Origin of the sequence: Megasphaera stantonii, assembly GCF_025567065.1 — a bacterium.
In the GTDB taxonomy this organism is placed as follows: domain Bacteria; phylum Bacillota; class Negativicutes; order Veillonellales; family Megasphaeraceae; genus Megasphaera; species Megasphaera stantonii.
This window is the reverse complement of sequence record NZ_JAOQKD010000012.1, coordinates 1-57671: the sequence shown is the minus strand read 5'-3', so window position 1 is coordinate 57671 and position 57671 is coordinate 1. Positions and strand designations below refer to the sequence as shown.

55 protein-coding genes and 1 riboswitch (1 of these 56 running past the window's edge) are annotated in these 57671 nt (G+C 53.1%); of the genes, 47 read left to right on the top strand and 8 right to left on the bottom strand.

The window, feature by feature from the left end:
* Nucleotides 1-3064 carry the 3' end of an ESPR-type extended signal peptide-containing protein gene (locus OCV58_RS07775; RefSeq protein WP_154877478.1) on the top strand. It extends 5693 nt beyond the left edge of the window, so the window shows 3064 of its 8757 coding nt (coding positions 5694-8757); its start codon lies off the left edge, out of view; its stop codon occupies nucleotides 3062-3064.
* A 77-nt stretch (nucleotides 3065-3141) separates the two neighbouring features.
* Here the strand turns inward: OCV58_RS07775 and OCV58_RS07770 are convergent, their stop codons facing one another.
* Nucleotides 3142-4587, bottom strand: coding sequence for a sodium:proton antiporter (locus OCV58_RS07770; RefSeq protein WP_087476771.1), 1446 nt, complete (start codon nucleotides 4585-4587; stop codon nucleotides 3142-3144).
* A gap of 280 nt (nucleotides 4588-4867) precedes the next feature.
* On the opposite strand from OCV58_RS07770, the gene OCV58_RS07765 reads away from it, so the two are divergent.
* The 20 genes from OCV58_RS07765 to OCV58_RS07670 all read left to right on the top strand — a co-directional run bounded on the left by OCV58_RS07765 (nucleotide 4868) and on the right by OCV58_RS07670 (nucleotide 24872).
* Nucleotides 4868-5314, top strand: coding sequence for a universal stress protein (locus tag OCV58_RS07765; protein WP_087476772.1), 447 nt, complete (start codon nucleotides 4868-4870; stop codon nucleotides 5312-5314).
* A 143-nt stretch (nucleotides 5315-5457) separates the two neighbouring features.
* A complete protein-coding gene (locus OCV58_RS07760; RefSeq protein WP_154877477.1) occupies nucleotides 5458-5904 on the top strand; it encodes a universal stress protein in 447 nt (148 codons plus the stop codon).
* A gap of 147 nt (nucleotides 5905-6051) precedes the next feature.
* Entirely contained in the window at nucleotides 6052-7803 is a 1752-nt protein-coding gene (locus OCV58_RS07755) for a DUF2157 domain-containing protein (protein WP_267312843.1), read from the top strand.
* Complete coding sequence (locus OCV58_RS07750) at nucleotides 7800-8471, top strand: hypothetical protein (RefSeq protein WP_095629167.1); 672 nt, start codon at nucleotides 7800-7802, stop codon at nucleotides 8469-8471. Before OCV58_RS07755 ends, OCV58_RS07750 begins: the two co-directional genes overlap by 4 nt.
* 26 nt (nucleotides 8472-8497) lie before the next feature.
* The gene (locus OCV58_RS07745; protein WP_095629168.1) at nucleotides 8498-9808 is read left to right on the top strand and encodes a hypothetical protein; all 1311 of its coding nucleotides are present in this window, start codon (nucleotides 8498-8500) and stop codon (nucleotides 9806-9808) included.
* 123 nt (nucleotides 9809-9931) lie between these two features.
* Entirely contained in the window at nucleotides 9932-11167 is a 1236-nt protein-coding gene (locus OCV58_RS07740; RefSeq protein WP_087476775.1) for an FprA family A-type flavoprotein, read from the top strand.
* A gap of 113 nt (nucleotides 11168-11280) precedes the next feature.
* The gene (locus tag OCV58_RS07735; RefSeq protein WP_162860305.1) at nucleotides 11281-11436 is read left to right on the top strand and encodes a hypothetical protein; all 156 of its coding nucleotides are present in this window, start codon (nucleotides 11281-11283) and stop codon (nucleotides 11434-11436) included.
* Between the two features lie 118 nt (nucleotides 11437-11554).
* Nucleotides 11555-12811 carry a putative DNA modification/repair radical SAM protein gene (locus tag OCV58_RS07730; RefSeq protein ID WP_267312842.1) on the top strand — a complete coding sequence of 419 codons (1257 nt, stop codon included), beginning with the start codon at nucleotides 11555-11557 and terminating at the stop codon, nucleotides 12809-12811.
* Nucleotides 12808-13560 (top strand): TIGR03915 family putative DNA repair protein, encoded by a 753-nt coding sequence (locus OCV58_RS07725; protein WP_154877476.1) that lies wholly within the window; start codon nucleotides 12808-12810, stop codon nucleotides 13558-13560. The genes OCV58_RS07730 and OCV58_RS07725 overlap by 4 nt, the downstream gene beginning before the upstream one ends.
* Before the next feature lie 90 nt (nucleotides 13561-13650).
* The gene (locus tag OCV58_RS07720; RefSeq protein WP_154877475.1) at nucleotides 13651-14115 is read left to right on the top strand and encodes a YwiB family protein; all 465 of its coding nucleotides are present in this window, start codon (nucleotides 13651-13653) and stop codon (nucleotides 14113-14115) included.
* Nucleotides 14078-15742: an arginine--tRNA ligase gene (argS, locus tag OCV58_RS07715; protein ID WP_154877474.1), complete on the top strand. Its 1665-nt coding sequence runs from the start codon at nucleotides 14078-14080 to the stop codon at nucleotides 15740-15742. Before OCV58_RS07720 ends, argS begins: the two co-directional genes overlap by 38 nt.
* 82 nt (nucleotides 15743-15824) lie before the next feature.
* The gene (locus OCV58_RS07710; protein WP_154877473.1) at nucleotides 15825-17435 is read left to right on the top strand and encodes a CTP synthase; all 1611 of its coding nucleotides are present in this window, start codon (nucleotides 15825-15827) and stop codon (nucleotides 17433-17435) included.
* A 739-nt stretch (nucleotides 17436-18174) separates the two neighbouring features.
* Entirely contained in the window at nucleotides 18175-19518 is a 1344-nt protein-coding gene (gene rsxC, locus OCV58_RS07705) for an electron transport complex subunit RsxC (RefSeq protein WP_154877472.1), read from the top strand.
* A 23-nt stretch (nucleotides 19519-19541) separates the two neighbouring features.
* Nucleotides 19542-20576, top strand: coding sequence for an RnfABCDGE type electron transport complex subunit D (locus tag OCV58_RS07700; RefSeq protein WP_087476781.1), 1035 nt, complete (start codon nucleotides 19542-19544; stop codon nucleotides 20574-20576).
* 1 nt (nucleotide 20577) lies between these two features.
* On the top strand, nucleotides 20578-21177 hold the full coding sequence (locus OCV58_RS07695) for an RnfABCDGE type electron transport complex subunit G (protein ID WP_154877471.1): 600 nt from the start codon (nucleotides 20578-20580) through the stop codon (nucleotides 21175-21177).
* Complete coding sequence (rsxE, locus tag OCV58_RS07690; protein ID WP_087476783.1) at nucleotides 21177-21800, top strand: electron transport complex subunit RsxE; 624 nt, start codon at nucleotides 21177-21179, stop codon at nucleotides 21798-21800. Before OCV58_RS07695 ends, rsxE begins: the two co-directional genes overlap by 1 nt.
* On the top strand, nucleotides 21800-22375 hold the full coding sequence (locus OCV58_RS07685) for an electron transport complex protein RnfA (protein WP_087476784.1): 576 nt from the start codon (nucleotides 21800-21802) through the stop codon (nucleotides 22373-22375). The genes rsxE and OCV58_RS07685 overlap by 1 nt, the downstream gene beginning before the upstream one ends.
* Before the next feature lie 27 nt (nucleotides 22376-22402).
* Nucleotides 22403-23248, top strand: a complete 846-nt coding sequence (gene rnfB, locus OCV58_RS07680) for an RnfABCDGE type electron transport complex subunit B (RefSeq protein WP_087476785.1) — start codon at nucleotides 22403-22405, stop codon at nucleotides 23246-23248.
* 118 nt (nucleotides 23249-23366) lie between these two features.
* Nucleotides 23367-24311, top strand: a complete 945-nt coding sequence (locus tag OCV58_RS07675; RefSeq protein ID WP_095629174.1) for an FAD:protein FMN transferase — start codon at nucleotides 23367-23369, stop codon at nucleotides 24309-24311.
* Nucleotides 24312-24431: 120 nt separating this feature from the next.
* Nucleotides 24432-24872 (top strand): Lrp/AsnC family transcriptional regulator, encoded by a 441-nt coding sequence (locus tag OCV58_RS07670; protein ID WP_087476787.1) that lies wholly within the window; start codon nucleotides 24432-24434, stop codon nucleotides 24870-24872.
* 101 nt (nucleotides 24873-24973) lie between these two features.
* Here the strand turns inward: OCV58_RS07670 and OCV58_RS07665 are convergent, their stop codons facing one another.
* A complete protein-coding gene (locus OCV58_RS07665; RefSeq protein ID WP_154877470.1) occupies nucleotides 24974-25708 on the bottom strand; it encodes an ATP-binding protein in 735 nt (244 codons plus the stop codon).
* 207 nt (nucleotides 25709-25915) lie between these two features.
* On the opposite strand from OCV58_RS07665, the gene OCV58_RS07660 reads away from it, so the two are divergent.
* Nucleotides 25916-26503: a Crp/Fnr family transcriptional regulator gene (locus tag OCV58_RS07660; protein WP_267312841.1), complete on the top strand. Its 588-nt coding sequence runs from the start codon at nucleotides 25916-25918 to the stop codon at nucleotides 26501-26503.
* Nucleotides 26504-26582: 79 nt separating this feature from the next.
* On the opposite strand, the gene OCV58_RS07655 is transcribed toward OCV58_RS07660, so the two are convergent.
* Nucleotides 26583-27800 carry a bifunctional 3,4-dihydroxy-2-butanone-4-phosphate synthase/GTP cyclohydrolase II gene (locus tag OCV58_RS07655; RefSeq protein ID WP_087476789.1) on the bottom strand — a complete coding sequence of 406 codons (1218 nt, stop codon included), beginning with the start codon at nucleotides 27798-27800 and terminating at the stop codon, nucleotides 26583-26585.
* 97 nt (nucleotides 27801-27897) lie between these two features.
* Nucleotides 27898-28029, bottom strand: a riboswitch (FMN riboswitch).
* Between the two features lie 74 nt (nucleotides 28030-28103).
* Nucleotides 28104-29507 (bottom strand): FAD-binding oxidoreductase, encoded by a 1404-nt coding sequence (locus OCV58_RS07650; RefSeq protein ID WP_154877468.1) that lies wholly within the window; start codon nucleotides 29505-29507, stop codon nucleotides 28104-28106.
* A 164-nt stretch (nucleotides 29508-29671) separates the two neighbouring features.
* Between OCV58_RS07650 and OCV58_RS07645 the strand changes: the two genes are divergently transcribed.
* The 14 genes from OCV58_RS07645 to OCV58_RS07580 all read left to right on the top strand — a co-directional run bounded on the left by OCV58_RS07645 (nucleotide 29672) and on the right by OCV58_RS07580 (nucleotide 43333).
* Nucleotides 29672-29998, top strand: a complete 327-nt coding sequence (locus OCV58_RS07645; protein WP_087476791.1) for an FtsB family cell division protein — start codon at nucleotides 29672-29674, stop codon at nucleotides 29996-29998.
* A 123-nt stretch (nucleotides 29999-30121) separates the two neighbouring features.
* On the top strand, nucleotides 30122-30556 hold the full coding sequence (locus OCV58_RS07640) for a S1 domain-containing RNA-binding protein (protein WP_087476792.1): 435 nt from the start codon (nucleotides 30122-30124) through the stop codon (nucleotides 30554-30556).
* A gap of 113 nt (nucleotides 30557-30669) precedes the next feature.
* Entirely contained in the window at nucleotides 30670-31596 is a 927-nt protein-coding gene (locus tag OCV58_RS07635) for a Ppx/GppA phosphatase family protein (RefSeq protein ID WP_154877467.1), read from the top strand.
* Nucleotides 31593-32597, top strand: a complete 1005-nt coding sequence (gene tilS / locus OCV58_RS07630) for a tRNA lysidine(34) synthetase TilS (RefSeq protein WP_154877466.1) — start codon at nucleotides 31593-31595, stop codon at nucleotides 32595-32597. Before OCV58_RS07635 ends, tilS begins: the two co-directional genes overlap by 4 nt.
* Nucleotides 32598-32667: 70 nt before the next feature.
* Nucleotides 32668-33207 carry a hypoxanthine phosphoribosyltransferase gene (gene hpt / locus OCV58_RS07625; RefSeq protein ID WP_154877465.1) on the top strand — a complete coding sequence of 180 codons (540 nt, stop codon included), beginning with the start codon at nucleotides 32668-32670 and terminating at the stop codon, nucleotides 33205-33207.
* 128 nt (nucleotides 33208-33335) lie between these two features.
* Nucleotides 33336-35252: an ATP-dependent zinc metalloprotease FtsH gene (gene ftsH / locus OCV58_RS07620; RefSeq protein ID WP_198643539.1), complete on the top strand. Its 1917-nt coding sequence runs from the start codon at nucleotides 33336-33338 to the stop codon at nucleotides 35250-35252.
* 206 nt (nucleotides 35253-35458) lie between these two features.
* A complete protein-coding gene (locus OCV58_RS07615) occupies nucleotides 35459-36427 on the top strand; it encodes a biotin--[acetyl-CoA-carboxylase] ligase (RefSeq protein ID WP_154877464.1) in 969 nt (322 codons plus the stop codon).
* 169 nt (nucleotides 36428-36596) lie between these two features.
* Entirely contained in the window at nucleotides 36597-37361 is a 765-nt protein-coding gene (locus tag OCV58_RS07610) for a type III pantothenate kinase (RefSeq protein ID WP_154877463.1), read from the top strand.
* Nucleotides 37345-38340 (top strand): tRNA dihydrouridine synthase DusB, encoded by a 996-nt coding sequence (gene dusB / locus OCV58_RS07605; RefSeq protein ID WP_154877462.1) that lies wholly within the window; start codon nucleotides 37345-37347, stop codon nucleotides 38338-38340. Before OCV58_RS07610 ends, dusB begins: the two co-directional genes overlap by 17 nt.
* A gap of 149 nt (nucleotides 38341-38489) precedes the next feature.
* Nucleotides 38490-38978, top strand: coding sequence for a transcription elongation factor GreA (greA, locus tag OCV58_RS07600; protein WP_087476802.1), 489 nt, complete (start codon nucleotides 38490-38492; stop codon nucleotides 38976-38978).
* A gap of 23 nt (nucleotides 38979-39001) precedes the next feature.
* On the top strand, nucleotides 39002-40510 hold the full coding sequence (gene lysS, locus OCV58_RS07595; protein WP_095629183.1) for a lysine--tRNA ligase: 1509 nt from the start codon (nucleotides 39002-39004) through the stop codon (nucleotides 40508-40510).
* Between the two features lie 69 nt (nucleotides 40511-40579).
* Entirely contained in the window at nucleotides 40580-41785 is a 1206-nt protein-coding gene (locus OCV58_RS07590; protein ID WP_154877461.1) for a hypothetical protein, read from the top strand.
* A 118-nt stretch (nucleotides 41786-41903) separates the two neighbouring features.
* On the top strand, nucleotides 41904-42368 hold the full coding sequence (gene brxF, locus OCV58_RS07585) for a BREX-3 system P-loop-containing protein BrxF (RefSeq protein ID WP_087476805.1): 465 nt from the start codon (nucleotides 41904-41906) through the stop codon (nucleotides 42366-42368).
* A 134-nt stretch (nucleotides 42369-42502) separates the two neighbouring features.
* Nucleotides 42503-43333: an undecaprenyl-diphosphate phosphatase gene (locus OCV58_RS07580; RefSeq protein ID WP_087476806.1), complete on the top strand. Its 831-nt coding sequence runs from the start codon at nucleotides 42503-42505 to the stop codon at nucleotides 43331-43333.
* Nucleotides 43334-43363: 30 nt separating this feature from the next.
* On the opposite strand, the gene OCV58_RS07575 is transcribed toward OCV58_RS07580, so the two are convergent.
* The gene (locus OCV58_RS07575; protein WP_087476807.1) at nucleotides 43364-43831 is read right to left on the bottom strand and encodes a hypothetical protein; all 468 of its coding nucleotides are present in this window, start codon (nucleotides 43829-43831) and stop codon (nucleotides 43364-43366) included.
* Between the two features lie 24 nt (nucleotides 43832-43855).
* Nucleotides 43856-44365: a hypothetical protein gene (locus OCV58_RS07570; RefSeq protein WP_154877460.1), complete on the bottom strand. Its 510-nt coding sequence runs from the start codon at nucleotides 44363-44365 to the stop codon at nucleotides 43856-43858.
* Between the two features lie 139 nt (nucleotides 44366-44504).
* Here OCV58_RS07570 and OCV58_RS07565 point away from each other — a divergent pair, with 139 nt between their 5' ends.
* The 11 genes from OCV58_RS07565 (at nucleotide 44505) to OCV58_RS07515 (ending at nucleotide 55784) form a co-directional block, all read left to right on the top strand.
* Nucleotides 44505-45059, top strand: a complete 555-nt coding sequence (locus OCV58_RS07565; protein WP_154877459.1) for a DUF805 domain-containing protein — start codon at nucleotides 44505-44507, stop codon at nucleotides 45057-45059.
* Between the two features lie 12 nt (nucleotides 45060-45071).
* Nucleotides 45072-45290 (top strand): FeoA family protein, encoded by a 219-nt coding sequence (locus tag OCV58_RS07560; RefSeq protein WP_107196544.1) that lies wholly within the window; start codon nucleotides 45072-45074, stop codon nucleotides 45288-45290.
* A 5-nt stretch (nucleotides 45291-45295) separates the two neighbouring features.
* Nucleotides 45296-47398, top strand: a complete 2103-nt coding sequence (gene feoB / locus OCV58_RS07555) for a ferrous iron transport protein B (protein ID WP_154877458.1) — start codon at nucleotides 45296-45298, stop codon at nucleotides 47396-47398.
* A gap of 89 nt (nucleotides 47399-47487) precedes the next feature.
* Nucleotides 47488-48327, top strand: coding sequence for an energy-coupling factor transporter ATPase (locus OCV58_RS07550; protein ID WP_095629187.1), 840 nt, complete (start codon nucleotides 47488-47490; stop codon nucleotides 48325-48327).
* Complete coding sequence (locus OCV58_RS07545) at nucleotides 48312-49181, top strand: energy-coupling factor transporter ATPase (protein WP_107196547.1); 870 nt, start codon at nucleotides 48312-48314, stop codon at nucleotides 49179-49181. Before OCV58_RS07550 ends, OCV58_RS07545 begins: the two co-directional genes overlap by 16 nt.
* Nucleotides 49171-49971, top strand: coding sequence for an energy-coupling factor transporter transmembrane component T family protein (locus OCV58_RS07540; RefSeq protein WP_154877457.1), 801 nt, complete (start codon nucleotides 49171-49173; stop codon nucleotides 49969-49971). Before OCV58_RS07545 ends, OCV58_RS07540 begins: the two co-directional genes overlap by 11 nt.
* Nucleotides 49968-50756: a tRNA pseudouridine(38-40) synthase TruA gene (gene truA, locus OCV58_RS07535; protein ID WP_154877456.1), complete on the top strand. Its 789-nt coding sequence runs from the start codon at nucleotides 49968-49970 to the stop codon at nucleotides 50754-50756. The genes OCV58_RS07540 and truA overlap by 4 nt, the downstream gene beginning before the upstream one ends.
* A gap of 69 nt (nucleotides 50757-50825) precedes the next feature.
* Nucleotides 50826-51833 (top strand): SLAC1 family transporter, encoded by a 1008-nt coding sequence (locus OCV58_RS07530; RefSeq protein WP_095629189.1) that lies wholly within the window; start codon nucleotides 50826-50828, stop codon nucleotides 51831-51833.
* Between the two features lie 243 nt (nucleotides 51834-52076).
* Nucleotides 52077-53162 (top strand): anthranilate phosphoribosyltransferase, encoded by a 1086-nt coding sequence (gene trpD, locus OCV58_RS07525; protein WP_107196191.1) that lies wholly within the window; start codon nucleotides 52077-52079, stop codon nucleotides 53160-53162.
* Between the two features lie 25 nt (nucleotides 53163-53187).
* Nucleotides 53188-53868, top strand: a complete 681-nt coding sequence (locus OCV58_RS07520; RefSeq protein WP_095629191.1) for a TVP38/TMEM64 family protein — start codon at nucleotides 53188-53190, stop codon at nucleotides 53866-53868.
* Nucleotides 53869-54071: 203 nt separating this feature from the next.
* The gene (locus tag OCV58_RS07515) at nucleotides 54072-55784 is read left to right on the top strand and encodes a cation:proton antiporter (protein ID WP_158221366.1); all 1713 of its coding nucleotides are present in this window, start codon (nucleotides 54072-54074) and stop codon (nucleotides 55782-55784) included.
* An 82-nt stretch (nucleotides 55785-55866) separates the two neighbouring features.
* Here the strand turns inward: OCV58_RS07515 and OCV58_RS07510 are convergent, their stop codons facing one another.
* Both OCV58_RS07510 and OCV58_RS07505 read right to left on the bottom strand, forming a co-directional pair.
* Nucleotides 55867-56715, bottom strand: a complete 849-nt coding sequence (locus tag OCV58_RS07510; RefSeq protein WP_095629193.1) for a hypothetical protein — start codon at nucleotides 56713-56715, stop codon at nucleotides 55867-55869.
* A 107-nt stretch (nucleotides 56716-56822) separates the two neighbouring features.
* The gene (locus OCV58_RS07505) at nucleotides 56823-57371 is read right to left on the bottom strand and encodes an NADH peroxidase (protein WP_087476824.1); all 549 of its coding nucleotides are present in this window, start codon (nucleotides 57369-57371) and stop codon (nucleotides 56823-56825) included.
* Between the last annotated feature and the right edge of the window lie 300 nt (nucleotides 57372-57671).

The following is a 57671-nucleotide window of genomic DNA, read 5'->3' as shown; positions in this document are numbered from 1 at the left end:
TGACTGGAGTAAGGCGGTAATGCAGGATTTGGGAAATACGATAGCTGTTCAGGGCGGTATGACGGACAGTGAAGCGCGTACAGATGTGAATACCTATGTCAGCGTTCAGGAACGTCAGGGAAAAAACATTTTGGTCGTGGAAATGGCTAAAAATCTGCAGGATTTAACATCTCTGTCGGCTAGCCAGGACGTATCTGGCAGTGACGGACAGTCTGTGCGTCAGACGACGATTCTTGACGGAAATGGCGTTGTAATCCGGACAGAAACGCAGGGAGACAATCCGACGACGACAGTCCATACGAAGTTGACTGAACAAGGATTGGAAACAACAGAATCCATAGCTATTGCCGGAGGCGGTAAAGACGGTCCGGCCGCTGTATTGAATAAAGACGAGGACGGCGCCGGGCATATTATTCTCCAAGGCAGCGGCAATGGTGGAGAAGTTCCCAAGGCCGATATTTTGGTTAGCCGCGGAGATGGTGCGCTGAATAACAATACTGGAATATATGAAGACAAGCCGTATATGGATCGCCTGCAATATACAGACAGTGGGCTGAAGGTTCACCGTGTAGCCACCCTTGATGATGGCTTTATATTGGATACGAACGGCAATAATAAGAAAAAGGTTTTCTTAAATCAAACCGTTAATGTCGTAGACGGCGTCAATACAGCTGTATCAGAGATTAACGATAATGAGGGAATATACTCGTTTCATGTCGACGTGACTGGCTTGCCTATGGAATATGTCGATGCAGACGGACAGGTACTCGTACGTATTGGCGATACCTTCTATACGAAAAACAGCATAAAGGATGGCTCTGCTTCCGGAGCAACAGAAGGTACCCCTGTCAATATTCGCCTGACAGAAGCAGCTGGCCGCGGAGAAGGTGATGTACCGACGCTGACTCAGGTAGGCAGCGGTCGCCGGAGCGGTGCGAGAACAGATAGTACCCCGTGGGAGGCTTTCTTTGACTCGGCTTCCGAAAAGACGGTTGCACCGATGCTGACTAATGGCGCCAACATCGGCGATGTAAAAGCAGCTATTGAATATATTGCAAAAGCTGGAACCGGAACTGGTGAAACAGGCGGGTTTGGTCTGAAGGGCAACAACGGTACTGTACGGCAGGATCTGGGGAGTGTCATTGCGGTGAGAGGCGGTATGGATGATACTGCCAAGCGCACGGATGAAAATACATATGTCAGCGTTCAGGGCGAGACCAAAGAACTCGTTGTAGAACTGGCTAAAGACCTGAAAGGGCTGACATCGGTAACGACGACTGGTGAAAATGGAACGAAGACCGTTCTCAGCGGTACAGGAGTAGAGGCGTCGCGGACGACTAAAGACGAGCAGGGCAGCGAAATTGTTGAGAAAACTGCTCTTACTGCAGGCGGAGTATCCCTTGAAGACGGAAAAGGAGGTTCGTACACGGCTTCTGCAGACGGAAGCATTATTCGGGATGCTGAAGGCAACCAGACCGAAACAAACAGCGGCGGCATTGTAATTACTGCTGCCGGTCATGAGTCCGTATCGCTGACAGAAACTGGTTTGAATAATGGTGGAAACCAGATTCAGCATGTTGCCAGTGGTCTGACAGATGAGAACGGAAAAGCAGTTGATGATTTATCGAAGGCCGTCGATACTAACGCTGTAAATGTCGGTGACTTAAAGAGCGTGTATAATGCATTGACGACCAATTTGTCCAACACCGTAAATACGCAGCCTTTAACCTTTAAAGGTGACAGCGGTGCGCCTATTACCCGCAAACTTGGAGATACGCTGGCCATTAAAGGCGGGGCCGGCGGTACGCTGACTTCGGGAAATATCGGCGTTGTGTCTGATGGCAGCGATACGCTGAATATCGAACTGGCTAACACGCTTACAGGGCTGAAAGGCATTACTTCTGATACAATTACTGCCAATAGTTCGCTGACTGTCGGCAAGGAAAAAGATCAGACTACAATACTCGGTTCGGAAATGATTTCCGATAAGAATGGCAGCAAAACGACTATAAGCGGCAACCAGATTCATACATCTGATGCATCGGGAAATCATACGATGCATATTGATGGTGACCGCATCATTGTACAAAATAACGAAAATGGGCCTGGTGGCGGCAGCAAGAGTATCTTTGGTTCGGATCAGATTTATCACGTTGACGGCAGCGGAAACGAGGTAGCTATTCAAGGCGATACGATTACGGCCCGCGGCAAAGACAATCAGGGCAATATGCATGAGACGGAAATAAATCAGAGCGGCGTTGCTTCTTCCGCAACGGATCAGGACGGCACTGTCGTTCGTGCCGCCGTCATTGATGACGGCGGCCTGACGGTTCGGGCTAATCCGCTGAAACGTCAGGACGGCACTGTGTTACAGGACAGTGACGGCAATCCTGTTTATGGGACGGAGACGCATGTAGCTGAAACGGGTGTTGTCATTGTCGGTGCTTCGGAGTCTGGGCGAGTATCTGCTGTTTCCCTGACAGCAGACGGACTCAATAACGGTGGGAATCGCATTACAAACGTTGCCCCTGGCGTAGATGCGACCGATGCTGTCAACGTGTCGCAGCTTCATGGCATGGAATCCAATCTTCGCAATGAAATCGGCGATGTAGGTGCCGCATCGGCAGCATTAGCCGGCTTGAAGCCTATTCAGTATGATCCGCTGGAACCGACACAGCTCATGGCTGCTGCCGGTACCTATCGAGGCAAGCAGTCGGTGGCTCTGGGGATTGCTCATTACAAAAATGAAGATCTGATGTTCCATTTCGGCGCGACCATCGGTTCTGCTCATACGATGGCCAATATCGGCGTTACCTATAAATTCGGAAGTCATGATGAAAAGAAGGTGATTCCGGAACGGTACAAAGCAGGCCCTATTAGTTCGGCATATGTCATGCAGGATGAAATTACGGCTCTTAAGGCAGAGAATGCACGCATGCAGGCTGATGGAGAAAAGCTCAGTGCGGCATACAGCGAATTGAATGAAATGTATAAGAAGGTACAGAAGGACAATGAGGAAATAAAACGCCAGCTTGCCTATTTGATGGAGCGCGTAAAGGGATAAGAGAGAAACATATTCTATATAAAAAAGAGAATCTGTCCGCACGGACAGATTCTCTTTTTGTATGAGTACATCTGCATTTACCAGAAGAAAATGATCATATCGAGGATAAAGGTCGGAATAAGAATGGCACAGGACCAACCCATATATCCAAAGAAACTGGGCATCTTGATTTTGTTTTCTTCAGCAATGGATTTAACCATAAAGTTCGGCGCATTGCCGATATACGTATTGGCGCCCATAAATACGGCACCTGCGGAAATCGCTTCCAGCATGAGCTGGGATACCGTGCCGACGGAAGTCGCGATGCCCTGCGTCGCGCCGAGGGCTCCCGCCGTCTGGAGGAAGACGAGATATGTCGGCGTGTTGTCCAGGAAGGACGACAGGGCCCCCGTTGCCCAGAACATCTGCCACGGTTCGGACAAGCCCAGTTCCGCGCCGTGGGTCTTCAGGAAGATCAGGGCCGGAATCATGGTGATGAAGATGCCGATGAACAGCTTCGCCACTTCAGCGATGGGCGCGTAGGTAAATTCGTTGAGCTGACGCGTTTCCGTCTTCGTCGTCTTGAGGGATAAGTACGCCGCCAGCAGGATGAGGATGATTTCGACTACCGTCGCATAGGGGAAGACGATTTCATCGTATACGGGAATGCCCGCCCCGTTGGCGAAGAAGGCGAATTCCTTAGGAAGGACGCCGTTGGCGACGACGCCGACGATGATCAGGGCGATGAAGACGATGTTGTGCGCGCCTTCAACGCGGATCGGTTCTTTTTCAGCAGGCTGGTTATCCTGGGGCGAACGGCCGGCGGCCAGCTCCTTTTTGTACAAATGGGAATCGAGGAAGAAAAAGACGAGGAACAGGATGACCATATTAAACAATAAAATAGGCAGGAGATGGAAGGTCCAGGTAAAGGGGACGCCGCGCTGGAAGCCCATGAACAGGGGCGGGTCGCCGAGGGGCGTCAGGCAGCCGCCGATGTTGGCGACGAGGAAGATGAAGAATACGATGACGTGGACCTTTTTCTGCCGCCAGGCGTTGGCCTTGATGACCGGCCGGATCATGAGCATGGCTGCGCCGGTCGTGCCGACCCAGCTGGCCAGGACGGTGCCGATGAGCAGGAGGAGGGCGTTGATCTTGGGCGTACCTGCTAAGGTCCCCTTGACGGCGATGCCGCCGGCGACGACGAACAGGCCGAAGAGGAGGACGATAAAGGGAACGTAATCGATCAATACCGATTCCAGGAGCCGGAACAACGCTTCGCCCATGCCGTAGGCTGCGGCGAAGGGGACGAGGAAGACCAGGGACCAGCCGATAGCCACGGCAAGCATATTTTTTTCCCACCAGTGGGGCTTGACGAGGGGGCAGATAGCGATGGACAAGAGCATGCCGACGAAGGGGATAATGCTCCAGGCCGGCAGGGTGGCGCTGACGATAGCGTGAGCGCCGCCTTCGCTGGCGAACGCTGCCGGAACAGACGTCAGGCAGAGCAGCAGCGCAAGGCATAAGGGACGGAATAAGGTTTTCATTTCGGTAACAACCGCCTTTCTTTTGGAAATACAAGCCGTTTCCATGTATTACTTACAATTATAACATAAGTTGGAGAATGAATGTACTAAATTTTAGAAAAGATGAGTATAACGTATAACATGCCGCAATGAGCAGGGATACTTGCCGATGTTATATGCCGAAATGACATGGCGCGACAGATTTTTTCGCAGAAATCTGTTTTTTCGTAAAGAAAAAGAAGGATTTTGACGACGTATAGAGAATTTATCTAATAGAAAGGGTAAGACAGGAGGGATTCATATGAAACAATATAACAACATCATCGTTCCGACGGACGGCTCGGTTAACTCCAAGCGGGCGCTGGAACATGCCGTCGTCATCGCTTCGGCTTTGGGAGCTACGATTACGTTGGTATATGTGGCGAATATCGTATCGGTAATCTCTAACTTCGACCAAATTCCGAATGCCAGCGGATACGTAACGGAACAAGTCGCTCTGGACATGGAAGAAGAAGGCAAGAGCATTCTCGACGACTATGCGAAGGTCATTCCGCAGAATATCGAAGTCAAGAGCGTCTTTGAAGTCGGCTCTCCGGGACCGGCCGTATTGTCCGTCGCTAAAAAGTACAACGCTGACCTCATCGTCATGGGAAGCCGCGGCTTAGGGCCCTTGAAAGGTCTGTTCATGGGATCTGTCAGCAGCTACGTCGTCACGCATTCCGTTTGCCCCGTATTGATTGTCAAATAAAGGGGAAGCTGGGCGGATACAGGAGCTGCTTGCATTCCGTAATTTCATAAGACAAAGACGATAAAAAAGAAGGAAAATCTCGACGTATATAGAAGTTATTTAATATAAAGACCTGCTAGGCTTAATCGACAGGAGGGATTCATATGACAAAGTACAATTCGATCCTCGTTCCGATTGATGGTTCTGACAACGCCAAACGGGCATTGGAACAAGCCGTTGACCTCGCGACGACCTACGGCGCTTCTATTACGTTGGCCTATGTGGCTCATGACATCGCCCCGCTGGCAAACTTCGACCAAATTTCCACGGCGACGGAATACGTAAAAGAACACCTGCCTCAGGATATGGAAAAAGAAGGCCAGGTATTTCTCGACGGTATTGCAAAGACCGTGCCGGAGTCGGTTCCCGTCAAAAGCGTATTTGCCGTCGGCTCTCCAGGACCGGCTATCGTAGAAGCGGCGAAGGACGGCAACTTTGATTTAATCGTCATGGGAAGCCGGGGTTTAGGGCCGCTGAAAGGGCTGTTCCTCGGGTCTGTCAGCAGCTATGTCGTTACTCGTGCGGGATGCTCCGTGCTGATTGTAAAATAATGGTATAAGAGAAGGCTTTGTCCCTTGCAAGGCGGGACAAAGTCTTTTTTTCATGTATGGGATTTGCCCATTTTGTGATATACTGATGATGCGCAGGAATACGACTGCGCGATACTATGACTATTACGTGCCTGGGAGGCAGCATATATGATATGGAAAAATAATACGGAGTGGCTGAATCGGCAAATCAGCGATTGGGCCGCTAAAGGCTGGATTTCTGCGGAAGCAGAACAGAACATACGGCAGTCCTGCCGGAGACAGGGCGTTACGGGCTGGCCGGCCCTGGTGTATACGGCCTTAGCCATCGTGACCTGTTCTATTCTCGGCGTCGCCTTGATCTGGGGCGCCGCTTACGTGTGGTATCACATTTCCGTCGCCCTGCGGATGGCCCTGGCCGTCGTCCTGCTGGTCCTTTCGCAGAGCGGCGTGGCCCTGGCCTTGTTTCAAAATCGCCAGGGGACGCTGCTGGGAGAAGGCGTGGCCTTGGCCCAGTGTGTGGCCGTGTTCGTGACGACGGCTATGGCGGGACAGACCTTTTATCTGGGCTGGGATACGCCGTCCTATATTTTCACCTGCGCCGTCCTGAGCCTGCCGGCGGCGTACCTGCTGCGCTCCGTAAGTGCCGTCGTGGTATATTGCCTGGCCTTGCTGGTTTGGGCGGCTCTGGGCGGGTATATCAACGCGCCGGGAGGAGCGGCCTTTTTCTGGCTCTTCGTCGTCCTGCCGCTTCCGATGTACCGCCTGCTGGTGCAGCAGAAAGACGAAGTCCGCTTATCTGTTTTCTCCTGGATAGTCACTGTCACGGTGTTTGCCGCCTTCGGATTGGCTACGCGCAACGCGGCGTACATTCCCTTTTTGCTGCTGTCGGCATTGGCGGCGGTCATCATGCTGACGGGCTATTCCATCGACATCCGCAAGTCCTGGGGCGTCCCGTTCCGCTGGTTCGGGCGCTTTGCCGCGGCGGCGTCGCTGCTTATTTCCTGTATGCCCGTATCCTGGTACGGCGTCGCCGATATTCAGGGCTTTCATTGGACGACGATGACCATCTTGTTTCTCCTGTTTCTGCTGATCATCGCCTTGCTGGCCCGAGGCGTCAAGACGCGCCTTTGGGGGCCGGTGATATACTCCTTTATCCCCTTCATCTTATTAGGGGAAACGCTGATCGTGCGCAGCGGGCTCTATTCGTCCGTACCGCTCATCATTTCGGCGGCCTACATGATCTTCCTGGGCTTTTATGAAATCATGCAGGGCGTCAAGGGCGGCCATGTCAATCATACGCGCTTCGGCACGGTGATGCTGGCCTGCCTCATGCTGGTCTTTGTCTTCGCTACGACCTTTTCGCCCGTCGTGCCCCTGGTTGTCATGGCGATTTTAGGACTGGTATTTTTCCAGCGCCGCCGCACGGCGTCCAATCGGAAAAACGCAGAATTGCGGGCTGCCCGCCGTTCCCGCGTAAAACATAAGGCGGCGACGGTGCGCCGGGAGGCAGGAGAGGAGAAATCCGACGGAGGAGAAACGGCGCCTGTATTTGAGTCTCCGCAGGAGACGAAGGACGCGGCAGCCGATGCCGATACGCTGGCTGAATGGATGAAGGATATTCATCTTCCGCCGCTGGAAGAGATGACGCCGGATCCGGCAGATGCAGGGTATCGACCGGCCGGAACGGTGACGCCGAAGGAGGCGCCGCGGTCGCAGTTTGTGCCGCCTGTGTTCCGCAGTCCCGACGCAATCGCCCTGCCGGCGATGAAGGAAGAAGGACGCACGCAGAAGAAAGCCGACGAGCCGCGGCAGGCAGAACGGATAACCTCTTCGCCGTGGCAGTCGATGGCCGGACCGGCTAAGCGGGAAAAACATTTTTCGCGGTCGCCGTGGTCGCAGGAAGGAGACACGAAGAAATGAAAGGAATAGGAACCTTTTCTCCTGACGGAAAGCATAAATGGATGGTCTTTCTCCTCGTTGTCCTCGTCCAGCTGGGAGTATTGTCTTACATAGGATGGCGCTGGCATAATATCAGCGTAGACGGCATCCCGTACCAGTGGCGGTGCCTGCCGAGACTGGAAGAATCGTCCTTCGGCACGGATTATGTGCGCATCGTATTCCCGGAAGATTCGACTACGTGGATGGACGGGTCGGCTCCGGAAGAAGGGGAAAAAATATACGTCCATATTTCCCATGACGCCAGCGGCCTGATGAAGGTAGAAGGCGCGTCGGCGGAAAAACCGGGAATCGGCGGAGATTATATGGATGCCGTCGTCGTATCGTTCCAGGACGGCGTCGTCCAGTTTAAAGTCGCCTTTGACCGATACCGCATTGCGCCGGAGCTGGCCGACGGGATTTACAATATCAGCGAAAAAGATAACGTCGTCGCCAGCGTCCGCATGAAGAAGGGCCAGGGCGTTATCGAGGGCGTGTTCGTCAACGGCATTCCCTTGGAAGAGTGCGGCAACGGCGCGGCTATGGCCGAAGCCCGGGCAAAGAAGGAAGACGAGCAGAAACAAAAGACGGCTTCCGTATTCAATAAGCCGAGCATCGTAGAGTCCGGCATGGTGCCGCCGACAGAAGAATAACCGCTTGGACAGAAGGAGAGGCTATTATGAAATCGTATGTGAAATTGGGTGCGACGCTGCTGCTGGCCCTTTCGTTCGTATTGCTGACGGGCTTTCGCGCCCAGACTATTATCCATGACGACGGCAGCGAGACGCAGGACGTTCTGAAGGTGTCGGAAACGGCGGAAGGGCAAAAGGCCCTGCGCAGCGACGCCGACGAATTCCAGAAGCGGAATTATACGATCATGGATTACAACAACAGCAACGGCGAGGGCTTCCGGGCCATGAAGACCGTAACGAAAGAAGGAGCGAATAAAAGCTCTGTCGACCGCATCATTCATAAGACCCACGACGGGCTGATTTGCTCGACGTACTACATTGATTACACCTTCGATGAAAACAGCCTGGAACACCTGCGGCTGGGCATGGCGATGGAAGAAAACGGCGCGGACCTGGAATACATCGTGTCCTTCCCGTCGGGAACGGAAGTAGAGGGCAACAGCACGACGGCTGACGAACAGGGCAGCACGTATATGTGGAGCCTCAACGCGTCGGAGCCCTTTCAAATACAGCTGCAGGCGACGGTCTGGCATAAATTATTCATCTATATAGCGTTGTTCCTGATCGTCGTCATCGTCGGCGTCGTCCTCATTATCGAGCATCGCCGCCGCAACGTCATCAGCTGGAAGCAGGCAGCCCACCTGCGGCGTATCGAAATGATGCTGCTGTGCCTTCCCATCGCGATCCTGGCTTATATGGGGTACGAGTATTACGTCGGCACCCATGTGACGGCGGCGTCATTGGAACGCGTATCGGAACAGCAGCAGGAAGAACTGCTGGAAAGCCGCGAAGAAGACAAGAAGATTCACGACGCCGACGCGCAGAAACAGCGCAGCGGCGAATTGGCCGCCGCCCGCATCCGCACGAAGACTGCCGAAATTTCCAGTGCCCTCCGCGAGCTGAACCGCAACTATCATTCGGGCCGTATCAGCCAGCGCGAAGCACGGTCCCAGGCGTCGGCCCTGGCTGAACAGGCACAGGAAATGCTGTTCAGCAGCAAAGAGCTGTCTCAGGCCGATCAGGACGTGCTGCAGCAGCTTGTAGACCGCCTCGTATCGGAAGCGAACTCCATCGGCGACGAACCGGCCGTTTCCCAGACGGAACGCCGCGGCGTATCGGAGGAACAGCAGCGAGCCGACGCTATGGCTTCTAAAGACAAGGATTCGCCGTCCGACGAAAGGGCAAAGAACGAAGAAAGCGAACGGCAGGAAGAAGCGTCTTCTGACAGCGGCGCGCCGCAGGAACGAAAGGGCGGGTCCGATGCGGGGAAATCGGAATCGGAAAAGAAACCTAAATAATCAATATTTTTTCTTTAAAGATATTTTCTATTAGTGTAAAACGTGATATGATACATATGTAACAAGATTTTTATATCAGCGATTTACAAGTGTTTTACTATGTACATAAGGAGGTAGTCTGCTATGCATTGCGTAGAAGAAATTAAAAATGGCATTTATTGGATGGGGTGCAACGATTTCCGCACCGAAATTTTTGAACGGATTTTCCCGATTCCCGAAGGCGTTACGTACAACTCCTATTTCATCGACGACGAAATGACCTGCGTTGTCGACGCGATGGACAAGAGCTGCCGCGACGAATTCATTGAAGACGTAGAATATTTGCTCAAAGGCCGCAAATTGGATTATTTCATTTTGCAGCATATGGAACCGGACCATGCCAGCTCTGCCGTCGCGCTGCTGGAAAAACATCCGGAAGCAAAAATTGTCGCTCAGGCTCAGACCTTTAAGCTGTTCGAACAGTTCTTCCGCAAACCCATGCCGAGCCGCTATGTAGAAGTCAAGGAAGGAGACCAGCTCAAACTGGGCAAGCACGTCCTCACGTTTGTCAAAGCGCCGATGGTTCACTGGCCGGAAGTTATCATGTCCTACGATATTACGGATAAGGTATTGTTCAGCGCCGACGCTTTCGGTATGTTCGGCACTGTAGGCAATGTATACGCCGACCAGGTCGATTTTGAAGAAAATTACCTCGATTCGGCCCGCCGTTACTACGTCAACATCGTCGGCAAATTCGGCCCGCAGGTCGTAAAAGTCCTGCAGAAAGCCGCCGGCATTCCTATCGAAGTCATCTGCCCGCTTCACGGCGTCGTATTCCGCACTCCGGAAACGATTCAGTACATCATTGAAAAATATCTCCACTGGGCAAAATACGTACCGGAAAAGAAGGGCGTCGTCATCGCGTTCTCGTCCATTTACGGCAACACCGAACGGGCTGCCTGCGTATTGGCTCATAAGCTGAGCATGCTCGGCATCCGCGACGTCCGCCTGTACGACGTAGCCAAGATTCACCCGTCCTACGTTACGGCGAAGGCCTGGGAATACAGCCACTTGGTTCTGGCTGCTCCTACGTACAACCTGAACCTCTTCCTGCCGATGGAAAACTTCCTCCACGACTTGAAGACCCTCATGTTCCAGAACCGCAAGATCGCCGTTATCGGCAATCACAGCTGGGCATCCGCCGCGTACAACACGATGGTCGACTACGTACAGAACCGCTTCAAGAACTGCGAACTTCTCGAACCGACCCTCGACATGAAATCGTCTCTCCGCGACGACCAGGAAGGCATCATCGACGAAATTGCCAAAGCTGTCGCCGACGATATCAAAGCGTATCCGGAACCAAAATCCTTGCTTTAAGATAGATGCAAACGCTGCGTCTTTCGTTGTGGAGTAAGAACGCATAAGGTTAAAGGGCTAAATCATATACGGTTTAGCCCTTTTTTTCTAAAGACGCGCAGGAGGTGAATACGGTGATTATCCGAGACAACAGCGTCAAGAGCGGCGACCCTCATGAGCAGGAAAAGGCTAAAAACAAGGGCGAAGAGCTGCACATTGATTTAGGTCGTTCACTGACAGAAGAAGAGGAAAAGATTTTTGCCCAATTAAAAGAAGGGCTCCATTTATAATAGCCGCAAACCGGCGCGTTTCGCAACAGAGCGGACGCGCCGGTTTTATATTAGGAACATATGTTTGAAATGTCGCCTGTCTTGTGGTATGATATAACGTAAACAGGGAGGAATGCTTATGAAATGGGACGTTATGCAGAAAAAGCTGACGATTTTGAGCGACGCTGCAAAATACGACGTGTCGTGTTCATCCAGCGGCAGCCGGCGGGAAAATAAAGCTGGCGGAATCGGCAACGGCGCGTACGGCGGCATCTGCCATACCTGGTCGGCCGACGGGCGATGCGTGTCTCTGCTGAAAATTCTCATGACGAATTACTGCATCTACGACTGCGCCTACTGCGTAAACCGCTGCAGTCATGAAACGGAGCGGGCCATGCTGTCGCCTGAGGAAATTGCTGAGCTGACTATCGAGTTTTATCGGCGCAATTATATCGAAGGGTTATTTCTCAGCTCCGGCGTGTACCGTTCGCCTGACGAAACGACGGAGCTGCTGATTCGGACGGCGAAAATTCTGCGGGAAGAAAAGAACTTCAATGGATATATTCATATGAAAGGCATTCCGGGAACGGATCCGCGCCTCATCCGCGAATTGGGGAAATACGTAGACCGCATGAGCGTCAATATCGAGCTGCCTTCTTTGGCAGGCTTAAAATTGCTGGCGCCGCAGAAGACGAAGGAAAATATCCTCCTTCCCATGCGGGAAATCCGCAGCGGCATTGCCGAGCGGAAAGAAAATCGAAAAACGAGCAGAAAAGCGCCGGCTTTTGTGCCGGCAGGACAGACGACGCAGCTCATCATCGGCGCGACGCCGGACAGCGACCGGACGATTCTGCGGCTCAGCGAGGCCCTGTACAAGCAGGTCGAATTAAAGCGGGTGTATTATTCCGCCTATGTGCCGGCCATGACCGGCCCGAACCTGCCGGCCCTGACGCAGCCTCCCCTGCTGCGGGAGCACCGCCTGTATCAGGCCGACTGGCTGCTGCGGTACTATCAGTTTTCTGCCGACGAAATCCTGACCGACGCCGAGCCGGATTTTGATCTCCATCTGGACCCGAAGGCCTGCTGGGCCCTGCGTCATCCCGAAGTATTTCCCGTAGAAATCAATAAGGCGTCGTATCACATGCTGCTCCGCGTTCCCGGTATCGGCGTGACATCGGCCCGGCGCATCTGTGCGGCCCGCCGGTCGGCGTGGCTGTCCTACGATACGCTGCGCCGCTTAGGCATCGTCCTGAAACGGGCCAAATACTTCATCACCTGTCGGGGACGGTTTTACGGAGAATCGGACCGGCCGGACTACATCCGCAGCCGCCTCTTGGGCGCGGAGCAGGCCGGGAAATATGAACCGATGGATTTATTTGCAGGAGTCAACTCATGATTTATGTATACGACGGATCCTTTTTCGGCTATCTGTCCGCCGTGTTCGACGCCTGGCACGACGGGCTGCAGCATACGGAGGACATACGCTGCGACGGGGCGGGCGATTTGTTTGGCCGTCAGCAGTATGTGCCTGCAGACGGCGTGAAAGCGAAGCGCATCCTGGACGGATTGCAGGCCCAGTGCGGCGGGAAGACCTGCCATTTCCTGTACTACGCCTTTTTAGCGGAACAGCCGCAGCGGGAGATGAAGCTGCTCCAGTATATCCGGCAGGCCTTCCGGCTGAAGGGGGAGTTTTTGCATCATCTGAGCGAGCCCGCTGTATGGGAAGTCCGCCAGTGGGCCCGCAAGACGGGAAACGAACGGCATAAGCTGCTGGGGCTGGCGAGGTTTCAGGAATTGAAGGGCGGCATGCTGTACTGCCCGCTGGCGCCGACGTGCTGCGTCGTGCCGGTCATGGCTCCCCACTTTGTGAAGCGCCTTGGCAGCGAAGAGTGGGTTATCCACGACAGGCGGCGGCGCATAGGCGTATATTACGACCGCCATGAAGCGGTCTTAGTAGACATTCCCAAGGTACTGCAGCGCGTCGACGTGTCGGCTCAGGAAGAAGAGTTCGCCGCCTTGTGGAAGCAGTATTACCGCACCATCGCCATTGCCGAACGGCGGAACGACCCGCTGCGCCGGCAGTTCATGCCGAAAAAATACTGGCCCTATATCATCGAAGTCAGGGACGGGGAGAATTCGCGGTAAATCGCGAAATAAACTATTTCTTTTTCCCGGCACTTGTTATATAATAGCAATATTGGATTATTGATAGTATGATAAGAAAGGTTGGAATGCATGAAGCCCGTCATCGTAAAGGTAAAGAGCGTTCAGCGCAACGAAGAGGGAGAGGAGCTGGCTATCGAGCTCGTTTCCGAAGGCAAGGCGTATAAAAAAGAACGCACGCAGTACATCGTGTACGAAGAAAGCGAGCTGACCGATATGGAAGGCGTGACGACGGTTATCAAAGTCCTGCCGGACGGCGCGGTCATGCTGCTGCGTCTCGGAAAGGTGCACCAGCGTCAGGAATACCGCAAGGGAAAGGTTTCGCATTCTAAGTATGAAACGCCTATCGGCGCATTGAACGTCACATTCAGAACCTATGAGTGTGACGTTCAGCTATGCGATGGCGTCGGCACGATTCATCTCGGCTACGATGTCGATTTGGAAGGCGTCGGTTCAAACTATACGCAATTAACGATTACTGTGCAGGAGGATAACTGTAATGGAAATGAAGGAATTATTGAAACAGGGCATTGCTGAAGCTCTGGACAAAGCGATTGCGGCAGGGACTCTTCCTGCCGGCGACTATCCGGCTATCAGCCTGGAAGTTCCGCCGCAGAAGGAATTCGGCGATTTTGCTACCAATATCGCCATGCAGTCGGCCCGCATTGCCCGCCGTGCGCCGAAGATGATCGCCGAAGCCATCGTCGCGCAGATGGACTATCCCTGGCTGGACCGGGCGGAAATCGCCGGCGCCGGATTCATTAATTTCTTTTTAAAGCACGACGTCATTTACGATACGCTGAAAAATATACTAGCCGCCGGCGCCGATTACGGCAAAGCGCCGCTGCGTGAAGAAGACACGATACAGGTCGAATATGTCAGCGCCAATCCGACAGGTCCCCTTCACGTCGGCCACGGCCGCGGCGCAGCGTACGGCAGCGCCCTCGTCAACTTGCTGCGCGCCGCCGGCTGCAACGTGCAGGCAGAATATTACATCAACGACGCAGGCAATCAGATGAACAACCTGGCCGCCTCGGTCAATGCCCGCTACTTGCAGCTGCTGGGACGGGAAGCGGATATCCCGGAAAACGGCTATCACGGCCACGACATCATCGATACGGCCCAGGCGATTATCGACCAGGACGGCGACGCCTACTTGAATATGCCCGAAGAGGAACGGCTGGAATTGTTTAAAGACCGGGCCTATGTTGAAAAGCTGAAAGCCTTAAAGCGGGATTTGGCCGCCTTCAACGTTCATTTTGACAAGTGGTTCAGCGAACGGACCCTTCACCCCGATGCAATTCATGCGGCATGTGATGTGCTGAAGCAGCGCGGCAAGATGTATGAAAAAGACGGCGCCCTGTGGCTGAAATCGACGGATTACGGCGACGATAAGGACCGCGTCGTCATTCGCGACAACGGCGTACCTACCTATTTGGCCGCCGATATCGCCTATCACAAGAATAAATACGACCGGGGCTTCAACAGCCTCATCAATATCTGGGGGGCAGACCACCACGGCTACGTGGCCCGCGTCAAGGCGGCTATGGCGGCTCTCGGCTACGACCCGGAAAAGCTGGAAATACTGCTCCTGCAGATGGTCAGCTTATTCCGTGACGGCAAGCCGGTCAAGATGTCCAAGCGCACGGGCCAGGCAATTACCCTCAACGAGCTCATCGAAGAAGTCGGCGCCGACGCGGCCCGGTATTTCTTCATCATGCGTTCTCTCGACACGCAGCTCGACTTTGACTTGGACTTGGCGAAATCGCACAGCAACGAAAATCCCGTATATTACATCCAATACGCCCACGCCCGCATTTACAGTATCTACCGCCAGGTTCAGGAAGCCGGCGACGCGCTGGATATGAACTGGGCCGACGTGCAGTGGGATAAACTGAAGGACGAACAGGAACTGGAACTGATCAAAAAGATGGCGGCCTTCCCGGAAGAAATACAGCGGGCTGCCCGCGAACGGGCGCCGCACCGCATCGCTCACTTTGCCCACGAGCTGGCCGGCTTGTTCCATACGTTCTACAATCACTGCCGCATCATTCAGGAAGACAAGGAACTGGAAAAGGCGCGCCTGGCCCTGGTTACGGCCGTGCGGATTACGATTGCCAACAGTTTGGCTATTTTAGGGGTTTCTGCGCCTGAAAAAATGTAATATAATAAAAATAAACACTACGTACTTTTCAAGCATATAGTTATCAGTATTCATAGGAGCGCAAGCTCAGCAGGGAGGAATTATGGCTAAATACATATTTGTCACAGGCGGGGTTGTTTCTTCATTGGGGAAAGGCATTACGGCGGCGGCCTTGGGCCGGCTGCTGAAAAATCGCGGCTTCAAGGTTACGATTCAGAAATTTGACCCGTATATCAACGTCGACCCCGGTACGATGAGCCCATATCAGCATGGGGAAGTATTCGTCACAGACGACGGCACGGAAACAGATTTGGATTTAGGTCATTACGAACGCTTTATCGACATCAGCTTAGGCAAGAACTCCAACGTTACGACCGGCAAGATTTACTGGTCCGTCCTGCAGAAAGAACGGCGCGGCGATTATTTGGGCCATACCGTTCAGGTTATCCCTCATATTACCAATGAAATCAAACAGCGCGTGTACCGCGTAGGCGACGACGACAACGCCGACGTCGTCATTACGGAAATCGGCGGCACCGTCGGCGATATCGAAAGCCTGCCCTTCCTGGAAGCTATCCGCCAGATTAAGAAGGAAGTCGGCCGCAACGACGTGCTGTACATCCACGTCACCCTCGTCCCGTATATCGGCGCAGCCGGCGAACTGAAGACCAAGCCGACCCAGCACAGCGTCAAGGAACTGCGCGGCATCGGCATTCAGCCGGACATCATCGTCTGCCGTACGGAACGTCCCTTGTCGGACGATATGAAGGAAAAGCTGGCCTTGTTCTGCGACATCGACAAGGAAGCCGTGATTGAAAACAAGACGCTGAACAGCATTTACGAAGTGCCGCTGCTCCTGGCGGAAGAAGGCATGGACCGCATCGTTTTGGAAAAACTGGACCTGCCGGACAAACCGTGCGACATGGAAGACTGGAAGCAGATGGTATACGATATTTACCACACGGAAAACGAATTGGACATCGCCCTCGTCGGCAAGTACGTCGCCCTTCACGACGCCTATTTGAGCGTCGCCGAAGCCCTGAACCACGCCGGCATCGCCTACAAGTCCAAGATCAATATCCATTGGATTGATTCGGAATCGCTGGAAGCCCCGGCCGTTTCGATGGAAGACGTATTCCAGGGCATCGACGGCATCGTCGTTCCCGGCGGGTTCGGCAACCGCGGCATTGAAGGCAAAATCCGCGCCGTCCAGTATGCCCGCGAGCACAAGATTCCCTTCCTGGGCTTGTGCCTCGGCATGCAGTGCGCCGTCATGGAATTTGCCCGCCACGTCGGCGGCCTCAAGGGCGCTACGTCCTCGGAATTCAACGAAGACGCAGCCTTCCCCGTCATCGACCTCATGCCGGATCAGGTCGATATTTCCGACAAAGGCGGCACGATGCGCTTGGGCGTATATCCCTGCAAGCTGAAAGAGGATACGAAGGCCTTCGACGTATACGGCGAGCACCTCATTTACGAACGCCATCGCCATCGCTGGGAATTCAACAATAAATATAGAACGGAGCTCAGCGAAGCCGGCCTGGTGATTTCGGGCACGTCGCCGGACGACCGCCTTGTCGAAATCGTCGAAATCAAGGATCATCCCTGGTTCGTCGGCTGCCAGTTCCATCCGGAATTCAAATCCCGTCCGACGAAGGCTCATCCGCTGTTCAAAGGCCTGATCAAGACGGCGTTGGATTTAAAGAAACAATAATACGTTACGACTTTTTAAAACAGAGGTTTTTGCAATAAAAACCTCTGTTTTTTATATGTGATCCTGGAAAACCAAAAGATATATATGTGACAAGAAGAACACATCGCCATAGGAATTATTTTCAATAAGATGAAGCGATAAAAGAATAATAAATATGATGAAATGTCATGGATGCGGAATGTGCAACTATACGTGCCGATAAGAAAAACACACTTCTTTGGGGGGAATTGTAAAAAACACGTAAATCCGCTGTTTTGAATATTTATTGAATTTTTTGCCCTTCTTTTGCCGCCGCCGCGGCAGGCATATATGCGAAAAATTCGCCAGAATCGCCGTCTTTGCTATAATTTTCACATTGAATATTAGAATATATGATGATATAATATAGGCGATTGAAAGTATGTCTCGGAAATGAAGCGGACTTTCTTTCGATTTATTTTTTTCTAGTCAGCCGGCTTATGCAGAAGGAAAACGATGGGATAAACCGGCTGCAACGCATGCTTGTATCAAATGCCTTTGCAGGGCGGGTACGAAAACGCGTGAAGGGAGCACCCTTGGACATGCGGCGTAGTGTCGTCGGAATCTGGCCGGCAGCACTGCGGCGGCAGCGGCCTGTACGGCGGCGCAGTCGGCAGGAACAGGCGCGCGCAGGCTGCAGCGCAGCTGGGGCGCCGCGTATCCGAAATAGTTGCTTCATGTTTTTATTATTTTTCATTATATATTAATGAGGTGATTTTTGATGTTGAATACCTTTAAAAGAGGTGGGGTTCATCCTGATGATGGCAAAATCTACGCTAAGGATAAAGCCATTGAAACCCCGGCAGTACCGGATCAAGTAGTCATCCCTATGAGCCAGCATTTTGGTGCTCCTTGTACTCCGACAGTCAAGGTTGGCGACCTGGTAAAAAAAGGCCAGGTTATTGGGACCAGCGATGCCTTCCTGCATGCTGACATCCACGCTTCTACGTCCGGTAAAGTCGTCAAGGTAGCTCCGATGCCGCATAATATGATGGTCAAATGCATGGCCGTCGTTATCGAGGCAGACGGCAAGGACGAATGGGCAGAAGGTCTTCCGGCAGAACATGACTGGAAACAGCTCGATAGCAAGGAAATCGTCGAACTGATTAAAAAGGCCGGCGTAGTAGGCTGCGGCGGCGCTACGTTCCCTGCTCATGTAAAATTGACGCCGAACAAACCTGTCGACACCTTTATCGTAAACGGCGCCGAATGCGAACCGTATCTGACCTGCGACTACCGCGCCATGGTCGAAAAAGAAACGACGGAAAAACTCGTAACGGGCGTGCAGATCTGCATGAAGGCTCTCGGCGTAAAACAGGGCTTCATCGGCATTGAAGACAACAAGCCGGAAGCAATTAAGAACATGACGGAAGCTTTCAAGGATATCCCTGAAGTTACGGTCGTAACCTGCAAAACGAAATACCCGCAGGGCGCTGAAAAAATGATGATCGAAGCCTGCACGGGCCGTCAGGTCGAACCGGGCGGATTGCCGATGAACGTCGGCTGCGTCGTAAGCAACGTCGGTACGGTCATTGCGATTGCCGACGCCGTATGCCACGAAATCCCCTTCATCGAACGCTTGACGACGGTTACGGGCGACTGCATCAAAGAACCGAAGAACCTGTCCCTGCGTATCGGTACGACCTTCCAGGAAGCTATCGATTACTGCGGCGGCTTTTCTCAGCAGCCGGACCGCATTATTGCCGGCGGCCCGATGATGGGTCTTGCCCAGTACCAGCTTGATGTTCCTATTACAAAAGGCGCTTCCGGTATTCTCGCCTTGTCTCCGGAAAAATGCCAGGTCGGCGAAGAAGAATCGTGCATCCGCTGCGGCCGCTGCGTCACCGCCTGTCCGATGGGTTTGGTTCCGAGCCAGCTGAGCATCTTCGCTTCTTGCCAGGCATGGGATAAGTGCATGGAATACGGTGTCATGAACTGCGTCGAATGCGGCAGCTGCGTATACACTTGCCCGGCAAAACGCAACATCGTCCAGTATATCCGCAATGCAAAAGCTCAGTGCAAAGCCATTCAGGCAGCCGCTCAGGCTAAGGCACAGAAGGCTTAAGATCTAATGGAAGAAGGGATATCATGAGTCCAGAAGCTAAAGGACAAACTATAGGAAAGGATGCTAAAGACATGCAGGAATTAAAACTTACTGTATCATCTTCGCCGCATGTTCGCTGTAACGAAACGGTCCCTAAAATTATGTGGAGCGTCGTTGCCGCCCTCGTGCCTGCCGCTGCGTTTGGCGTTTACTACTTTGGCGTCAATGCCCTCGTCAATATCGTAGTAGCCATTGTTTCCGCAGTTGTTTTCGAATTTTTATGGGAAAAAGGTATGCACAGAAAGGTAACCATTAAAGATGGTTCCGCTGTTATCACCGGCCTCTTGCTGGCTATGTGCTGCCCGCCGAGCCTTCCCTGGTGGATGAGCATCATCGGCTCCTTCCTGGCTATCGTCGTCTGCAAGCAGTCCATGGGCGGCCTTGGTCATAACCTCTTCAACCCGGCTCACGTCGGCCGCGCAGGCTTGATGGTTTCCTGGCCTGTCGCCATGACGACGTGGACGCAGCTCAACGGCACGGTCGTTGACGGCGTCGCCGGCGCTACGCCGCTGAACGTATTCAAGCACGGCGGCACGGACGCCCTGTTCCAGCTGTTCGGCACGAACGACTGGGGCACGATTTACCAGAGCCTGTTCATCGGTACGCGCAATGGTTCTTTGGGCGAAACCTCTACGGTTCTCCTGATCCTTGGCGGCTTGTACCTCATTTATAAGGGCTATGTCAACTGGCAGGTTCCTGTCGTCATGATCGCTACTGTCGGCGTTCTCATGTGCGTTGCTTACGGCCCCAACGTTGCGTTGTTCCAGATGATGGCCGGCGGCCTTATCATCGGCGCGTTCTTCATGGCAACGGATATGGTAACGGCTCCGATTACCTTGAAAGGCCAAATCATCTTCGCTTTAGGCGCAGGTCTTATCACCGTATTGATTCGTCTCTTCGGCGGTTATCCTGAAGGCGTTTGCTATTCCATCCTCTTGATGAACGCATTGACGCCGCTTATCGACCGCCTTGTAAAACCGACCGTCTTTGGTGAAGTTAAAACAAAGGGGGCAAAATAACATGACAGACAATCATGGAAACAGCATCATTAAGGTTGCATTGAATCTTATTCTGACCTGTTTAGTTTCGGGTTGTATCATCGGCGTCGTCTTCTTCATCACCGGCCCGATTGCAGCCGACAAAGCAGAACAGATGAAACAGGATTCCATGAAAGCCTTGGTTGCGGACGCTGATAAATTCGTTCCCGTACAGGGCGAAGCTGATACGTTTATCGCTGAAAAAGGCGGCAAACCCGTAGCTTACATCATTCCGACGGCTCCGAAAGGATACGGCGGCCCGATTAAAATGCTGACGGCCGTAGCTGCCGACGGCACCGTTATCGATTATACCGTTCTTTCTGCAAACGAAACGCCGGGCCTTGGCGATAAAGGCGCGAAATCTCCGTTTAAAGATCAGTTCAAAGGCAAGAAAATCGACGGCCTGGAAGTAACGAAAGAACCGAATCAGCCGAATAAAATTCAGGCGCTGACCGGCGCTACGATTTCTTCCCGCGCTTTCTCCGCAGGCGTTAAAGAAGCGATTGAAAAAGCTGCTGCTTTGAGCGGCCAGAGCGTTTCTTCCCAGCCCGCTGCCGGCGCAACGAAGGGAGGCAATAAATAATGAGTCTTTGGAAAGTATTTAGCAGAGGCATTATTGAAGAAAACCCGTATTTCGTATTAGCTTTGAGCTTGTGCCCGGGCCTTGCCGTTACGACGAGCGTAGTAAACGGTTTGACCATGGGTTTGACAGTATGGTTTGTTATTACGTCCAACAACGTAGTCGTATCTATTATTCGTAAGACCATTAACAAAAAGGTCCGCGTACCTGTATACATTACCTGTATCGCTACGATCGTAACGTGCGTACAGCTGTTCCTTCAGGCGTTTGCTCCGGACTTGTACCAGGCCCTCGGCGTATACCTCGACTTGGTCGTCGTATTTGCTATCATCCTGGCGCGCGCTGAATCGATTGCTTCGAAGAACGGCATCGTCGTTTCCTTCCTCGACGGCATGGGCATGGGCGTCGGCTTTACCATCGCTATGATCTGCATTTCCGTCGTTCGTGAACTCTTCGGCAACGGTACGCTGCTCGGCACTCCGATGTTCGGGCCGGAATACCAGCCTGCTCTGATTTTGGCTCTGCCGCCTGGAGCATTCATGCTCATCGGCTTCATGATGGCCGGCATTAAGATCTGGAATGAATCCCGCGAAAGAGCAAGACAACTGAAAGGGAGTGAAGGATAATGGGCGAATACTTTACGCTGTTTGTCGGCGCTGTATTGATCAATAACTTCGTATTGACGAAGTTCCTCGGCCTATGTATCTTCTTCGGCGTATCCAAAAACCTCAACGCTTCTGTAGGCATGGGCTTTGCCGTAACATCCGTCTTGACGATGAGTACGGTTCTTGCTTGGCTTTTGTACAACTATGTATTAGTTCCGTTTGATCTGACGTTCCTTCGTACGATTTCTTTCGTTATCTTGATCGCAAGCTTCGTACAGTTGTTGGAAATCGTCATTAAAAAGATGTCCCCGACGCTGTATAACATGTGGGGCATTTACCTCATGCTGATCGCTACGAACTGTATCGTATTGTCCGTACCGGTTATCAGCATTACCAGCAACTACGACTTCCTTGAAAATCTCGTATTTGCTATTGGTTCCGGCTTAGGCTTTGCGCTTGCCCTCGTCCTCATGGCCAGCGCCCGTGAAAAACTGGATTTCGCCGACGTACCTCATTCGCTCAAAGGCACTCCGATTGCCTTCATCGTTGCCGGTATGCTTTCGTTGGCCTTCCTCGGTTTCTCCGGTATGATTTAATTACGCAAAGGAGTTGGAATATTTATTATGAATTACACTGAGATTGCAATCATGGCAGTCGTTATTCTGACTTGCATCGGCGTAGTGTTCGGCTTTGTCCTTGCATTTGCAGATAAGAAGTTCGCCATGGAAGAAAATCCGCTTATCGGCGAAGTTGAAGAAGCATTGCCGAAAGGCCAGTGCGGCGCCTGCGGATTCCCTGGCTGCGCTAAATACGCAGAAGCTGTCGTTCTTGATCCCGATGTTCCGCCTAACCTTTGCGTTCCCGGTAAAGCTGAAGTTGCAGCTATCGTCGCCCAGCTGACCGGTAAGGTTGCCGAAGCTACGGAACCGAAATACGCTCATATCCGCTGCCGCGGCGGCAACGGCATCGCGAAATTGGCCTATGAATACAAAGGCGTTCATGACTGCGCTGCCGCTAAAATCGTACAGCAGGGTCCGAAATTCTGCAAATACGGCTGTCTCGGTTTCGGCAACTGCGTAAAGGCCTGCCCCTTTGGCGCTATGACTATGGGCGAAGACGGTCTTCCGAAGGTTAATAAACAGCTGTGCACCGGCTGCGGTAAATGCGCCAGCATTTGTCCGAACCACGTCATTGAATTGCTGCCGATCAGCGCGAAGGTTTCCGTCAGCTGCTCGTCCAAGGAAATGGGTGCTGTAGCTCGTAAGGACTGCTCGGCTGCTTGTATCGGCTGCGGTCTGTGCGTGAAGAACTGCGCTCATGAAGGCGGCGTTAAGGTTGTCGACCATTTGGCTGTCGTCAATCCGGAAATCTGCCATAACTGCGAAGAAGCTACGTGCGTAGCAAAATGCCCGACGAAGGCGATTGCTTCCTTGCTGGCTGACGTAAAAGCAGAAGAAAAGATAGGTTAATATGATGAACTGGAAACGCAGGGCAAGATATATTCTTACCGCCGCTTTCCTGGTCGTGATGAGTTGCTCCGGATGCTCTCTGCATCCGGAGTCTTCTTATGATAGGAGCGGTATCGCCATGGATACGACCGTTTCTCTGCGGGCGACTGGGAAAGAAGCACAGGAAGCCGTAGATGAAAGCTTTGCCCGCATCGCGCGGCTGGACGCCCTGGCGAGCTCGCAGAATCCCGACAGCGACGTGAGCAAGATCAACGCTGCTGCCGGCTCCCATTACGTGCAGGTAGACCCGGCGGTATACGAGATGATTTCCTTTGCCAAGGGCTTTTCAGAACGGAGCAGCGGCGAGTGGGATATTACCGTCGGCATTATTACCAATCTCTGGCAGATCGGGACGGAACATCAGCACGTTCCGGAAGCGGGAGAGCTGGCCGAAGCGATGCAGCGCGTCAACTATAAGGATATCCTCCTTCGTCCGGAAGACCACAGCGTCATGCTGGCCAAGGCTGGTATGTCCATCGACCTGGGCGGCGTCGCCAAGGGCTATGCTGTCGATGAGGTCCGCAAGATTTACGAAGCCCATCATATTGAAAGCGGACTGATAAACATGGGCGCCAGCTCTATGTACGCCGTCGGCAAGACGAGCAAGGGCAAAGCCTGGAACATCGGCATGAAGCACCCCCGTTCGGATAAAGATGGCGAATACCTGGGTATCGTAAGTATAGAAAACCAGGCCTTGTCGACGTCTGGCGATTACGAACGGTACTTCATTCAGGATGGAAAGCGGTATCACCATATTTTTGATCCCGTCACGGGATATCCAGCCGATTCGGGCGTCATGAGCGACTCTATCGTCATCGACGGAGACGTAGAGCATGCGGGAATGCTCAGCGATATCTTGACGACGGTCGTCTTTGTGTTAGGCCCGCAGAAGGGACTGGCCTTTATCGACGGCATGGACGGCGTAGAATGCGAAATTACGGGAAACGATGGAACGATTTACATGACCGACGGGTTCCGCAGCCGTTTTTCCGACATGAACGCCGACTTTCGTATAGCTGAATAACCATCCCCTTACATGTAAAATTTTAAGCGAAACGGAAGTATTTTCTTGAATAATATTTACTTTTTCTTCAAAATGTAAGATAATATAACTATAAATATTTGTAGAGGATGGTAACGACATATGGATCACATTGATGACAAAATTTTGACAATTTTGAAGCGAAACGGAAAAGCTTCTGCTACGGAAATCAGCAAAGTTGTCGGTTTGTCCATACCGGCTGTAGCAGAACGAATCAGAAAAATGGAACACGCCGGTATCATTGAAGGATATGGCGCAAAAATCAGCCGCCGTAAGACGGGATACAACGTCACGGCTTTTATTATGGTTAATATGGAACGGTCCGGCGACGTCGAAGAATTCCGGGAAAAGGTCGTTCAGTTCCCTCAGGTCTTGGAGTGCCATCACGTTGTGGGGGCCTTTGATTACCTATTGAAAGTGCTGGTAAAAACTCCTGATGATTTAGAAAAATTCCTTATGGAAGAGCTAAACGAAATCCCGACGGTTTCGTCGTCTCAGACTTTTATGTGCTTGTCTACGCTGAAAGAAGAATGGAACGTATAAGGCGGTACGAATTTTCTCTCCATAAAAAAGAAGCTTATCCTATGAAAGATAAGCTTCTTTTTTACAATATGAAAGATGGGGAATCGTTTTAGGTCAGGACATTAATCTTCCTTGATGCGGCCGTCGATCGTAATGGTCTTTACCTGCCAGGGAATAAATTTTCCGCTTTGCTGGAGTGCTTTTTTTGCAGCCATTTCCAAGCCGCCGCAGCAAGGAACCTCCATGCGGACAATGGTGACATCTTTGATATCATTTTGTTTGATGATTTCAGTCAATTTTTCGGAATAGTCAATGCTGTCCAGCTTAGGGCAGCCGACAATCGTAATTTTATTGCGAATGAAATCTTCATGGAACCGAGCGTAGGCATAGGCTGTGCAGTCCGCTGCGATGAGCAGATGGGCTCCGTCGAAATAGTCTGCTTTGACCGGCACGAGTTTGATTTGTACGGGCCATTGGCGCAGCTGCGATTGTGCGACTGCCGGCGTGTTGGGAAGTTCGGCTGCAGCCGTCTGAAGAGACATGGCTGCCTGTCCGGGGCAGCCGTGAGAAAGTACGCGGGACTGGCTGCCGGGACATCCGCCAGTATGTTTCAGACCATTGGCTTTCATATTAGCCTTTACGGCGGCTTCGTCATAGGGAGCGGCTTCGCGCTCTACAAAGGTAATGGCGTTCGTCGGGCAGTGGGGCAGGCAGTCGCCTAGTCCGTCACAGTAATCGTCGCGCATGAGGCGGGCTTTTCCGTCTACCATGGCGATGGCCCCTTCGTGGCAGGCTGCTGCGCAGGCACCGCAGCCATTGCATTTTTCTTCATCAATTTGAATAATTCTTCTAATCATAATGTATTCCTCCAGTGGTTTTATATACGTAAATAGCATGGGCATGTAGTGTGCTGCCTTATGGTGAAAGTATACTATACAGGGCAGGAAAAATCTGTTGTTTTTGCAACGAGGTGAATGAAATTGCAATATTTTTTACCAGTCATTCAACATTCTGAGTTGTTTGCTCACATCGGGACAGAAGATATTGGCAAACTACTGGATGCGATGGACATATATAAAAAGAAATACAAAAAAGGGAATTTTATTTTCTATGCAGGAGATACAATTGAGCAAATCGGCATTGTCTTATCCGGCACGGTGCACATCCTGCAGGAAGATTACTGGGGCAACCGCAACATCTTGTCCCAAGTTCGCCCCGGCAGTTTATTTGGCGAAGCCTTTGCGTGTCTTCCTGATGTAAAGTCGACAGTAGATGTTGCCGCCTTAGACGATACGGAAGTTATGTTCATCAACGTAAACAGCATTATTCATGCCGGCCAGGTCTTAACGAAAGCGCAGGAACGTGTGGCTTTGAATCTTCTGGCTATCATGGCACGGCGCAATATGCAGCTTACGCAGAAAATACGGTATATGTCACAACGGTCGACGCGGCAGAAGCTCATGTTCTATTTGTCGGAAGAAGCGCTGCGGCAGGGATCGCCGTCGTTTACGCTGCCTTTCAACCGGCAGCAGCTGGCCGATTTTCTCTCTGTCGACCGGAGCGCCATGTCGGCAGAGCTGAGCCGGATGAAAAAAGATGGGCTGATTGACTATTACAAAGATAAGTTTATTTTGAAAGAACCGCAGGTATAAGCCAAAAAGAGCAGCAGCAGACTTCTAATGGTTATTCAGAATCTGCATGCTGCTCTTTTTCTTAGATAATTACGCTGTATCAGCGCAGGTGGGGAAGAATATGTCCCATCTTATGCTTTTTCGTTTCCAAATAGAATTCGTCGAATTCCTGGGGTTTCATTTCAATCGGCACGCGTTCTACGATTTCTACGCCGAAGCCTTCGAGGCCGTAGATTTTTTCCGGGTTGTTCGTCAGCAGGCGCAGTTCTTTGGCTCCCAAATCCTGCAGAATCTGAGCGCCGATCCAATATTCGCGCAGGTCTGGCGCAAAGCCCAGCTTTTCATTGGCTTCTACGGTGTCATAGCCCTGTTCCTGGAGGACGTAGGCCTTCAGCTTGTTGATGAGGCCGATGCCCCGGCCTTCCTGGCGCATGTAGAGGAGAATGCCCCGGCCTTCGGCGTTGATCTGGGTCATGGCAGCGGCCAGCTGTTCGCCGCAGTCGCAGCGGCACGAGCCGAATACGTCGCCCGTCAGGCATTCGGAGTGGACGCGGCAGAGCAGGTTTTTACCGTCGCCGATGTCGCCTTTGACGAGGGCGACGTGGTGTTCGCCCGTCAGGTCGTTGACGTAGCCGTAAATTTTGAATTCGCCGAATTTCGTCGGCATCTTAGCGACGGCTTCGCGGACGACGTGCTTGTCGTGACGGCGGCAGTAGTTCTGCAGGTCGTGAATGGTGATGAATTTTAAATTGTACTTGTCGGCCAATTCCCATAGCTGCGGCGTCTGCATCATCGTGCCGTCGTCGGCCATGATTTCGCAGCACAGGCCGACTTGCTTCAGGCCGGCGAGGCGCATGAGGTCGACCGTCGCTTCCGTATGGCCGTTGCGGGCCAGGACTCCGCCGCGCTTGGCGATTAAGGGGAAGTTATGGCCGGGACGGCGGAAGTCTTCGGGACGGGCCGTTTCTTCCGTGCATTTGCGGGCCGTCAGCGCCCGTTCTACGGCGGAAATGCCCGTCGTCGTATCGACGTGGTCGATGGAGACGGTGAAGGCCGTTTCGTGATTGTCCGTATTGTCGCTTACCATCGGCGGCAGGCCGAGCTTGCGGGCGTATTCAATGCTCATGGGCATGCAGATGAGGCCCTTGCCGTGCGTTGCCATAAAGTTCATGTTTTCTGTCGTGCAGTACTGGGCGGCGCAGATAAAGTCGCCTTCATTTTCTCTATCCGGGTCGTCGGTGACGATGATGATATGCCCGGCTTGCAATTCTTCGATTGCTTCTTCTACGGTATTGAATTTTCTGTTTTCCTTTGCCACAATAAAACCTCCTGAATATGATAAAGCCCTGACGGTCTGTCCAGCAGCGTCAGGGCTTTTTGGTCAACACAACACAAGCTGCGCGGAGGCAGCTCCATCGTATCTTCTTCCATCCAGACTATACTGTCGGTTTTGGAATCGCACCAAATCACGAGCACATGGCTCCTACGCCGTAGCGTTCGCGGACTATACCGCCGATCGGGAATTTCACCCTGCCCTGAAGATATATGACTACATGAATCATTATACACAGAATGGCTATCCTTGGCAAGAGCCGCCGCGGCCGGCCGGGCTGGGACAGGCCTATTCTATGTCGAATATTTTGCCCGGATTGAGGATATTGTTGGGGTCCAGGGCTTTTTTGATAGCTTTCATCATGGCCAGCTCGTCGGGATTGGTAAATTCTTCCATCAAATGCTTCCGCTTAAAGCCGATGCCGTGCTCGCCCGATAAGCGGCCGCCGTGGGCGTAGATGAAGGCGTACAGCTCCTGCTGGTTTTGTTCGACCCGGCGGGCCCAGTCTTCGTAGGGCGTATCGTCGGGCTTTAAGATGTTGAGATGGATATTGCCGTCGCCGGCGTGGCTGGCAATGCGGGTGATTAAGCTGTATTTGCCGGCCAGGCGGAGAATTTCCGCCAGCAGGAGCGGTTCCTGGTCGACGGGGACGACGACGTCTTCTTTGCTGACGATGAGGCTTTCGGCGCGGACTGCCTCGGCAAAGGCCTTGCGGGCCTGCCAGATTTTATTGTGGTCGGCGACGAGGACCGACGACGCGCCGTGCTGCGTGCAAAGCTCGTCTAAGGCGACGGCCTTGTCGTCCAGGTCGTCGTCATTGATGCCTTCGACTTCGACGATGAGGTAATTTCCCGAATCACTGCCCTGCAGCTTTTCATGGAGATATTTTTCTACCGATCGGATCGTAATATTGTCCATGTATTCGACGCAGGTCGGGACGATGCCTTGCTTTAAAATGGCTCCGACGGTGCCGATGGCTTGTTCCGGCGAATCGAAAACAGCCAGCAGATCGAGGGCGTATTTGGGCTTCGGCAGGAGCTTGACTGTCGCCTTGGTGATGATGCCCAGCGTGCCTTCCGAGCCAATGACCAGCTGCTCGAGGCAGTAGCCTGTCGATTGCTTCTGCAGGCGTGCGCCGAGCTGGACGATGCGGCCCGTCGGATTGACGATTTCCACGTCGTATACCTGATGGCGCGTCGTACCGTATTTGACGGCCCGGTTGCCTCCGGCGTTGGTGGCGATATTGCCGCCGATAAAGCAGGAGTCGCCGCTGCAGGGGTCGCCGGCGTAGAACAGACCCTTGGCTTCGGCTGCGTCCTGCAGGTCCGACGTGCGGACGCCCGGTTCTACGACGGCGTATAAGGCGTCTTCGTTAATTTCCAGAATGCGGTTCATTTTTTCCAGGGATAGGACGACGCCGCCGTAAATAGGCACGGCGCCGCAGGCCAGCCCTGTACCGGCCCCGCGGGGCACGACGGGAAAATGATAGTCGTTGGCCAACTGGACGACAGCGGCGACCTGCTCGGCCGTTTCGGCAAAGACGACGGCTTCGGGCATGTGGTGGTACGCCGGGTCGGTCACTTCGTCGTGGGAGTAGGGCTGCATTTTATCCGGATCTGTCGTGACGTTTTTAGGGCCGACGGCAGCCTGCAGTTTTTTTAAAATTTCAGGAGTAATCGGTTCATATCTCATGAGCAAAGACCTCTGTTTCTTCATAGTTTACGTTCTATTATATAATATCAGCGGCGTTTGCGAAAGTGGGTCCCATTAAATCGAGAAAAAACTTTATCTTAAGTGAAAATGAAGGTATACTTATAGCATGCGTGTTGCAGTGCCTATATTAAAGGAGCAGAATCATGACGGAAAAACGGGATGGGCGGCTCCGACGTACCGGGACGGTGCGCCGGCGGCGTACGAAAAAAAAGAAGGGGATGACGCTGTACAAGGGCATCGTCCTTCTCATACTGCTGGTCGGAGGAGTTTTCCTGTGCCTGCGCATGTATCAGATGTGGCAGATCCACGAGGACATGAAGCGGACGCTGCAGCAGGAGCAGGCCTTGACGGAAGAAAACCAGCGGCTGAAGGACAGGAAAGAACAGCTTATTTCCCCCGATGCCGTAGAAAAACAGGCGCGGGAACAGTTCGGACTGGCCGAGCCGGGAGAAATCCCCTACAGGCGCTGACGAGGCGTTCCGCCTTAGGAATTTACATTATTTTGCGATTGAATTTTTCGCCGTTTATGAGTATAATAGCGTTATACGTGTTATCAGCAAAGCTGAAGCATACAAGGAGGAATATAAGGTAACATGACAATCGAAGTAGGCAGTGTATTGGAAGGCACCGTGACAGGGATTACAAAATTTGGCGCTTTTGTAGAGCTTCCTGACAAGAAGGTGGGCTTGGTCCACATTTCTGAAGTTGCTAATGAGTATGTAAAAGATGTGCACGATTTCTTGAAAGTTCAGGACAAAGTAAACGTCAAAGTTTTGTCTGTCGACGATAAGGGAAAAATCGGCCTGTCTATTAAACAGACCCAGCCGGCTCCGGAAAAGAAAGAGTTCCGTCCAAGACATGAATTCCGCCAGCACAACAATTTTGACTCGAATCGCCGCTCTTCTACATCGTTGTCTTTCGAGGACCGGCTTAGTAAATTCCTGAAGGAAAGTGACGAACGCCAGATGGATTTGAAACGCAATACCGAATCAAAACGCGGCGGCCGCGGCGCTCGCCGTGCCGATTGATTTCGTATATCGGTAATCATAAGGACGAATAAAGAGTATTCCTGTCTTGGAATGCTCTTTTTGTTTTACCGACTGGAAAAGGCTGTCCGAGTTTAGAACGAGGTACATGACAGATGAAGGATAAGGAATTTGCCGTTGTCGATATCGGCTCCAACTCCCTGCGCCTGATGACGGGCCGCTGGGAAGATGATCGCTGGAAGTTTTCGGCGAAAGAATTGGAAACGACGCGCCTCGGCTATCAGATAGAAGAGACAAGGCATTTATCGCCGGAAGGGATTGAGGCCTCCCTTGCGGCCATGGCCCGATGGCAGGCCCGGCTAGGATCCGTTCCCGTCTGCGCCGTCGCGACCAGCGCGGTGCGCGAAGCCGCAGACGGACAGGCCTTTTTAGCGGAAATACGGGTCCGCTTTGGCTGGCACTGCCGCTGCATTTCCGGCCTGGAGGAAGCGGCTCTCAGCTTCTGCGGCGCGGCGGCCGGCGTTGAAGCCGGCAAGGAGGCCGTCGTGCTGGATATCGGCGGCGGCAGCAGCGAAGTCGCCGTCGGCCGGGACGGCGTCGTCGCCTGGTCTCACAGCTATCCTTTAGGCGCCGTGCGCCTGACGAAAAAAAATCAGATGGAAGAAGAGGAACTGGCCGCTTTGGAAGCCTATTGCAGCCGGCAATGGCTGCCTGCGCCCATAGAGCCTTCGGCGTCCCTCATCGGCGTAGGCGGAACGCTGACGACACTGGCCGCGATGGAGCTGGAAATGACGGAGTACGATCCGTCCCGCATCGAAGGCTGCGTCGTACTGCTGGACCGCCTGTCCTATCACCTGGACAGACTGCGTCGCATGGGCCCTGAAGGCCGCCGCCATGTGGCGGGACTGCAGCCTAAGCGCAGCGACATCATTGTCGCCGGGCTGGCCGTCGCCCGCTCCTTTTTGCAGCGCTATGGCTTTGACAGCATTCGCATCAGCGAAAGCGATTTGATGGAAGGCGTCTTTTACCGCCATTCCTTCCACGATGCCGCTTGGCGCGGAAGCGGCGGGAGCGGTCTATGAACGTCGTTGAAACTGTAGAAGCATACTGCCGGCAGCATTCGCTGTTTCAGCCGGGAGAGACGGTTCTGATCGCCTGCTCCGGCGGGCCCGACTCACTGGCGTTGCTGGATATATTAGCCCGGCTGCGGCCGGACTATAACTTGCGCCTCGCCGTATGCTACGTCCATCATGGCATTCGGGATGCCGCTGACGAGGAGGTCCGGTTTGTACGGCAGGAAGCGGAGAAGCGGGCCTGTCCATTTACCTGCCGCCGGGCAGACGTGCCGACGCTGGCGGCGCAGGAGCACGCGTCGCTGGAAGCTGTCGGCAGGAGAGAGCGGTATCGCCTGCTTCGCGAAGAAAAGGACCGTCTGGGGGCCGCGGCGATTGCCGTAGCCCATCATCAGGACGATCAGGCGGAAACGGTGCTGCTGCACTTGCTGCGCGGCAGCGGACTGGCCGGATTGGGCGCGATGCGGCCGCAAGCCGGCGACGTCGTCCGCCCGCTCCTGGGCATAACGCGCGGAGAGATCGACGCCTATGTCAAAGAGCGGAATCTGACGCCCCGTCACGATGAAACGAACGACTCCGTCCAGTTTACGCGCAACCGCATCCGCCTGGAGCTGCTGCCGGCGCTGCGGCAGTACAATCCGTCCGTCGTCGGCGATTTAAACCGGCTGGCCCAGATTGCCCAGGCCGAAGACGACTGCATGGCCCAATGGGCGAGCCGCCTGTACGAGGCTCACGTCAGACCGTGCGAAGGCGGAGCCGGCGTAGAAAAGAAATGGTTTCTCAGCCAGCCTATAGCCTTGCAGCGCCGTCTCATGCGCCTGCTGTGCCGTAACGCGGCGGGGACGGAGCGGGATATACCCTTTCATTACGTAGAAACGATGCGGGAGCTGGCCTGCAAAGGCGCGGGCAAGCAGTTTCAGACGGGCAGCGTCACGGCCTATACGACGAAGGCCGACTTGCGCGTCGTGGTGTCGCAGGGCATAAAGGGCCGGCGCAGAACGAAATCATGAAAACAGAAAGAACCGCAGGAAAGCCTGCGTCGCTATATATAATTTGTCATTCCGGGGGAGGATATACGATATGCATCAAGACGTAAAGGAAATATTATTTACAGAAGAACAAATACAGAAACGGGTGCGGGAAATGGGCGCGCAGATAACAGCCGATTACGCCGGCAAGACGATCTTGCTGTGCGGCATTTTGAAAGGCGCCGTCGTGTTCTATACGGATTTGGCCCGCCAGATTCAGGTTCCCGTAAAATTTGATTTCATGAGCTGCTCCAGCTACGGCTCGTCGGCCACGTCGTCCGGCGCGGTTACGATTCGCAAGGACATGGACAACGATGTCGCCGGAAAGGATATTCTCATCGTTGAGGATATCATCGATACGGGCATTACGCTGAGCTATCTTGTGCCCTATTTGAAAGACCGCGGAGCCAATTCGGTTAAGCTGGCTACCTTGCTGAGCAAGCCGTCGCGCCGGAAGGTCGATATCCACGTCGACTACAACGGCTTTGAAATTCCCGACGCCTTCGTCGTCGGCTACGGCCTGGATTATGACAGCTCCTATCGGAATCTGCCCTATATCGGCATATTGAAGGAAGAAATATATACGAAATAAACATATACTATTACCGTCTTGTTTTGCAGGAAAAGCTGTTGTTGCATTGTCCGAAGTATGGTAATATAGATATTGTATTGGTTGCATGACATTACTTAATGATAGATTACTTTGAAAGGAGTAGTATCTTGAGCAAATTTGTGCGTAATGTAAGTTTATACTTACTGATTATCATCGTTGCCGTTTCTATCATCGATGCGTTTACGACAAATAAAGCTGATAAATCGGAAATTTCCTATACGAATTTCATGAATCAGGTTCAGCAGAAAAAGGTAGACGCAGTCCAGATCACGGACGACCACGCCATCGTCGGTCAGCTGAAGGACGGCACGTCTTTTACATCATACGCCCCGACGGACGCGGCTATGATGCCGGCCCTGCGCGACGCGGAGGTCAACGTCATCGCCAAGCCGCCTGAACAGCCCTCGTGGTGGATGAGCCTGCTGAGCTCTATCCTGCCGATTTTGATTCTCATCGGCGTGTGGTTTTTCATCATGCAGCAGACCCAGGGCGGCGGCGGCCGGGTGATGAATTTCGGCAAGAGCCATGCGAAGATGCACGGCGAAGGAAAAATCAAGGTATCCTTTAAAGATGTTGCCGGCGAAGACGAAGCGAAGGAAGAATTGGCGGAAATCGTCGAATTTCTCCGCAATCCAGGCAAATACAACAACATCGGCGCCAAGATTCCCAAGGGTGTGCTGCTCTTCGGGCCTCCGGGCACCGGGAAAACCCTGCTGGCCCGGGCCGTTGCCGGCGAAGCAGGCGTTCCCTTTTTCAGCATCAGCGGCTCCGACTTCGTAGAAATGTTCGTCGGCGTCGGCGCGTCCCGCGTGCGCGACCTTTTCTCCCAGGCTAAGAAAAACGCGCCGTGCATCGTCTTCATCGACGAAATCGACGCCGTAGGCCGCCAGCGCGGCGCAGGCCTCGGCGGCGGTCACGACGAACGCGAACAGACGCTGAATCAGCTGCTCGTAGAAATGGACGGCTTCGGCGCCAACGAAGGCATCATTACGATTGCCGCGACGAACCGTCCCGACATCCTTGACCCGGCGCTGCTGCGTCCCGGCCGTTTTGACCGGCAGATCACCGTCGACCGTCCGGACCTGCGGGGCCGCAGGGCTATCCTGGAAGTGCACGCAAAAGGCAAGCCTCTCGGCAAGGACGTCGATTTGGATATTATCGCCAAGAAGACGCCGGGCTTTACCGGCGCCGATTTGGGCAACCTGCTGAACGAAGCGGCGCTGCTGGCGGCTCGCGCCGATAAAAAAGTCATCAACATGGCCGAACTGGAAGAAGCCAGTGAAAAGGTATGCTTCGGTCCCGAACGGCGCAGCCATGTCATCAGCGACAAGGAAAAGCGCCTGACGGCCGTTCACGAATCGGGCCACGCCCTGATCGCTTATTTGCTGCAGCCGAACTCCGACCCGGTCCATAAGGTCACGATAATTCCCCGCGGCCGCGCCGGCGGCTATACGATGATGCTGCCGAATGAAGAACGGTCCTATGAGACGAAATCGTATTATCTGGCGCAGATCCGCGTCGCCTTGGGCGGCCGGGCTGCTGAAGAAATCGTCTTCAATGAAATCAGCAGCGGCGCGTCGGGTGACTTGCAGAGCGTTACCCGCATCGTCCGCCAGATGATTACCCGCCTGGGCATGAGTTCCAAGCTGGGGCCGATGGTTTTCGGCGAACAGCAGGACCAGGTGTTCCTGGGCAAGAGCCTGGGCCACGACCGCAATTACGGCGAAGGCGTAGCCGAACTGATCGACAAGGAAATGCACGATATCGTTACCGAGGCCTATGCGGACGTACTGCGCATGCTGAAGGAAAACATCAAGGCTCTTCACAGCATGGCAGAAGCGCTGCTGGAAATCGAAACGATTAATCACGAACAGGTAGAAAATCTGATTAAATATGGTTCGCTGGAAGCGCCTAAGCCGGAAGGCGACGGCGAAAGCGCCGAAGGCGCCGAACCGGCGGAAGGGCAGAAGCCTCATGTAGAAGTCAGCCCGTGGGGCAATACCGTATCAGAAGACAAAAACTAAATGAAAAAGCTGCGGCACTGTCGCAGCTTTTTTATGTGACGGAGAAAGTTTCTGGCAGATACATAAAACATGTAATGATTTATATTACTTTTTCTTGATATTGACAGGGATTTCTTTTATGCTACAATTTCTGTATGCCCAAAGATATAGGTATGTCAGCTATATCTATGTCGGCATCGTATCGTTAGTATTAGGAGTGAAAAAGAATGAGACAGGATATCCTGGATTATTTGATGGAGAATCAGGGGACTTTCGTATCCGGACAAAAAATTTCCGAATTATTTGGGATTTCCCGTACAGCCGTTTGGAAACATATCCGCGTCTTAAAACAGCGGGGATACGTCATTGAATCGTATACGAAAAAAGGCTATTGTTTGAAAGAAGCGCCGGAGCTGTTGCGGCCGGAGCAGATTGCCAACGGGCTGAAGACCGGCCTGTTTGGAAAAAAGATCGTGTATTTTGAAAAGGTGGATTCGACGAATACGGTGGCCAAACGACTGGCCGACCAGGGCGCCGACGAAGGGACGATCGTCGTCGCCGAAGAACAGACCGGCGGGAGAGGGCGGCTGGATCGTTCTTTCATTTCGCCCTTCGCCCAGGGGATTTGGTTTTCCCTTATTTTGCGGCCTACCTTTCCGCCTATGGAGGTTTCTAAGCTGACGCTGGTCGCCGCCGTGGCCCTGACCAAGGTACTGCGCCGGGCCGGCCTCATTCACTGCGGCATCAAGTGGCCTAACGATATCCTGATCGGCGACAAGAAGCTGGTCGGGATCTTGACGGAGCTGAACGCGTCCGTAGAAAAGATCAACTACGTCGTCATGGGCATCGGCATTAACACGGCCCTAGGCAAAAAAGCGCTGCCGCGGGAGCTGAAAAAGACCGTGACGAGCTTTGCCATAGAAAACGTGCCCGTACAGCGGGTGGAATTGCTGCAGGATGTGCTGCGCGAACTGGAACGATACTACGACGTGGCGGGCGAGCAGGGCTTTGCGCCGATTTTGGAAGAATGGAAGGTCTTGTCCTGCATGCTGGGACGGGACGTAGAAGTCTCGGCGTCGGACCGGTCGTTTACGGGAAAGGCCGTGACGCTGGATGAAAACGGCAACCTGATGGTCGAGACGGCAAACGGCATGGAACGGGTGCTGGCCGGCGACGTGCGGGTTCGCCCCGTCTGACCGGACGGCGGCAATCGAATAGGATAGAGCGGCATACGCAGTACAGAACGGGCTGCGCCATGCCGCTTTTTCTTCGGGAAAATAGACGGCAAGACCTATCCAAGGAAGAAAAACTTTGTTATTATAGTAACCGTATATTATTTCATTTAGGGCAGGGAGAGTACAGCGTATGTTATTAGTCATTGATGTAGGAAATACAAATATTGTTCTCGGCGTATTCAAGGGAAAGGAACTGCTGGACCACTGGCGCATTTCGACGAACAAGCTGCGCACGACGGACGAATACGGCGTGCTGATTCGCGACCTCTTTTACTTGAACGACGTGAATTCGGAAGATATCGATTCGATCATCATTTCGTCTGTCGTACCGCCGGTGATGCCGACGCTGGAACGCATGTGCCAGCGCTATTTCGGCTTGGTGCCGCTCATCATCGGGCCGGGCGTGAAGACGGGCATGGATATTAAATACGACAATCCCCGCGAGGTAGGCGCCGACCGCATCGTCAATGCCGTGGCGGCTTACGCGAAATACGGCGGCCCGGTCATCATCATCGACTTCGGCACGGCTACGACCTTCTGCGCCGTCGATAAGAAGGGCAACTACCTCGGCGGCTCTATCTGCCCGGGCATCGGCATTTCGACGGACGCCTTGGTGCAGCGCACGGCCAAGCTGCCGCGTATTGAAATCCGCCGCACGGAAAAGGTCATTTGCCGCAATACGGTGGAAAGCATGCAGGCCGGCGTGTACTACGGCTACGTCGGCCAGATCGAAGGCATTGTCAATCACATGCGTAGGGAATTGGGCGGCAACGCCAAGGTCGTCGCGACAGGCGGCTTTGCCGTCGTCCTTGCGCCGGAAACGAATGCCATCGACGTCGTAGAACCGATGCTGACGTTGGAAGGACTGAGAATTATTTATGAACGAAATTGCTAAGCCCTTTGCCATCGGCCCGGTCCGGCTCGAACGGCCGGTCATCCTGGCGCCTATGGCCGGCGTATGCGATTTGCCGTACCGCGTCATTGCCCGCCGCTATGGCGCGGCTTTGGTCTGCACGGAAATGGTCAGCTCTCAGGGGATACGCTATAAAAACAAGCATACAGAAGAACTGCTGTATATCGACGAGCGGGAGCATCCCCTGTCGATGCAGATATTCGGGGCCGATCCCGTCGTCATGGCCCAGGCGGCGATAGCCGTCGAACAGGCTGGCGCAGATATTGTCGATATCAACATGGGCTGTCCCGTCAAAAAGATCGTCAAAAACGGCGAAGGTTCTGCCTTGATGAAGGATTTGCCCAAGGCGGAACAGGTCATCGCCGCCGTCGTAAAGGCTGTGTCGATTCCCGTCACCGTAAAAATGCGTACCGGATGGGACGACGATTCCTTTACAGCCGTTGAATTGGCTCAGCGGGCGGAAGCTGCCGGCGCGGCGGCTATTACCGTTCACGGCCGGACGCGGGAGCAGTTTTACAGCGGCCGCGCCGATTTGGACAAGATACGGCAGGTCGTAGAAGCCGTCTCTATCCCGGTCATCGGAAACGGCGACATCGTAGACGGCCCGTCGGCGGTGCACATGTTTGAGGCGACGGGCTGCGCCGCCATCATGGTCGGCCGGGGCGCCCAGGGGAATCCGTGGATTTTCCCGCAGATATACCGCTATATGGATACGGGTGAAATCCTGCCGCCGCCGTCGCCGATGGAACGGTACGAGCAAATTCTGGAGCATTTTGAATCCCTGCTGGCCTACAAGGGCGAATATATCGGCGTGCGGGAAATGCGGGCCCACGCCTCGTGGTACACGAAGGGCATGTACGGCTCGGCGGCCCTGCGCGAACGCATCAATCGGGCCGACACGGCTCAGGCCTTCAGGGACTGTATCCATGAGATGATGGAAGAAGCGGCTGCGATGGAGTAGCACCGGGTGAGGGCGCTGCTGGCTTTTTGGTTGACATACATAACAGATACGCATATAATTAAAGTTATCGTAAAATAGAAAGGTGGAAATAGTGCCAAGGTGTCTTGACACTATTTCTATTTGCCGTCATAGGGAAAAGGAGTACTAATATGACAAATGAAACGCTGATTACGCAAGAAGGTCTGGAACAATTAAAGGAAGAATTAAACGAGCTGAAATCAGTTCGCCGCATTAAAGTTTCCAAACGTATTCAGGAAGCGATCGCTTTGGGCGACTTGAGCGAAAACTCTGAATATGATGACGCTAAAAATGAACAGGCTTTTGTCGAAGGCCGCATTTCCGAATTGGAAAATAAAATCCGTACGGCAAAAATCATTCAGGAATCTGACGACAGCAGCGCGAAGGTGCGCCTGGGCTCTAAAGTGATTCTGGAAGACGTAGAAACGGGCGACCGTTTTGAATATACCGTCGTCGGCACGGCGGAAGCCGATCCGTTCAACAATAGAATTTCCAATGAATCTCCCGTAGGCAAGGCGATTTTGGGACAGCCGATCAACGAAGCGAATCCCGTCGTCGTCACGGTCAAAGCGCCGGCAGGCGAATTGAAATACCGGATTTTGCCGTTTACGGCGGAATAAAAAAGCCTATAGGAGGAATTGTCATGTCCGATGAAATGCAGAAAGAAAATCTTGTCATAGAAGAAGAAAAATTAAACGACCAAATGAAGGTGCGCCGCGAAAAGATGCAGAGCTTTATCGATGCCGGCGTCTATCCCTTCGGTCAAAAATTCGACTGGGATCACCATGCCCAGGAATTGAAGGACCAGGCAGAAGCCCTGGAAAAAGACGAAACGGTCGTCCGCATTGCCGGCCGCCTCATGGCGATCCGCCGTCACGGCAAGACGGCCTTCTGCGTCCTTCGCGATATCAGCGGCGAAATCCAGCTGTATTTCCGCAAGGATATTTTGGGTGAAGAATCGTATACCTTGTTCAAACTGCTGGACATCGGCGATATCGTCGGCGTCGAAGGGGCTGTTTTCACGACCCATACGGGCGAAACGACGGTTCGCGTTGAAAAATGGACGCTGTTGTCCAAGTCTCTCCGTCCGCTGCCGGAAAAATTCCACGGCCTGACGGATAAGGAAACGCGCTATCGCCAGCGGTATTTGGACCTGATCGTCAACCCGGAAGTAAAAGACACGTTTATTAAACGTTCCCAGATTATCAAGGGCATTCGTCAGTATTTGGACGAACGGGGCTTTTTGGAAGTAGAAACGCCGATGCTGCACACGATTGCCGGCGGTGCGGCTGCCCGTCCCTTCAAGACCCATCACAACGCCCTCGATATGGATATTTACCTGCGCATTGCGCCGGAACTGCACTTAAAGCGCCTGCTCGTCGGCGGTTTGGAACGGGTGTATGAAATGAACCGCTGCTTCCGCAACGAAGGCATCGACACGCGTCACAACCCGGAATTTACGACGGTAGAATTGTACCAGGCCTACGGCGATTTGGAAGACGTCATCAAGATTACGGAAGAAATGGTATCTCAGCTGGCCATGAAGCTGTACGGCACGATGAAGATTACCTATATCGACAAGGAAATCGACTTGACGCCGCCTTGGGACCGAATGACTATGATCGAAGCTGTCAAAAAATACACCGGCGAAGACTTTACGGACGTCAAGACCGTAGAAGAAGCGCGGGCTATTGCCGACAAGCTGCACGTCGAATACGGCGAATACGACGGCATCGGCAAGATTATCAATGGCTGCTTTGAAGATTACGTAGAAGAAAACCTGATTCAGCCGACGATCATTACGAACCACCCGTTGGAAATTTCGCCGCTGAGCAAGCAGGACCCGGATAATCCCTTGCTGACCTATCGCTTCGAAGGCTTTATTTACGGCCGCGAGCTGGCCAACGGCTTCGGCGAATTGAACGATCCTATCGACCAGCGCAACCGCTTTGTCGAACAGATGAAGGAACGCGAACGGGGCGACGACGAAGCTCATCAGATGGATGAAGACTACTGCCGCGCTCTGGAATACGGTTTGCCGCCGACAGGAGGCCTGGGTATCGGCATCGACCGCTTGGTCATGTTCCTTACCAACAGCGCGTCCATTCGCGACGTACTGTTGTTCCCGCTTAGCCGTCCGGAACAGAAATAATTAGGAAACACCCTTTGAACCATCGTGTCGAAGGGTGTTTTTTGCAAAAGCCCCATGAGGAGGAAGACGATGAACGGAAAAAAGAACTTGATACTCGCTGTTTTTTGCCTGTTGTGCGCGTCCTGTCTGCCCGTCGGGGCCGTTTCTGCCGACGGCAGTCCCGCCCAGTCTGAGCCTGCCCTTCCGGCAGTCCAGAGCCGTACCGGCGCTGCGGCACAAGCTGCGGCGGCAGGGGAAGGCGAAGAGGCTGATAAAAAAGACAAGAAGAAACCGATTTCCAATGGCAAGGTATTGACCAAAGAGGAGATCGGGGCTATGGATATTGCTGTTCCCAGCGTCCTGCATGCCGACGATTTTCACGTCGGCGGCATACACTGCGGCGACAGCCTGCGCAAGGTCCGGAGCCTGTACGGCAGCCCGACGAAGTATGCCCGCAGCGCCCATTATACGACGATGCAGTATGACGGCAAGGATATTGCCATGCGGGTTCGCAGCCGCAACGACACGGCCGATATTCTGAAAGAAACGGGAGAAGAACGGGAAGGCGTCCGCATCGGCGTCGAATCGGTGTTCCTGACCAGCGGGAAAGACGCCGTCTTCGGCAGGGGCCTGCGCCTGAAAATGCCTGCGGAGGTACTGGTCCGCCAGATGGGGATTCCCTCCAACGTCTTGCGCGATGCCGACGCCAATATTTATTACTTTGTGTATGAAAATCCTGCGAGGGACGGCGCCATGATTTTTGCCGTCGCCAATCGGAAAATCGAGCGGGTGGCCCTCATGCCGCCGCGTCCGCCCTACAGCCGCGGTGAAGCCCTGCCGGCGCAGAATAAATGGTCGGAACGGGATTTTACGCTCATGGGATTCAGCCTGAATCAGCCCTTCCAGGCCAATAAATACAACATGTGGAATAACCTGGTCAAACGGGACAGCAACAATTTCTGGCTCTATGGCGATTACGGCGTCGAAGTAGACCGCCGGAACATGGTGCAGAAGGTCTTTCTGCTGACCAACAACGCCTATACGAGCCGCGGCGCGACGCTGGGCTACCATATTTCAACGGTATTGTCCCTGTACGGACGGCCCGACCGGGTCGAAGTTGGGCCGGAAGCGGAGAAATCCGTCGACGCCTATTACTACGACAGCCCCTTCCAGAAGGGCGTTTCCCTGGTCTTCGTCGTCAACCACGCCAGCCGGTATGTGGAAGATGTGCTGCTGATCAGCGCGCCTATTCAGAATCTGCAGGACCCCATGGCCCGTTACGGTCTGCAGTCCTGACGGCGGCGCGGGACGATTCTTCAAGTATATACAAATAAAATAGCAAAAATGCTTTACTTATATGACTGACATCCAGTATAATAAATATAACTAATACTAGCAGATGAAGGTGATTTTCATGGTTACAGATGCAGATGTTTTAAAACGGTGGAAGTACATTGCTCAGGAAGATGAAAAGCTGCTTATCCTTATCGGCGGTCCCGGCTCCGGCAAGAGCAAGCTCATCCGTGAACTGACGTTCCAGGATGGCTGGAAGATTTGCGAAGCCCGCGAGCTCTTCGACGACGAATTCTTGGAAATTCCTCGGGCCGACCGTCCGGAAAAAGCTATTTCCCTCATTTCGACGGCGATTCACCGCCTCAACGCCCGCGTTGTCATGATCGATAACGTCGAATTCCTGTTTGCCCCGATTTTGAACCTCAATCCGGTTCAGATGCTGAAGGATTTGAGCAAGGAATGCCCGATTATCGTCAGCTGGCGCGGCAGCTTGGAAGGCAATACGTTGTATTTCGAACACAACGGCGATCCCAAGTATGCTAAATTTACAATCGAAGATCCGAAACATGTAATGTCCCTCGACTGATTTCCCCGTACGTGCGTAAAACGCCGCAGAGCCTGTTGATTCTGCGGCGTTTTATTTTGCTCTTTTTTTCTCCTGTACGTCATGGTATAATGACAAAAGCGTTTGTTTGATTTCAATAAAAGGAGCAGATAACGATGGGTGACTATATGATTGCCGTCATCTTGGGGATCGTCGAAGGGGTAACGGAATACCTGCCTATTTCTTCGACGGGCCACATGATTCTCGTCGGCGACTGGCTGGGATTTACGGGGCCGAGGGCCAGCGTATTTGAAGTATTTATTCAGCTCGGCGCTATTTTGTCGGTTCTGGTGATTTATAAAGAAAAATTTATCCGCATGCTGCGGCAGTACCGCTGCTGGGATATGCTGCGCCCGCAGAATTGGCGGCGCAACGATACGGGGCTGACGCTGGCTCACGTGGGAGCGGGCATCGTGCCGGTCATGATCATCGGCTACTTTGCCCATGGAGTGATCAAAACGTATCTCTTTTCCGTCGGCACCGTCATTATCGGCCTGGTCATCGGCGGCGTGTTCATGCTGCTGGCCGAACGGGCGAAAATACGCGTGCTGTGCGACGATGTGGAAAAGATGACCATCTTGCAGGCATTTTTAGTCGGCGCCTTTCAGATGTTCGCCTTGTGGCCCGGCTTTTCCCGCTCCGGCTCGACCATTGCCGGCGGCTTATTTCTGGGGCTGAGCCGGAAGGCGGCAGCAGATTTTTCCTTTATCATTGCCGTGCCGGTCATGATCATCGCCTGCTTTTACGATTTGCTGAAGAGCTGGTCCGTATTGGACAGCGGCGATTTGGTCATGATTGCCATCGGCTTTGTGACGGCCTTTATCGTAGCGTATATTTCCGTATTGTGGTTCCTGAAATTTCTCAATAAATCGACCCTTACGTCCTTTGCCTGCTACCGGTTTTTAGTCGCCGTCGTATCGTTTGTGTATTTCTTCATCTTGAAATAGAAAAAGCGCCGTAAGGCGCTTTTTTTGCAGTTATGCCTGCGGCGATGAAAGGACGGCGAAGCTGCGGGAAATATCGGCGATAAAGGGCTGCGGATCCGTTCCTTCCGGCAGGTCGCGGAGGATGCTTTCCAATATGTTTGGGAAAAAGAGGTTGACGCCCTGCATGTATACGTAATAATAATACTGCAGTCCGTCGTCGCCTTTTAAAATCATCGGCGCCAGCTCGTCGTTTACGGTGAAGGCTAGGTCGTAAAAATCGAGCAGCTCTTGCTTGAAGCGGTCTAAATGGAGCTCGTTTTTCCCGTAGTCCTCCAGAAGATGGGAGCCCATATCGGCCAGAGCCTTCGGAAGGCCCGCCGCTTTTTCCGGCATTTCCGCGCCGTTGTCTTCCAGGACGTGATGGAGCGTATGAAGGGCGCCGACAAGGGATTCACAGAAAAAATTAAAGGTCAGCAAACCGTCCGAACCGGTCAAGCCGGTAAAGGTATATGTTGTCATGATAGATGTTTCCTCCTGGGCAGGTTAATTTAAACGGCTTCCGTGGATGTCCAAAGGAGCGAGTCCGGAGAAGTCTCGTTGTATTTGCTCTATAAATTGCTGTAGTTTTTGACTTTCCGGCAGGTCCATGAGCAGGCTTTGCAGCATGACCGGCAGGAAGTGCTTGAGGCCTTGGACGAATACTTGGCTGTAATAGACGGCTTCGAGGGGCGCGTCGGACAGATCGTCTTCCAGGTCGCTGCAAAGAGAAAAGGCCAGGTCGTAGAAGGCCAATATGTTTTCTCTGAACCGGTCTAATTGCAGGCAGTCTGCACGATAGTCGTCCCGCAGGTCGGCGCTGATATCTTCCAGCATGTCGAACAGCTCGTCTGCGTCGTCGGCGGGAATGCAGAGATGGTTTTCCTCCATGACGTCCAGGTAATCAGACAGGGTATCGGCCAACGATTTGCTGAAGAATTCGAAGGTCCACAAGGCTTCGTCGCTCAGCATTCCGCTGAATGTATATTTGTCTTTATGGTATACTCCTTTTTTCATGAAGCTCCTCCTTTTTCATTGTATCGGTGCAAGTGTATTATACCATAATTTGCAGAAAATGAATTGAGTCGAGGCCAAGAATATGATACCATTGGTACGTAGTAAAAAATGGAAAAAGGTCTTATCGGAGGGAATACCTATGGCAAAGCATAAAAAGATACAATTAAAGAAGCGCTCCGGCGCGGCAGCCCGCATCCACCGCGGCTTGTCCATGCCCGTCGGCCCGGGCAGCGACAGCAGTACGCTGAGCTTCCGCAGCTTGGCGGAGCTGAAGGCAAAGTATTTCGTCTTCACAGGCCGCCTGCCGCGCCGTTCCTTTATCATGAGGACGCTGGTCCTCATGTTTGCCCAGCTCATGTTTTCGGCTATTTTGTACAGCCGCTTCGCCGAAGCCGTGCTGATTAACCGCATGGATTACGCCGCTGCGTTCGGCATTATCTTCGTGCTGCTTTCTATTCCGGTTATCTGGTCGCAGCTGTCCTTAGGGATGCGCCGCTGTCACGACATGAATAAGCAGGGAGCCTTGTTTATTATTCCCTTTGCTTGTTATTTAGCCAGCTACATCCTGCCGATTGCCGGCATGGATACGGCGGCGACGGCGGCCCAGTCGATTATGGCCGTATCCTACTTGGGCTTTTTTACCGTAAAGGGAACGTCCGGCGACAACGCTTACGGACCGGAACGGGCTCGCTAGGAGGATGAAAAAATGACCTTGGATCATGGAATTGTAGGCGATACGTATATCGTGGAAGCCCTGCATCTGCCGCAGAACATGGAACGGCGTCTTCAGGCACTGGGGATGATTAAGGGAACGAAGGTGTCAGTTCTCAACAATAAAAATGCCGGCACGATGATTATCCAGATGCGCAGTACGCGGCTGGCCCTCGGCAAGGGGATTTCATCACATATTGAAGTAAGGAGTTGAATCGTATGAAGGCGGAAGCGCAAGAAAAAAAGGATCCGCTTCATACCGTGAGCAGTATGGAACAGAAACCGTCAGAAATGACCGTCGCCTTTATCGGCAATCCGAATTGCGGAAAGACGACGTTGTTTAACGCCTATACGGGAGCTAATTTGAAAGTGGCGAACTGGCCGGGCGTTACTGTAGAAAAAGTAGAGGGGGCCATCGACTCCCACGGCGTCCACATCCACCTGGTCGACTTGCCGGGGACGTACAGCCTGACGTCTTATACGATGGAAGAGCAGGTTTCCCGTAATTTTATTTTAAGCGACCAGGTCGACGTCATCGTCGACGTCGTAGACGCGTCGGCGCTGGAGCGGAATCTGTATTTGACGCTGCAGCTTTTGGAATTGGGCAAGCCCGTCGTCGTTGCTCTGAACATGATGGATATCGTGGAAAAGCGGGGAATGGAAATCGACCTGCACCGCCTGCCGGAAATGCTGGGCGTGCCGGTCATCCCCGTGTCGGCCTTGAAGCGGCGGGGCCTGAGCGTGCTGCTGCATGCGGCGGTTCATCATCGCGGCCACGTGCGGCCGGACAGGCTGATTCACAATCATTCCGATGAGACAAAGCACCGCCACAATCATCACGACGAGTTTGCCATGGTGTACAGCGACGCCCTGGAGGACAAAATCGACGCAGTGCGAAGCATGCTGCATGAACGGTATCCTGATATTTACAATCATCGCTGGCATGCCTTGAAGCTGCTGGAAATGGACCCGGAAGTGACGAAAAACTTCCCCGTCGACGATCCGGCTCATGTCATGGACCGCAGCTATGAAACGGACATCATCAACGAAAAATATAATTTTATAGAAGAAATCATACAGGAAGTCGTCGTCAACCGGGCGGCCCGGGCGGCGGCGACGGACTATGCCGACAAGATACTGACGAGCAACTGGCTCAGTATCCCCGTGTTCCTCTGCATCATGGCCGTCGTCTTCTTCCTGACCTTCTTCATCGGCGATATGCTGAAGGAGTATTTTGAAGAAGCGATAGACTTCTTGTCGCAGGGCGCAGGGGCTATTCTGGCCGCGGCCGGAGCGGGCGACATGGTCGTCTCCCTGGTGTGCGACGGCATCATTGCCGGCGTCGGCGGCATCTTGACGTTTTTGCCGAATATTTGTATTTTGTTCTTTGCCCTGGCCCTTTTGGAAGACAGCGGCTACATGTCCCGCGTAGCCTATATTATGAACGATATTATGAATAAGATGGGCCTGTCGGGACGGGCCTTTATTCCGATGATACTGGGCTTTGGCTGCAGCGTGCCGGCTATCATGGCTTCAAGGGCTCTGGAAAATAAGGAAGACCGGTATCGGACAATGCTGGTTACGCCGTTCATGTCGTGCAGCGCCAGACTGCCTATCTATATTTTATTTTCCGGCATGTTTTTTCCGAACCATGCCATGCTGGCGGCCTATTCCATGTACATCATCGGCATCGTCGTCGCCCTGGTATCGCTGCTGGCGATCAATGTGATGCGCAAAGACACGTCGGACAACGCGCTGCTCATCGAGCTGCCCGAATACAAGCGGCCCAGCAGCCGGACTGTGGCAATTTACGTATGGGAAAAGGTAAAGGATTACCTCAGCCGCGCCGGCACGATTATCTTCGCCGCGTCTATTATCATGTGGTTTATTTTGAACTTTGGCCCAAGCGGATACGGCGATATGGCCAACAGCTTCGGCGCTTTGATCGGCCGGGGCCTGACGCCCTTTTTCGCTCCAATCGGGCTGGGATATTGGCAGATTACGGTGGCTCTCATCGCCGGAATTTCGGCGAAGGAAGTCGTCGTATCGAGCTTCGCCGTATTGTTTGACGGCCTGAATATCAACTCGACGGCTGCCCTGGCCGCCTTGGCGGCGACGCTGGGACAGAGCGGTTTTACGGCCCTCAACGGCTACTGCATGATGCTGTTTTCTCTGCTGTATGTTCCCTGTGCGGCTACGATTGCCACGATACATGCAGAATCGCAAAGCTGGAAATGGACGGCCTTTTCCGTGGCCTTTCAGATTTTTGTCGCCTGGATTATTACCTTCGCCGTATATCAGATCGGCAGCCTGGTCGGTTAGGTTTACCTTTTAACGGGCCTTACGGTTTTACAATTATGGCGAAACACTGTATAATATTCGGGAATATATTTTTATTGAGGAGATAGGTTATGAGCATACCTATGATAAAGCTGGACCATATGAGCCATGCGTATCAAGATGAAGAAGGCAAGACGGTCTACGCTGTAAAAGATATATCCTTGACGATTGAGCCGGGAGAATTTGTCGCCGTCATCGGTACGAACGGCTCGGGCAAGTCGACGCTGGCAAAGCACTTCAACGTGCTGCTGACGCCGACGGACGGCGCATGCGAAGTATGCGGGCTGCGGACGGACGACCCCGATAATGTGTGGGATATACGGCAGGAGGTAGGCATGGTTTTTCAAAATCCGGACAACCAGATCGTCGCCGCCGTCGTAGAAGAGGACGTAGCCTTTGGCCCGGAAAATCTGGGCGTGCCGTCGGAGGAAATCAAGCAGCGCGTCAGCGATGCCCTGAAACGGGTCAATATGACGATTTACGCTAAACACGGCCCCCATCTTTTGAGCGGCGGGCAGAAGCAGCGCATAGCCATTGCCGGTATTTTGGCGATGCAGTCCCACTGCATCGTGCTGGACGAACCGACGGCGATGCTGGACCCCGTCGGCCGGCGCGAAGTCATGGAGACGATCCGCCAGCTCAACGCCGAAGGCATTACGGTCATTATTATTACGCACTTTATGGAAGAAGCGGTGCAGGCCGACCGGGTCGTCGTCGTCAATCAGGGCGAGGTCAAAATGGACGGAGCGCCGCGCAGCGTTTTCAGCCATGTCGACGAGCTGAAAGCCATGGGCCTCGACGTTCCCGTAGCGGCTGAAATCGCCGCGCGTCTGCGGGAAAAAGGAATTGACCTGCCCGGCGATATTATTACCAAAGAAGAACTAGGAGAAGCGTTATGTCGATTAAGTTAGATACGGTGACCTATACCTACGGTGTAGGTTCGCCCTTTGAACGGACGGCGCTGCACGAAACGTCCGTAGAAATTCACGAAGGTGAGTTCGTCGGCATTATCGGCCATACGGGGTCGGGCAAGTCGACCTTCGTCCAGCTGCTGAACGGGCTGATTCATCCGACAAAGGGCGTCGTGACTGTAGACGGTACGGATATTTCGAAAAAGACGAAGGAAGTCATGGCTATCCGCCATAAAGTAGGCATGGTGTTTCAGTATCCGGAATACCAGCTGTTTGAAGAAACGATTGCCAAGGACATCGCCTTCGGACCGCGGAATTTTGGCCTGAGCGAAGACGAAATTGAAGAGCGGGTACGGGAAGCGATGGAATTCGTCGGCCTCGATTACGACACCTATGCCGACCGCTCTCCCTTCCGGCTGAGCGGGGGACAAATGCGGCGCGTCGCCATTGCCGGCGTTATCGCCATCCATCCGAAGTACCTCATTCTCGACGAACCGTCCGCCGGGCTGGACCCTGTCGGCCGCCGGGAAATCTTTTCTGAAATACAGCGCTGGCACAAGGAAAAAAATATTACTGTCATTTTAGTATCTCATAATATGGAAGATATTTCCCAGATGGCAACGCGGCTGCTCGTCTTGTCGCACGGCAATATCGTCCTCGACGGCGAACCTCTCGATATCTTTTCCCATCGGCAGCAGACCCTTCATGACGCCGGCGTGTCTGTGCCGCCCGTCACGGAAGTGCTGCAGTATTTGCAGTCGAAGGGCTTTGATATCAGCGACAGGGTTCACAGCGTCGACGAAGGGGTCGCCGCCGTATACGACTGCATAAGGAGGATGAACCATGCTCACTGATATTACGCTGGGTCAGTATTTTCCCGGCACGTCCTTCCTGCATAAGCTGGATCCGCGGGCTAAAATCCTGGGGACCCTCATTTTTATCGTCGCCATCTTTTTTGCCGACTCCCTGGCGTCGTACGGCGTCGTGACGGCCTTTGTCGTATTGAACTTCGCCATATCCCGCCTGCCGATTAAATTGATTGCCAAGTCGCTGAAGCCGCTGTGGATTATCATCATTTTTACCATGAGCATCCACGTCTTTTCTACGCCGGGGGAAATACTCTGGCAGTACGGCATTCTTCATATTACGCGGGAAGGCGTGTATCAGGGCTGCCTGATGACGGCCCGCCTCGTCTATTTGATCGTCTTTTCTTCCCTTCTTACGTATACGACGTCGCCCATCGTCCTGACCGACGGTATTGAGCATTTGCTGAATCCCTTTAAGCGCGTCGGCGTGCCGGCCCATGAGCTGGCCATGATGATGACCATTGCCCTGCGGTTCATCCCGACGCTGCTGGAGGAAACGGACCGCATCATGAAAGCCCAGACGGCCCGCGGCGCCAATTTTACCAGCGGCAGCCTGTGGCAGCGGGGGAAGAACATGATACCCCTGCTGGTGCCGCTGTTCGTCAGCGCCTTTCGCCGCGCCGAAGATCTGGCGACAGCGATGGAAGCGCGCTGCTATCGCGGCGGCGAAGGGCGGACGCGGATGAACGAGCTGGCCTATACGTACCGCGACGCCGTGGCGATGGCGGCCGTCCTCGTCGTCACCTTCATACTGGCTGCGATGCGGTGGCTCCTATGAAAAAAAATATTCGTCTGATTATTGCCTACGACGGCACGGATTTTCACGGATTTCAGCGTCAGACCAACGCAGCGTCCATACAATTATGCGTCGAGCAGGCCTTATCGGCGATTTTCCAGTCGCCTATTACGATTTACGGCGCAGCTCGTACCGATGCCGGCGTCCATGCCCGCGGGCAGGTCGTCAACTTCTACGGCGAAGGTACGATTCCGACCGAGAAGATTCCCTATGCCATGAAAGGGTATTTGCCCCGGGAAATCGCCGTGCTGTCGGCAGAGGAAATGCCCGACGCATTCAGCGTGCGTCACGACAACAAGGGAAAGCATTACTGTTATTCTATCGTGAACCGCCGCATGCACGACCCTTTTCAGCTGCGGTACGCCTGGTTTATCCGCAAGCCCCTGGACCGGCAGGCGATGAAGGCCGGCGCGGAGATCTTGCTGGGAACCCATGATTTTTCTGCCTTTGAAGGGCAGAATACGACGCCCATGAATCCCGTCAAGACGATGTACGCCATCGACCTGGAAGAGCAGGGGCATTTGCTGCGCATCCACGTCGTAGGCGACGGTTTTTTGTATCACATGGTGCGAAACATCGCCGGCGGCCTCGTCGACTTGGGTCTCCACCGGCTGACGCCCGACGAGTTCCGGCGCATCCTGGAAGGAAAGGACCGGACGAAGCTGGGCGCGACGGCGCCGGCTCAAGGCCTTTGCCTGGAAGAAGTATTTTACAGCGAGGAACGGCTGCAGTCCGTGCTGACACAGTTAAAAGCGCAGCGTATATAACCTATGTCCGCAATTAACAGTCGGACATAGGTTTTCAACATATAACAGAGAGGAGAGAGGCTGGCGGATATGGCACAGCATATTGAAATCATTGAACCCGACGCGCGGGGACGGATTCGCAAGATAGGCTTTGTCCACTTCATGTCTATTTCTACCTTTGCCGCGTCAATGGGGTACTGCGGCATGTGCTTCGGTTGGCGCATGGCTCATCAGCTGTGGGGCGCGCCGGCCTGGATCGGAGAATTTTTCGGCGCCTGCGCCTTGGTGCTCTATGTGCTGATTTTCATCCGATATTTTCATAAGCTGCGCGTCGATGCGGCGGCAGTCCGGGCGGAATGGAACAGCCCGACGAAGGTAAATTTTTTTGGCACGTTCAACGTTTCGACTGTATTGCTGGCGGCTGTGCTGGCACCGTATCATCATGGACTTGCCAGCTTTTTTTGGTATGCCGGATTGTTCATCATCATGGTGTTCAGCTGGATTTTGCTGAAACACTGGCTGTATGACCGTCAGAGCGTCGATTCGGTTACGCCGGCGTGGCTTTTGGCCGTGCTGGGACCGATTACGATTCCCATTGCCGGCAATATCCTGCAGAATCCGGGCTATCATGATATTTCTGTATTCTGCGTGGCTATAGGCTTAGTGACAGGAATTCCCGTTATCGCTCTTTTATTTGCCCACAGCGTGTTTGGCAAGACATTGTCTGATGCGGCTCAGCCGAGCCTTATGATACTCATGGCGCCCTTTGGCATGGGGTATATTACCTATTCCCAGACTTTTAGCCCCGATAATTTTACTGCTTTATTCATTAATGCGGGCATTTTCATTTTTTTCCCTGTAGCGGCTAAGGTGCTGCACGTCATGCGGACATCACCCTTTCGCATGGGATGGTGGGCCAGCAGCTTCCCTACGATGGCCTTCGCTAACGGCCTTCTTCACTACAGCGTAGACCATCCGGCTTTATGGACGCAAGCATTGGCAATCTTTCTACTGCTGTTTGGCACGACATTGATATTGTATTTGTCTTTTAAGACGCTTTGGGCGGCCGTACATAAGACCTTATGGAAGCTGTATTAAGTTCATAGAAGGAATAACTCGGCAGGAGATATGTTTTCCTGTCGAGTTTTTTGTCGATGCGATGCAGGAGGATGTGCTGAATATAATTGATTTTATTTTGCCTGTCAAAAGAAAAAGGCCTGGGAGCAATTTAAAGTATATAAGCTTTTTACCTTACTTTGTGTATATTGTAAACACATAATATGGTATAATATATAATATGAAGAGGAACTCCTTTAGGTTTGTATACAGGGGGTGTCGGATATGTTGACGAACGTATTGAAGAAGATTACGAAACGGCAGCCTTTGACAGCGCGGGAATGCATGTACGTCATGGACAGCATGATGAACGGGACGATTTCTGACGTACAGGTCGGCGCTGTCCTGGCTGCGCTGGCGACAAAGGGCGCGTCGGAGGCGGAATTGACGGCCTTTGCCGAAGCGATGCGGGCTCACAGCCTGCGAGTGGAATGCCGGCCCGATTTATTTGATATCGTCGGCACCGGCGGCGATCGGGCCAAGACGTTCAACATATCGACGACTTCCGCTATCGTCGTCGCTGCCGGCGGCGTCCGGGTGGCCAAGCACGGCAACCGGGCGAAGAAGTCCCGGAGCGGCTCGGCCGATATGCTGGAAGCCTTGGGAGTCAATATTTTTCTTAGCCCGGCCAGCTGTCTGGAAATGCTGAAGCAGATTGGGATTTGTTATTTTTACACGCGGTATTACTACTATATGATGAAGCGCATCGACAAGGTACGGGAGCAGCTCGGCGTTCAGACGATTTTCGACGTGCTGCGGCCCCTCATCAATCCGGCCCGGGCCAGCCGCGAGATTTTGGGCGTCAATACGCCGGACCTGGTAGAGCCGATGGCCCGCGTATTGTCACGATTGGGCGTGGAACACGGCATGGTCGTCTACGGACGGGACGGATCTGATGAAATTTCCGCCGCCGGCCGCACGCTGATTTGCGAATTTTCCGGCCAGGATTTCCGCACCTATGAAATTTGGCCGGAACAATTTGCCTTGCCGTCGTGCGAACGGTACGAACTGCGCGGCGGGACGCCGAAGGAAAACGCGGCGATTGCCCGGCGCGTCCTGCGGGGCGAAAAGGGCGCCTGCCGGACGGCGGTTCTCCTCAACGCCGGCGCGGGGCTGTACGTAGGCGGCAGCGCCTTGACCTTGGAAGCCGGCGTAAAGCGGGCGGCTCAGCTCATCGACAGCGGACTGGCGATGGAAAAGTTGGAAGATTTTATCATGATGAGTCAAAATATGGGAAAAGTGGAAAAAGTCAAGATTACATCGTGCCAAGATGACGAAGATTATGATATAATAAAAGGTACGCTGATTTAAATTTTTATATGAGGATAATATTTGTATGACAGATAAAGCATTAGGATGGACTCTCCGCATCGGCGGGGTGGCAGGAGTCGTCCTCATTTTATGGCTTATCCAAGTTATGCTGCCGGACTTTTATTCCACGATGTGGTGGCTGATGATACGCGGCGACCTGGATGGCCTGACGGATTATATCGCGTCGTTTGGCTACGCGGCTATCGGCGTAAGCGTGTTTATGATTGCTTTCGTCAACGCCATCGGTATTCCCTCTATCCCCTTTTTGACGGTCAACGGCATCATATTTGGTCTGGTTCCGGGGATTTTGATTTCCTGGGTCGGAGAAGTCATCGGCATCGAAATCAGCTTTCGCCTGACGAGGACGCTGCTGCGCAATCAGGCTAAAAAGGTCATTTGCCGGAGCAATATGCTGGAAAAGCTCGATTCCTACAGCTGTATCCGGACGATTATGGTCGGCCGGGCGATTCCCTATTCGCCTAATGTGGTCGTCACGGCCTTCAGCGCCTTGAGCCATATTTCGTACAGGGATCACTTTATCGCCAATGCCCTCGGCAAAATTCCTGCCGTCGTCGTAGAGGTATGGCTGGGCCATGATTTGCTGCGCATACAGGAGCATTGGGGTCGTCTGCTGATTCTTCTCGTAGCCGTAGCGGCCGTATATGGGTTTATCTGGTGGCAGAAAAAGCATCGCCGCAGCAGGTGAGTCCGGAACGTAAGTGAAAAATGAATATGTGATGAAATCGAAAACGGTATGCAGTACGTCGGTGCATACCGTTTTCTGCATATCTGGCTAAATCAGCATATTGTCTTATCAATAGCGCATAGCAAAGGCGTGTACACGGAGCCTTCTTTTTAGTATAATGAGAACAAAGAATCATTATTTATAATTAAAAAGAGGTGATGTCAGTGCATGCATATCATTTGCTGGAAATTTTAGCCATCGGATTTGGATTGGCTTTGCTTTTTGGATATATAGCACGAAGAATCGGGTTGTCGCCTATCGTAGGCTATTTAGCGGCGGGCTTTTTGATCGGCCCGAACATGCCGGGATTTGTCGCCGACCAGGATCTTACCAATAATTTAGCCGAAGTCGGTATTATTTTGCTTATGTTCGGCGTGGGACTGCATTTCCATATGGACGATTTGCTGAAGGTGAAAGGCGTGGCCATTCCCGGCGCGATTCTGCAAAGTCTGTCGGCTACCCTGTGCGGCATCGCGGCGGCCATGGCCTTAGGCTACTCCTTTGTGGAAGGATTGTTTCTCGGCCTCGGGTTATCCGTAGCCAGTACGGTCGTCTTGCTGCGTGTTTTGACTGACAGCGGCAAGCTGCCGACGATACACGGTACCGTTGCCGTCGGATGGCTGGTCGTAGAAGATATTTTTACCGTGCTCATGCTGGTGCTGCTGCCGGCAGTCGGCCCGTCGCTGGCGTCGGGCGCAGGCATTTCCCTGACGATGCTGATATGGGCAGTCGCCCTGGCCGTTATCAAACTGGCAATGCTGTGGGGCTTGGTCATCGTCATCGGCGGACGCTGTATGCCGTGGATGCTGAAACAGGTGGTGCAGACTCGTTCGCAGGAGTTGTTTACCCTGACGGTACTGGCCGTAGCCTTTCTCACGGCCGTAGGCGCAGCCTATATTTTTAACGCTTCCTTTGCCTTGGGGGCCTTTTTGGGAGGCATGGTTGTCGGAAAGAGCCATGTGAGCCATCAGGCCGGCGCGGAGCTGATTCCCTTGCGCGACGCTTTTGCCATTTTGTTTTTCCTTTCTGTCGGCATGTTGTTCGATCCGCAGTTTCTTATTGAACGGCCTGTCGTCGTTATCGTTTCCTTGCTCATCGTCGTCCTGATCAAGCCGTTGGTGACCGTCATAGTCGTTGCCGTCTTGGGCTACTCTCCGACGACTGCCTTTACCGTCGCGGCCAGCCTGGCTCAGGTCGGTGAATTTTCTTTCATCTTGGCTCAGACGGGGTATTCGCTGCAGCTGATTTCCCGGGATATTTTCAGCGTCCTCATCGTCTGCGCCATGATTTCTATCGCCGCCAATCCATTTTTTATGGGCCGCATGACCGAGGCCGAGGCATGGGCCAGGAAGCAGCCGAAGCTTTGGCGCTGGCTTACGTTCCGCATGGAATCTAAAGCGGCTTCGCTGGGCAGCGTATATGCAGAGCGAGTTCGCAGCGAAAAGACGGAACGGCCCAGGGCGATTATCGCCGGATATGGTCCTACGGGGCGGCGGGCTGCGGCCTTGTTGGAACGGCGCGGCATGGAGCCCGTCGTCGTCGATATGAATCTTAAAACCGTTTCCCTGTTGAATGAACAGGGAAAGCTGGCTATGTACGGCGACGTGTCACGGGAAGAGGTCTTGAAGGCCGCCGGCGCGGAGCAGGCCGACTGCTTTATCATCACGATTCCCGACGTAGCAGGGGCTGCGGCAGCGGCTATGGCGGCGCGAAACTGCAGCGCGACCATAAAAATCTTTGCCCGTTCGCGCTTTTTAAACGACGAGGCCTTGCTGAAGCAGGCCGGCGCCGACAGCATTTTATTTGAGGAAGATGCCGTGGCTCATGAATTGTCCCATACGATTGAATTGTATTTGATTGATAGAAAAGCGAAATAAAGACCGCTGTACTGGCAGCAAAACAGCGCGCAGGAGAAGGGGAATCCTGCGCGCTGTTTCATACGGTATGTGCGGTTATGGCCTATTCTTTTAAATCCTTTTTCAAATTTTTGTAGAATCTGTCGACGATGCGCTTATACACGCCGTATAGATCCTGCGATGAGCCGCGTGTGCGGTTATCTTCGCTCATCGACACGGCTTTTCCCGTTTTTACGTCGTATACGATAAATTGAACGCCTACCGTTGCCAGGGGGACGTAGGTGTTCGGCACGTATACGGGATAACTGATGCGGCGGGAAAACCAGTGGGGCCGTCCTCGCCTGTCGTAGGCCACGTCGCGGATCATATACGATTCCCATTCCATATGGGCGGGTATCAATCCTGTTCCGACATAATAGGTCGTGACGGTTGCCTTGACGTAGAGGTCGGAATCGGCAGCTTCCAGCGGGATGGCGTCTGTTGGAGCCTGGGGCGGCTCTGCAGGCTCGGCTGCAATTGGCGCGGGAGCTGGCGGCGTCGGTTCGGTTTCAGATACTGCGGCAGGAGGCGAATCGGGAAGACCAGCTGCCGGATCGCTGGAGGAAACATGGTGCAGCTCGGCAGAACTGGCTTCTGTCTGCTTCGGCAGTTCTGCTGGTTCCGGCGGCGCTGCCAGGGGAGACGGCGGCACGGGCGGCGGAAGGGTCGGCATGACCACGGTCCAATCGTCCAGCTCTTTTGCTTGTTCGAAGAAATACTCCTTGAGCCGGCGGGCTTTCATCGTGCTGGAAATGGCGTCCGGCGGCGTTTGCAGTTCGTCGATGTAGATGCGGCGCACGTTGTGAAATTCATAGGCTGCATCGCTCCAATGTTCGTAATCTTCGGCCTGAACGGGGACGCACAGCAGGGCTAAGGCAATGGGGATGCATAGCGATGAGAGTAGTCGTTTCATGAAAACCGCCTCCTTCAGATAGATTTCGTTACAAATATTATACTATGAACCTATATAAAAAACGACCTGCATCAATTGATGCAGGTCGTCCAATTGCAAGGGAAATCTTATTTTGCAAAGTAACGGGCAAGCAAGCCGTCGAATACGCGGCCATGGCGAGCTTCGTCTTTTGCCATTTCATGAACCGTGTCATGGATAGCGTCGAGGTTGAGCTGTTTTGCCAACGTAGCCAATTCTTTTTTGCCAGCGCAAGCGCCCTGTTCTGCGGCAGCGCGGAGTTCGAGGTTGGTCTTCGTGTCGTCTGTTACGACTTCGCCGAGGAGTTCGGCAAATTTAGCTGCGTGTTCAGCTTCTTCAAATGCAATGCGTTTGTAAGCTTCGGCAACTTCCGGATAGCCCTGACGGTCAGCAACGCGGCTCATAGCGAGGTACATGCCGACTTCGGAGCATTCGCCCGTGAAGTTGAGCTGCAAGCCTTCGATGATTCTTTCGTCTACGCCTTTAGCGACGCCGACTCTATGTTCGTCAGCGTATTCTTTTACGCCGGCAACCATTTCCGTGAATTTTTCTTTCGGAGCGCCGCACTGAGGACATTTTTCCGGAGCTTCCATACCTTCATATACATAACCGCAGATACCGCAAACAAATTTTTTCATGTTCATAACCTCCTGAAAATAGAATGAATTTAATATTAAATTGAAATTGAATATTAAATGCTATTAACAAATAAGGGTTATTTGTTATGCTGTTATTATAACAGACGGCAGAAGTAAAAGCAAGGTCTATTTTGTATATTTTTTGTTAATTTTTTATGAGAGAGGGAGAATGAGCTTGCGCAGATAAGGGTTAGTGTAAAATAATTGTGGGAAAACTTTACTGCACAAAAGTGAAGAACATATAAAAAGAGAAGGAACTTCTTTGGTATAATGAAATCACCACAATCTCACGCAAAGGAG

Bases quoted from the DNA above. Each gene is read 5' to 3' on its own strand.
- OCV58_RS07550 (WP_095629187.1), top strand. From the start codon at position 47,488: ATGAGCATACCTATGATAAAGCTGGACCATATGAGCCATGCGTATCAA.
- OCV58_RS07770 (WP_087476771.1), bottom strand. From the start codon at position 4,587: ATGAAAACCTTATTCCGTCCCTTATGCCTTGCGCTGCTGCTCTGCCTG.
- OCV58_RS07650 (WP_154877468.1), bottom strand. From the start codon at position 29,507: ATGAGATATGAACCGATTACTCCTGAAATTTTAAAAAAACTGCAGGCT.
- OCV58_RS07730 (WP_267312842.1), top strand. From the start codon at position 11,555: ATGAAATGGGACGTTATGCAGAAAAAGCTGACGATTTTGAGCGACGCT.
- OCV58_RS07640 (WP_087476792.1), top strand. From the start codon at position 30,122: ATGACAATCGAAGTAGGCAGTGTATTGGAAGGCACCGTGACAGGGATT.
- dusB (WP_154877462.1), top strand. From the start codon at position 37,345: ATGAACGAAATTGCTAAGCCCTTTGCCATCGGCCCGGTCCGGCTCGAA.
- OCV58_RS07740 (WP_087476775.1), top strand. From the start codon at position 9,932: ATGCATTGCGTAGAAGAAATTAAAAATGGCATTTATTGGATGGGGTGC.
- OCV58_RS07725 (WP_154877476.1), top strand. From the start codon at position 12,808: ATGATTTATGTATACGACGGATCCTTTTTCGGCTATCTGTCCGCCGTG.
- tilS (WP_154877466.1), top strand. From the start codon at position 31,593: ATGAACGTCGTTGAAACTGTAGAAGCATACTGCCGGCAGCATTCGCTG.
- brxF (WP_087476805.1), top strand. From the start codon at position 41,904: ATGGTTACAGATGCAGATGTTTTAAAACGGTGGAAGTACATTGCTCAG.
- OCV58_RS07645 (WP_087476791.1), top strand. From the start codon at position 29,672: ATGACGGAAAAACGGGATGGGCGGCTCCGACGTACCGGGACGGTGCGC.
- OCV58_RS07755 (WP_267312843.1), top strand. From the start codon at position 6,052: ATGATATGGAAAAATAATACGGAGTGGCTGAATCGGCAAATCAGCGAT.
- OCV58_RS07665 (WP_154877470.1), bottom strand. From the start codon at position 25,708: ATGATTAGAAGAATTATTCAAATTGATGAAGAAAAATGCAATGGCTGC.
- OCV58_RS07540 (WP_154877457.1), top strand. From the start codon at position 49,171: ATGCTCACTGATATTACGCTGGGTCAGTATTTTCCCGGCACGTCCTTC.
- OCV58_RS07675 (WP_095629174.1), top strand. From the start codon at position 23,367: ATGGATACGACCGTTTCTCTGCGGGCGACTGGGAAAGAAGCACAGGAA.
- OCV58_RS07610 (WP_154877463.1), top strand. From the start codon at position 36,597: ATGTTATTAGTCATTGATGTAGGAAATACAAATATTGTTCTCGGCGTA.
- lysS (WP_095629183.1), top strand. From the start codon at position 39,002: ATGTCCGATGAAATGCAGAAAGAAAATCTTGTCATAGAAGAAGAAAAA.
- OCV58_RS07635 (WP_154877467.1), top strand. From the start codon at position 30,670: ATGAAGGATAAGGAATTTGCCGTTGTCGATATCGGCTCCAACTCCCTG.
- OCV58_RS07615 (WP_154877464.1), top strand. From the start codon at position 35,459: ATGAGACAGGATATCCTGGATTATTTGATGGAGAATCAGGGGACTTTC.
- OCV58_RS07685 (WP_087476784.1), top strand. From the start codon at position 21,800: ATGGGCGAATACTTTACGCTGTTTGTCGGCGCTGTATTGATCAATAAC.
- OCV58_RS07545 (WP_107196547.1), top strand. From the start codon at position 48,312: ATGTCGATTAAGTTAGATACGGTGACCTATACCTACGGTGTAGGTTCG.
- rsxE (WP_087476783.1), top strand. From the start codon at position 21,177: ATGAGTCTTTGGAAAGTATTTAGCAGAGGCATTATTGAAGAAAACCCG.
- OCV58_RS07750 (WP_095629167.1), top strand. From the start codon at position 7,800: ATGAAAGGAATAGGAACCTTTTCTCCTGACGGAAAGCATAAATGGATG.
- OCV58_RS07565 (WP_154877459.1), top strand. From the start codon at position 44,505: ATGGCAAAGCATAAAAAGATACAATTAAAGAAGCGCTCCGGCGCGGCA.
- greA (WP_087476802.1), top strand. From the start codon at position 38,490: ATGACAAATGAAACGCTGATTACGCAAGAAGGTCTGGAACAATTAAAG.
- OCV58_RS07510 (WP_095629193.1), bottom strand. From the start codon at position 56,715: ATGAAACGACTACTCTCATCGCTATGCATCCCCATTGCCTTAGCCCTG.
- hpt (WP_154877465.1), top strand. From the start codon at position 32,668: ATGCATCAAGACGTAAAGGAAATATTATTTACAGAAGAACAAATACAG.
- OCV58_RS07745 (WP_095629168.1), top strand. From the start codon at position 8,498: ATGAAATCGTATGTGAAATTGGGTGCGACGCTGCTGCTGGCCCTTTCG.
- OCV58_RS07580 (WP_087476806.1), top strand. From the start codon at position 42,503: ATGGGTGACTATATGATTGCCGTCATCTTGGGGATCGTCGAAGGGGTA.
- truA (WP_154877456.1), top strand. From the start codon at position 49,968: ATGAAAAAAAATATTCGTCTGATTATTGCCTACGACGGCACGGATTTT.
- OCV58_RS07710 (WP_154877473.1), top strand. From the start codon at position 15,825: ATGGCTAAATACATATTTGTCACAGGCGGGGTTGTTTCTTCATTGGGG.
- OCV58_RS07520 (WP_095629191.1), top strand. From the start codon at position 53,188: ATGACAGATAAAGCATTAGGATGGACTCTCCGCATCGGCGGGGTGGCA.
- OCV58_RS07695 (WP_154877471.1), top strand. From the start codon at position 20,578: ATGACAGACAATCATGGAAACAGCATCATTAAGGTTGCATTGAATCTT.
- OCV58_RS07505 (WP_087476824.1), bottom strand. From the start codon at position 57,371: ATGAAAAAATTTGTTTGCGGTATCTGCGGTTATGTATATGAAGGTATG.
- OCV58_RS07660 (WP_267312841.1), top strand. From the start codon at position 25,916: ATGGACATATATAAAAAGAAATACAAAAAAGGGAATTTTATTTTCTAT.
- OCV58_RS07670 (WP_087476787.1), top strand. From the start codon at position 24,432: ATGGATCACATTGATGACAAAATTTTGACAATTTTGAAGCGAAACGGA.
- OCV58_RS07760 (WP_154877477.1), top strand. From the start codon at position 5,458: ATGACAAAGTACAATTCGATCCTCGTTCCGATTGATGGTTCTGACAAC.
- OCV58_RS07590 (WP_154877461.1), top strand. From the start codon at position 40,580: ATGAACGGAAAAAAGAACTTGATACTCGCTGTTTTTTGCCTGTTGTGC.
- OCV58_RS07530 (WP_095629189.1), top strand. From the start codon at position 50,826: ATGGCACAGCATATTGAAATCATTGAACCCGACGCGCGGGGACGGATT.
- OCV58_RS07700 (WP_087476781.1), top strand. From the start codon at position 19,542: ATGAGTCCAGAAGCTAAAGGACAAACTATAGGAAAGGATGCTAAAGAC.
- trpD (WP_107196191.1), top strand. From the start codon at position 52,077: ATGTTGACGAACGTATTGAAGAAGATTACGAAACGGCAGCCTTTGACA.
- rnfB (WP_087476785.1), top strand. From the start codon at position 22,403: ATGAATTACACTGAGATTGCAATCATGGCAGTCGTTATTCTGACTTGC.
- OCV58_RS07570 (WP_154877460.1), bottom strand. From the start codon at position 44,365: ATGAAAAAAGGAGTATACCATAAAGACAAATATACATTCAGCGGAATG.
- OCV58_RS07765 (WP_087476772.1), top strand. From the start codon at position 4,868: ATGAAACAATATAACAACATCATCGTTCCGACGGACGGCTCGGTTAAC.
- rsxC (WP_154877472.1), top strand. From the start codon at position 18,175: ATGTTGAATACCTTTAAAAGAGGTGGGGTTCATCCTGATGATGGCAAA.
- OCV58_RS07575 (WP_087476807.1), bottom strand. From the start codon at position 43,831: ATGACAACATATACCTTTACCGGCTTGACCGGTTCGGACGGTTTGCTG.
- OCV58_RS07560 (WP_107196544.1), top strand. From the start codon at position 45,072: ATGACCTTGGATCATGGAATTGTAGGCGATACGTATATCGTGGAAGCC.
- OCV58_RS07720 (WP_154877475.1), top strand. From the start codon at position 13,651: ATGAAGCCCGTCATCGTAAAGGTAAAGAGCGTTCAGCGCAACGAAGAG.
- feoB (WP_154877458.1), top strand. From the start codon at position 45,296: ATGAAGGCGGAAGCGCAAGAAAAAAAGGATCCGCTTCATACCGTGAGC.
- argS (WP_154877474.1), top strand. From the start codon at position 14,078: ATGGAAATGAAGGAATTATTGAAACAGGGCATTGCTGAAGCTCTGGAC.